The 56622-nt window shown below is 66.9% G+C and carries 53 protein-coding genes (2 of these 53 cut by a window edge); 24 read left to right on the top strand and 29 right to left on the bottom strand.

Annotation, left to right across the window (positions count from 1 at the left end):
- The 7 genes from ACP694_RS15000 to pyk form a co-directional block, all read left to right on the top strand.
- On the top strand, window positions 1–1358 hold the end of the coding sequence (locus tag ACP694_RS15000) for a tetratricopeptide repeat protein (protein WP_426013633.1). The gene continues 1525 nt to the left of window position 1, outside the view; only the last 1358 of its 2883 coding nucleotides appear in the window; the start codon falls outside the window, past its left edge; it ends in the stop codon at window positions 1356–1358.
- Between the two features lie 247 nt (window positions 1359–1605).
- Window positions 1606–3069: a glucose-6-phosphate dehydrogenase gene (gene zwf / locus ACP694_RS14995; RefSeq protein ID WP_426013631.1), complete on the top strand. Its 1464-nt coding sequence runs from the start codon at window positions 1606–1608 to the stop codon at window positions 3067–3069.
- Between the two features lie 7 nt (window positions 3070–3076).
- A complete protein-coding gene (pgl, locus tag ACP694_RS14990) occupies window positions 3077–3769 on the top strand; it encodes a 6-phosphogluconolactonase (protein WP_426013803.1) in 693 nt (230 codons plus the stop codon).
- A 4-nt stretch (window positions 3770–3773) separates the two neighbouring features.
- On the top strand, window positions 3774–5585 hold the full coding sequence (gene edd / locus ACP694_RS14985) for a phosphogluconate dehydratase (RefSeq protein WP_426013629.1): 1812 nt from the start codon (window positions 3774–3776) through the stop codon (window positions 5583–5585).
- A gap of 12 nt (window positions 5586–5597) precedes the next feature.
- Window positions 5598–6587, top strand: coding sequence for a glucokinase (gene glk / locus ACP694_RS14980; RefSeq protein ID WP_426013628.1), 990 nt, complete (start codon window positions 5598–5600; stop codon window positions 6585–6587).
- Between the two features lie 125 nt (window positions 6588–6712).
- On the top strand, window positions 6713–7729 hold the full coding sequence (locus ACP694_RS14975) for a LacI family DNA-binding transcriptional regulator (RefSeq protein WP_426013626.1): 1017 nt from the start codon (window positions 6713–6715) through the stop codon (window positions 7727–7729).
- 205 nt (window positions 7730–7934) lie between these two features.
- On the top strand, window positions 7935–9365 hold the full coding sequence (gene pyk / locus ACP694_RS14970) for a pyruvate kinase (RefSeq protein WP_426013624.1): 1431 nt from the start codon (window positions 7935–7937) through the stop codon (window positions 9363–9365).
- A gap of 320 nt (window positions 9366–9685) precedes the next feature.
- Here pyk and ACP694_RS14965 read toward each other — a convergent pair whose 3' ends face one another.
- From ACP694_RS14965 to ACP694_RS14955, 3 genes are read right to left on the bottom strand one after another with little or no spacing between them, the layout of a single operon-like run.
- Entirely contained in the window at window positions 9686–10834 is a 1149-nt protein-coding gene (locus ACP694_RS14965; protein WP_426013622.1) for an acyl-CoA dehydrogenase family protein, read from the bottom strand.
- Window position 10835: 1 nt separating this feature from the next.
- Entirely contained in the window at window positions 10836–11447 is a 612-nt protein-coding gene (locus ACP694_RS14960; RefSeq protein WP_426013620.1) for a 2-hydroxychromene-2-carboxylate isomerase, read from the bottom strand.
- Between the two features lie 15 nt (window positions 11448–11462).
- Window positions 11463–12683 (bottom strand): acyl-CoA dehydrogenase family protein, encoded by a 1221-nt coding sequence (locus tag ACP694_RS14955; protein ID WP_426013618.1) that lies wholly within the window; start codon window positions 12681–12683, stop codon window positions 11463–11465.
- Between the two features lie 198 nt (window positions 12684–12881).
- Here ACP694_RS14955 and ACP694_RS14950 point away from each other — a divergent pair, with 198 nt between their 5' ends.
- On the top strand, window positions 12882–14558 hold the full coding sequence (locus ACP694_RS14950; RefSeq protein ID WP_426013616.1) for a phosphatidylglycerol lysyltransferase domain-containing protein: 1677 nt from the start codon (window positions 12882–12884) through the stop codon (window positions 14556–14558).
- Here the strand turns inward: ACP694_RS14950 and ACP694_RS14945 are convergent.
- Entirely contained in the window at window positions 14518–14730 is a 213-nt protein-coding gene (locus ACP694_RS14945) for a hypothetical protein (RefSeq protein ID WP_426013615.1), read from the bottom strand. The genes ACP694_RS14950 and ACP694_RS14945 overlap by 41 nt on opposite strands.
- A gap of 299 nt (window positions 14731–15029) precedes the next feature.
- On the opposite strand from ACP694_RS14945, the gene ACP694_RS14940 reads away from it, so the two are divergent.
- On the top strand, window positions 15030–17927 hold the full coding sequence (locus ACP694_RS14940; RefSeq protein WP_426013613.1) for a peptidoglycan-binding protein: 2898 nt from the start codon (window positions 15030–15032) through the stop codon (window positions 17925–17927).
- A gap of 162 nt (window positions 17928–18089) precedes the next feature.
- On the top strand, window positions 18090–18569 hold the full coding sequence (locus ACP694_RS14935) for a DUF3429 domain-containing protein (protein ID WP_426013611.1): 480 nt from the start codon (window positions 18090–18092) through the stop codon (window positions 18567–18569).
- Window positions 18570–18598: 29 nt separating this feature from the next.
- Here ACP694_RS14935 and pdeM read toward each other — a convergent pair whose 3' ends face one another.
- Both pdeM and ACP694_RS14925 read right to left on the bottom strand, forming a co-directional pair.
- Window positions 18599–19312 carry a ligase-associated DNA damage response endonuclease PdeM gene (gene pdeM / locus ACP694_RS14930; protein WP_426013609.1) on the bottom strand — a complete coding sequence of 238 codons (714 nt, stop codon included), beginning with the start codon at window positions 19310–19312 and terminating at the stop codon, window positions 18599–18601.
- Between the two features lie 28 nt (window positions 19313–19340).
- Window positions 19341–21911, bottom strand: a complete 2571-nt coding sequence (locus tag ACP694_RS14925; RefSeq protein ID WP_426013608.1) for a ligase-associated DNA damage response DEXH box helicase — start codon at window positions 21909–21911, stop codon at window positions 19341–19343.
- A 60-nt stretch (window positions 21912–21971) separates the two neighbouring features.
- Between ACP694_RS14925 and ACP694_RS14920 the strand changes: the two genes are divergently transcribed.
- The 4 genes from ACP694_RS14920 to ACP694_RS14905 all read left to right on the top strand — a co-directional run bounded on the left by ACP694_RS14920 (window position 21972) and on the right by ACP694_RS14905 (window position 26413).
- Window positions 21972–24809: an ATP-dependent DNA helicase gene (locus ACP694_RS14920; protein WP_426013606.1), complete on the top strand. Its 2838-nt coding sequence runs from the start codon at window positions 21972–21974 to the stop codon at window positions 24807–24809.
- 166 nt (window positions 24810–24975) lie between these two features.
- Window positions 24976–25338 carry a hypothetical protein gene (locus ACP694_RS14915; protein WP_426013604.1) on the top strand — a complete coding sequence of 121 codons (363 nt, stop codon included), beginning with the start codon at window positions 24976–24978 and terminating at the stop codon, window positions 25336–25338.
- A 78-nt stretch (window positions 25339–25416) separates the two neighbouring features.
- On the top strand, window positions 25417–26007 hold the full coding sequence (locus ACP694_RS14910) for an SRPBCC family protein (protein WP_426013602.1): 591 nt from the start codon (window positions 25417–25419) through the stop codon (window positions 26005–26007).
- 97 nt (window positions 26008–26104) lie between these two features.
- Complete coding sequence (locus ACP694_RS14905) at window positions 26105–26413, top strand: hypothetical protein (protein WP_426013600.1); 309 nt, start codon at window positions 26105–26107, stop codon at window positions 26411–26413.
- A gap of 176 nt (window positions 26414–26589) precedes the next feature.
- On the opposite strand, the gene ACP694_RS14900 is transcribed toward ACP694_RS14905, so the two are convergent.
- From ACP694_RS14900 to ACP694_RS14880, 5 genes are all read right to left on the bottom strand, one after another.
- Entirely contained in the window at window positions 26590–26883 is a 294-nt protein-coding gene (locus ACP694_RS14900) for an EF-hand domain-containing protein (RefSeq protein WP_426013598.1), read from the bottom strand.
- Between the two features lie 117 nt (window positions 26884–27000).
- Window positions 27001–27381 (bottom strand): ExbD/TolR family protein, encoded by a 381-nt coding sequence (locus ACP694_RS14895; RefSeq protein WP_426013596.1) that lies wholly within the window; start codon window positions 27379–27381, stop codon window positions 27001–27003.
- A gap of 3 nt (window positions 27382–27384) precedes the next feature.
- A complete protein-coding gene (locus ACP694_RS14890) occupies window positions 27385–28323 on the bottom strand; it encodes a prephenate/arogenate dehydrogenase family protein (RefSeq protein ID WP_426013595.1) in 939 nt (312 codons plus the stop codon).
- A gap of 13 nt (window positions 28324–28336) precedes the next feature.
- Window positions 28337–29458, bottom strand: a complete 1122-nt coding sequence (gene hisC / locus ACP694_RS14885) for a histidinol-phosphate transaminase (RefSeq protein WP_426013594.1) — start codon at window positions 29456–29458, stop codon at window positions 28337–28339.
- A 29-nt stretch (window positions 29459–29487) separates the two neighbouring features.
- Complete coding sequence (locus ACP694_RS14880) at window positions 29488–30288, bottom strand: chorismate mutase (RefSeq protein WP_426013592.1); 801 nt, start codon at window positions 30286–30288, stop codon at window positions 29488–29490.
- Between the two features lie 204 nt (window positions 30289–30492).
- On the opposite strand from ACP694_RS14880, the gene ACP694_RS14875 reads away from it, so the two are divergent.
- Both ACP694_RS14875 and ACP694_RS14870 read left to right on the top strand, forming a co-directional pair.
- The gene (locus ACP694_RS14875) at window positions 30493–30774 is read left to right on the top strand and encodes a type II toxin-antitoxin system RelE/ParE family toxin (RefSeq protein WP_426013801.1); all 282 of its coding nucleotides are present in this window, start codon (window positions 30493–30495) and stop codon (window positions 30772–30774) included.
- A 32-nt stretch (window positions 30775–30806) separates the two neighbouring features.
- Complete coding sequence (locus ACP694_RS14870) at window positions 30807–31127, top strand: HigA family addiction module antitoxin (RefSeq protein ID WP_426013590.1); 321 nt, start codon at window positions 30807–30809, stop codon at window positions 31125–31127.
- Between the two features lie 2 nt (window positions 31128–31129).
- On the opposite strand, the gene ACP694_RS14865 is transcribed toward ACP694_RS14870, so the two are convergent.
- Window positions 31130–32140 carry a DUF2125 domain-containing protein gene (locus tag ACP694_RS14865; RefSeq protein WP_426013589.1) on the bottom strand — a complete coding sequence of 337 codons (1011 nt, stop codon included), beginning with the start codon at window positions 32138–32140 and terminating at the stop codon, window positions 31130–31132.
- Between the two features lie 29 nt (window positions 32141–32169).
- On the opposite strand from ACP694_RS14865, the gene ACP694_RS14860 reads away from it, so the two are divergent.
- Window positions 32170–32712: a gamma-glutamylcyclotransferase gene (locus ACP694_RS14860; RefSeq protein ID WP_426013587.1), complete on the top strand. Its 543-nt coding sequence runs from the start codon at window positions 32170–32172 to the stop codon at window positions 32710–32712.
- Between the two features lie 6 nt (window positions 32713–32718).
- Here ACP694_RS14860 and ACP694_RS14855 read toward each other — a convergent pair whose 3' ends face one another.
- The 5 genes from ACP694_RS14855 to ftsE form a co-directional block, all read right to left on the bottom strand.
- Window positions 32719–33270, bottom strand: coding sequence for a hypothetical protein (locus ACP694_RS14855; RefSeq protein WP_426013585.1), 552 nt, complete (start codon window positions 33268–33270; stop codon window positions 32719–32721).
- 65 nt (window positions 33271–33335) lie between these two features.
- The gene (locus ACP694_RS14850; RefSeq protein WP_426013584.1) at window positions 33336–34046 is read right to left on the bottom strand and encodes a lysophospholipid acyltransferase family protein; all 711 of its coding nucleotides are present in this window, start codon (window positions 34044–34046) and stop codon (window positions 33336–33338) included.
- Window positions 34043–34675 carry a YdcF family protein gene (locus ACP694_RS14845; protein WP_426013582.1) on the bottom strand — a complete coding sequence of 211 codons (633 nt, stop codon included), beginning with the start codon at window positions 34673–34675 and terminating at the stop codon, window positions 34043–34045. The genes ACP694_RS14850 and ACP694_RS14845 overlap by 4 nt, the downstream gene beginning before the upstream one ends.
- Window positions 34672–35565, bottom strand: a complete 894-nt coding sequence (locus tag ACP694_RS14840) for a cell division protein FtsX (protein WP_426013580.1) — start codon at window positions 35563–35565, stop codon at window positions 34672–34674. The genes ACP694_RS14845 and ACP694_RS14840 overlap by 4 nt, the downstream gene beginning before the upstream one ends.
- Window positions 35562–36350, bottom strand: coding sequence for a cell division ATP-binding protein FtsE (gene ftsE / locus ACP694_RS14835; RefSeq protein ID WP_426013579.1), 789 nt, complete (start codon window positions 36348–36350; stop codon window positions 35562–35564). The genes ACP694_RS14840 and ftsE overlap by 4 nt, the downstream gene beginning before the upstream one ends.
- A gap of 57 nt (window positions 36351–36407) precedes the next feature.
- Between ftsE and ACP694_RS14830 the strand changes: the two genes are divergently transcribed.
- Complete coding sequence (locus tag ACP694_RS14830) at window positions 36408–37337, top strand: MJ0042-type zinc finger domain-containing protein (protein WP_426013577.1); 930 nt, start codon at window positions 36408–36410, stop codon at window positions 37335–37337.
- An 11-nt stretch (window positions 37338–37348) separates the two neighbouring features.
- The gene (locus ACP694_RS14825) at window positions 37349–37876 is read left to right on the top strand and encodes a phosphoribosyltransferase (protein ID WP_426013575.1); all 528 of its coding nucleotides are present in this window, start codon (window positions 37349–37351) and stop codon (window positions 37874–37876) included.
- Here ACP694_RS14825 and ACP694_RS14820 read toward each other — a convergent pair.
- The 5 genes from ACP694_RS14820 to argH all read right to left on the bottom strand — a co-directional run bounded on the left by ACP694_RS14820 (window position 37873) and on the right by argH (window position 41717).
- A complete protein-coding gene (locus tag ACP694_RS14820) occupies window positions 37873–38277 on the bottom strand; it encodes a type II toxin-antitoxin system VapC family toxin (protein WP_426013573.1) in 405 nt (134 codons plus the stop codon). The two genes, ACP694_RS14825 and ACP694_RS14820, sit on opposite strands and share 4 nt — an antisense overlap.
- Entirely contained in the window at window positions 38274–38507 is a 234-nt protein-coding gene (locus ACP694_RS14815) for an antitoxin (protein ID WP_426013571.1), read from the bottom strand. The genes ACP694_RS14820 and ACP694_RS14815 overlap by 4 nt, the downstream gene beginning before the upstream one ends.
- A 62-nt stretch (window positions 38508–38569) precedes the next feature.
- Window positions 38570–39835: a diaminopimelate decarboxylase gene (gene lysA / locus ACP694_RS14810; protein WP_426013569.1), complete on the bottom strand. Its 1266-nt coding sequence runs from the start codon at window positions 39833–39835 to the stop codon at window positions 38570–38572.
- A 155-nt stretch (window positions 39836–39990) separates the two neighbouring features.
- Window positions 39991–40296 carry a hypothetical protein gene (locus tag ACP694_RS14805; RefSeq protein WP_426013568.1) on the bottom strand — a complete coding sequence of 102 codons (306 nt, stop codon included), beginning with the start codon at window positions 40294–40296 and terminating at the stop codon, window positions 39991–39993.
- Window positions 40293–41717 carry an argininosuccinate lyase gene (argH, locus tag ACP694_RS14800; protein ID WP_426013567.1) on the bottom strand — a complete coding sequence of 475 codons (1425 nt, stop codon included), beginning with the start codon at window positions 41715–41717 and terminating at the stop codon, window positions 40293–40295. The genes ACP694_RS14805 and argH overlap by 4 nt, the downstream gene beginning before the upstream one ends.
- Between argH and ACP694_RS14795 the strand changes: the two genes are divergently transcribed.
- The 3 genes from ACP694_RS14795 to ACP694_RS14785 all read left to right on the top strand — a co-directional run bounded on the left by ACP694_RS14795 (window position 41718) and on the right by ACP694_RS14785 (window position 43657).
- Window positions 41718–42347, top strand: coding sequence for a TlpA family protein disulfide reductase (locus ACP694_RS14795; protein WP_426013565.1), 630 nt, complete (start codon window positions 41718–41720; stop codon window positions 42345–42347). It abuts the gene before it with no gap.
- A 174-nt stretch (window positions 42348–42521) separates the two neighbouring features.
- Entirely contained in the window at window positions 42522–42725 is a 204-nt protein-coding gene (locus ACP694_RS14790; RefSeq protein ID WP_426013564.1) for a cold-shock protein, read from the top strand.
- A 191-nt stretch (window positions 42726–42916) separates the two neighbouring features.
- Window positions 42917–43657 carry a GNAT family N-acetyltransferase gene (locus ACP694_RS14785; protein WP_426013562.1) on the top strand — a complete coding sequence of 247 codons (741 nt, stop codon included), beginning with the start codon at window positions 42917–42919 and terminating at the stop codon, window positions 43655–43657.
- Between the two features lie 127 nt (window positions 43658–43784).
- On the opposite strand, the gene ACP694_RS14780 is transcribed toward ACP694_RS14785, so the two are convergent.
- Window positions 43785–45293, bottom strand: coding sequence for an MFS transporter (locus tag ACP694_RS14780; protein WP_426013560.1), 1509 nt, complete (start codon window positions 45291–45293; stop codon window positions 43785–43787).
- A 479-nt stretch (window positions 45294–45772) separates the two neighbouring features.
- Here ACP694_RS14780 and ACP694_RS14775 point away from each other — a divergent pair, with 479 nt between their 5' ends.
- On the top strand, window positions 45773–46396 hold the full coding sequence (locus ACP694_RS14775) for a glutathione S-transferase family protein (protein WP_426013559.1): 624 nt from the start codon (window positions 45773–45775) through the stop codon (window positions 46394–46396).
- Here ACP694_RS14775 and ACP694_RS14770 read toward each other — a convergent pair.
- The gene (locus tag ACP694_RS14770) at window positions 46393–46779 is read right to left on the bottom strand and encodes a PAS domain-containing protein (protein ID WP_426013800.1); all 387 of its coding nucleotides are present in this window, start codon (window positions 46777–46779) and stop codon (window positions 46393–46395) included. The two genes, ACP694_RS14775 and ACP694_RS14770, sit on opposite strands and share 4 nt — an antisense overlap.
- 269 nt (window positions 46780–47048) lie before the next feature.
- Between ACP694_RS14770 and ACP694_RS14765 the strand changes: the two genes are divergently transcribed.
- The gene (locus ACP694_RS14765) at window positions 47049–48452 is read left to right on the top strand and encodes a methyl-accepting chemotaxis protein (RefSeq protein WP_426013557.1); all 1404 of its coding nucleotides are present in this window, start codon (window positions 47049–47051) and stop codon (window positions 48450–48452) included.
- Here the strand turns inward: ACP694_RS14765 and ACP694_RS14760 are convergent.
- From ACP694_RS14760 to pepN, 5 genes are all read right to left on the bottom strand, one after another.
- Window positions 48449–49096, bottom strand: coding sequence for a glutathione S-transferase family protein (locus tag ACP694_RS14760; protein ID WP_426013556.1), 648 nt, complete (start codon window positions 49094–49096; stop codon window positions 48449–48451). The genes ACP694_RS14765 and ACP694_RS14760 overlap by 4 nt on opposite strands.
- Before the next feature lie 182 nt (window positions 49097–49278).
- Window positions 49279–51696 (bottom strand): TonB-dependent receptor, encoded by a 2418-nt coding sequence (locus tag ACP694_RS14755; protein ID WP_426013555.1) that lies wholly within the window; start codon window positions 51694–51696, stop codon window positions 49279–49281.
- Between the two features lie 242 nt (window positions 51697–51938).
- Entirely contained in the window at window positions 51939–52250 is a 312-nt protein-coding gene (locus ACP694_RS14750; protein WP_426013798.1) for a low molecular weight protein tyrosine phosphatase family protein, read from the bottom strand.
- A 16-nt stretch (window positions 52251–52266) separates the two neighbouring features.
- Window positions 52267–54801: an ATP-binding protein gene (locus tag ACP694_RS14745; RefSeq protein ID WP_426013554.1), complete on the bottom strand. Its 2535-nt coding sequence runs from the start codon at window positions 54799–54801 to the stop codon at window positions 52267–52269.
- A gap of 174 nt (window positions 54802–54975) precedes the next feature.
- A protein-coding gene (gene pepN / locus ACP694_RS14740; protein ID WP_426013552.1) for an aminopeptidase N crosses the window boundary here: on the bottom strand, window positions 54976–56622 show its 3' portion. The gene runs 957 nt beyond the window's last position; the window shows 1647 of its 2604 coding nt (coding positions 958–2604); its start codon lies off the right edge, out of view — the gene reads right to left on this strand; it ends in the stop codon at window positions 54976–54978.

Here is a 56622-nt window from a genome sequence, read left to right as displayed (position 1 = left end):
CCAGCAAGTCCGGCCAATGGGTTGACGCCAACGCCAAGTTCGTCGACGGCGCTCGCGCCTTGAACATGTTTCCAGCCCTGTGGCAGGCCCGGTTCCTCGGCGCCCAGGCCGAGGCGGCCGTCGGCGGCGGCGCGCCTGAGACCGCTATCCGCCTGATCAACCAGGCCCTGAAGCTGCCCAACATCCCGGTCGAGGACCAGCTTGAGCTCCGTTTAACCCTGGCCAAGGCCTTCGAGGCCAAGGGCGACAGCCGCGCCTTGCCGGTGTTCCAGGCCATCGCCCGGTGCGGAATCGACCGTCTGGCCGCGCCCGCCACCCTGCGCGCCATCCAACTTCGCCTGGCCAAGAACCAGATCAGCGCCGACGTCGCGGCCAAGGGTCTGGATCAACTGCGCTTCCGCTGGCGCGGCGACGGCGCCGAGCTCGACACCATCCGGGCCTTGGGCCAATTGCAGATCAGGCAAGGCCGCTATCGCGAAGCCCTGGAGGTGCTGCACTCGGCAGGCAACAATCTGCCCGACCTGCCGCAGGCGGTAGCGTTGCGCAACGACCTCAACCAGGCTTTCCGCGCCCTGTTCCTCGACGGCCTGGCCGACGGCATGCAGCCGATCCAGGCGGTGGGCCTGTTCTACGACTTCCAGGACCTGACCCCGATCGGCGCCGACGGCGACCAGATGGTCCGCAACCTGGTGCGCCGCCTGGTCGATGTCGACCTGCTCGACGAAGCCGCCAAGCTGCTCAAGTACCAGGTAGACAATCGCCTGAACGGCGTGCCCAAGGCTCAGGTGGCCACTGATCTGGCCTGGATCTACCTGATGGACCGCAAGCCTGAGAGCGCGCTGGACACCATCAACAGCACGCGCTCCACGGTCTTGCCGCCGGCCCTCAACGCCGAGCGTCGCCTGGCCACCGCCCGCGCCTTGATGGGTCTGGGCCGCTACGACGCGGCGCTGGAAGTCATCGAAAGCGACAAGGTCGGCGATGCCGAGGATATCCGCGCCGAGATCGCCTGGAAGCAGCACACCTGGCCCTTGGCCGGCGCGATGTACGAACGCGCCTTGGGCGATCGCTGGAAAACGCCGGGAACCCTGACCACCAACGAGGAAGCCAAGCTTCTCCGCGCCGGTGTGGCCTTTAGTCTGGCCGACGACGACGCGGGTCTGGGGCGCCTGCGTCAGCACTACAGCGGCTTCATCGACGGTGCGCGCAATCCGGACGGCCTGCGGGTCGCCCTGGCGGGCGCTGATCCGGCGGCGCTGTCCGGCGACGACTTCAGCCGGGTCACCGCCGACAACGAGGCCTTCAACGGCTGGGTGGCGAAGATGAAGGACCGCTTCCGGGCGCAGGCGGCCGGGTAGGCTGGCTGCCCTCATCGTCGCAATTTGCGATTTCCAATTGCCTGCCTGCCCATTGGTTTCGCGGCGTTCGCCTCTGCCTCGCCCGCCCAGACCCCATCGCCGTGGAAAAGCGATTGGTCTTATGGCGGCGATCGCGCAAACCCCTTAGTTAAGCGCCGCACGCGCCGTCCTGTCGGGAGCTCGACAGGCGGCCTCTTGCATTGCGCCGAGGGGCGTGTAATGACAACGTTGTCATAGGGTGGAAACATTGGCAGAAGAGACGAACACCGCTGAAGCGGGTCGAGAAGTGCTGGTCCTGCTAGGTGGCGCGGGCGACCTGGCCCTGCGGATGCTGTTGCCGTCGCTCTATTTCCTCGAAGTCGATCGCCTGCTGCCGCAAGATCTGCGAATCATCGGTTTGGCGCGTCATGATCATGACGCCGACGGCTACCGCGCGCTGGTGCGCGAGCAGCTCGGCAAGCGCGCCGACGTGGAGGAGGGGGCGTGGAGCCGTCTCGCCGCGCGCCTGGATTACATCTCGGTCGACATCACCAAGGAAGAGGGCGCCAAGGCGCTGGCTGACAAGATCGGCAAACACGGCGAACTGGTGATCTACTTCGCCCTGTCGCCGAGCCTGTACGGCTCGGTCTGTCAGGCTTTGCAAGCCGCTGAGCTCACGGGTCCGCAAACCCGCCTGGTGCTGGAAAAGCCGATCGGCCGCGACCTCGAGAGCTCGCGCGCCATCAACGGCGCGGTGGGCGTGGTCGTTGATGAAAGTCAGATTTTCCGCATCGACCACTATCTGGGCAAGGAGACGGTCCAGAACCTGACCGCCCTGCGCTTCGCCAACGTGCTGTTCGAGCCCCTGTGGGACAACAAGCACATCGACCACGTGCAGATCACCATCGCCGAGACCGAGAAGGTCGGGGAGCGGTGGCCCTATTACGACGAGTACGGCGCCCTGCGCGATATGGTGCAGAACCACCTGCTGCAACTGCTGTGCCTTGTCGCCATGGAAGCGCCCTCGGGCTTCGACCCTGACGCCGTGCGCGACGAGAAGGTCAAGGTGCTCCGGTCCCTTCGCCCCTTTACCAAGGCCAATGTCGCTCATGACACCGTGCGCGGCCAATATGTGGCGGGCGTCGTCGATGGCACGGCGCGCAAAGGCTATCTGGAAGAGGTCGGCAAAGCCTCGAAGACGGAGACCTTCGTCGCCCTGAAGGTCGATATCGACAACTGGCGCTGGTCCGGCGTGCCGTTCTTCCTGCGCACAGGCAAGAACCTACCCGACCGCCGCACCCAGATCGTCGTGCAGTTCAAGCCCGTGCCGCACAACATCTTCAGCAACGCCGCCCAGGGCGAGACACGAGCCAATCGCCTGGTCATCGATCTGCAGCCGGACGAAGACATCTCGCTGACCGTGATGACCAAACGCCCGGGGCTGTCGGAAGAGGGCATGCGCCTGCAGTCGCTCCCGTTGTCCCTCGCGATGAGTTCGGCCGGCAGCCGCCGCCGGATCGCCTATGAGAAGCTGCTGCTAGACGTGTTCCGGGGCGATCGCACCCTGTTCGTTCGGCGTGACGAAGTCGAGCAGGCCTGGAAGTTCGTCGACGGCGTCTCGGCTGCCTGGGCTGAGGCCGGCACCGAGGCGGCGCCCTATGCGGCGGGCACCTGGGGTCCGCACGGCGCCTCGGCGCTGATCGCGCCGCAAGGCCGGGCCTGGAACGAGTAGGGTGGCCGTGACCCTCCCCGAGATCGAAACCTTCCCGTCGCGCGAGGCGCTGTATGACGCCGCCGCCTCGGTGCTGGTCTCGGCCCTGACCGACGCCGTCGCCCTGCACGGCGCGGCGGGCTTCGCCGCCACCGGCGGCTCGACGCCGGCCCCAGTCTATGACCGCCTGGCCAAGCTGACCGCGCCTTGGGACAAGGTCACCGTCACCCTGACCGACGAGCGCTGCGTGCCACCGTCGGACGCCAGCAGCAATGAGGGCCTGGTCCGTCGTCACCTGCTTGTGGACAAGGCGGCCAAGGCGGCGTTCGCGCCGCTATATTTCGCGGACCTGGCCCAGGATGAGGCGGCTGAAAAGGCCGAGGCGGGCGTGGCCCAGGCCTTGCCGTTCGGGGCCGTTTTGCTAGGCGTCGGCCCAGATGGCCACTTCGCCTCGCTGTTCCCGGGCAATCTGGTGCTGGAGGCCGGCCTGGATCCCACGTCCGAGCGGACGGTGATCGCCGTGCCGCCCGGCGCGCCCGCGCCGGACCTGCCTCGGATCAGCCTGACTTTCCAGGCGTTGATCCAGTCGTCGTTGATCGTCTTGCTGGTCACTGGCGAGGCCAAGCGGATGTTGCTTGAAGGGCCGGTCGATCCCAGCCTGCCGATCGCCGCCATCTTGAACCAGGACCACGCCCCGGTCCGTATCCTGTGGGCGGAGTAGCACCATGTCCATGAACCCCGTCATCGCGGAAGTCACCGCCCGGATCATCGCACGCAGCCGGAGCAGCCGCGCCACCTATCTGGCCAATCTCGACGCTGCGGCCGCCGCCCAGCCGGGTCGCGCCAAGCTATCCTGCGCCAACTGGGCCCATGCCTTCGCGGCCTCGCCGGGCGTCGACAAGGTCCGCGCCCTCGACCCGAACGCCCCCAACCTCGGCATCGTCTCGGCCTATAATGACATGCTGTCGGCCCACCAACCGCTGGAGGAATATCCGGCCCTGATCAAGGAGGCCGCGCGCGAGGTCGGGGCCACCGCCCAGTTCGCCGGCGGCGTGCCGGCCATGTGCGACGGGGTCACCCAGGGCCGGCCGGGCATGGAGCTGTCGCTGTTCTCGCGCGACGTGATCGCCATGGCCACCGGCATCGCCCTGACCCACGACGCCTTCGATGGGGCGCTGTACCTCGGCGTTTGCGACAAGATCGTGCCGGGCCTGATGATCGGCGCCCTGACCTTCAGCCACCTGCCAGCGATGTTCGTGCCGGCCGGACCGATGACCTCGGGTCTCCCCAATTCGGAAAAGGCCCGTATCCGCGCCCTCTATGCCGAGGGCAAGGTCGGGCGCGAGGAACTGCTGGCCGCCGAGAGCGCCAGCTACCACGGCCCCGGCACCTGCACCTTCTACGGCACAGCCAACACCAACCAGATGCTGATGGAGCTGATGGGCCTGCACCTGCCGGGCTCGGCCTTCGTGCATCCGCATACGCCGCTGCGCACCGCCCTGGTGAAAGAGGCCGCCAAGCGCGTCGCAGCCATCACCCACAAGGGTAATGACTGGATACCGATCGGCCGGGTGATCGACGAAAAGGCCGTGGTCAATGGCGTGGTCGGCCTGATGGCCACCGGCGGTTCGACCAACCTGGCCCTGCACCTGGTCGCCATGGCCCACGCCGCAGGGATCATCCTGACCCTCGAGGACATGGACGACATCTCCAAGGCCACGCCGCTGCTGGCCAAGGTCTATCCCAACGGCTCGGCCGACGTGAACCAGTTCCACGCTGCGGGCGGCATCCATTTCGTGGTCAAGGAACTGCTGAAGGCGGGCTTGGCCCACGAGGACGTGCTGACCGTCGCTGGCCCGGGCCTCTCGCGCTACACCCAGGAGCCGATCCTGGTCGATGGCGTGCTGACCTGGCGTGAGGGCGCTGACGAGTCGCTGGACCTCAACATCCTGCGTCCGGCCTCCGAGCCATTCAGCCCCGAAGGCGGCCTGCGTTTGCTGCAGGGTAACCTCGGCCGCGGGGTGATCAAGATCTCGGCCGTCAAGCCCGAGCACCAGGTGATTACCGCTCCGGCCGCCGTGTTCCAGGAACAGGAAGACTTCATCGCCGCCTTCAAGCGCGGCGAGCTGGACCGCGACGTGGTGGTGGTGGTGCGATTCCAGGGCCCGTCGGCCAATGGCATGCCCGAACTGCACAACCTGTCGCCGTCGATCTCTGTGCTGCTGGACCGCGGCTTCAAGGTGGCCCTGGTCACCGACGGCCGGATGTCGGGCGCCTCGGGCAAGACCCCGGCGGCCATCCACCTGACGCCGGAAGCGGCCAAGGGCGGACCTCTGGCCTATGTCCAGGACGGCGACGTCATTTCTCTCAACGCCCACACGGGCGACCTTAAAATCCTGGTGGACGAGGCGACCTTGCGCGCCCGCACGCCGGCGAGCGTCCCGGCGTCCAAGCCGGGCTATGGGCGGGAACTCTTCGGCCTGTTGCGATCGGGGGTCGGCGCGTCCGACCACGGCGCCTCCGTGCTGTTTGCTTAGGAAGAGACGGATATGAGCGGCTTGAACTCCATCGGACTGGGCCTTGTTGGCGACATTGGCGGCACCAACGCGCGGTTCGCCCTGGTCGATTTCGACGGCGCTGATCCCCAGCTGATCGAGCCCACCTCGTACAAGGGCGAGGACTACGGCACGGCCGAGGACGCCATCGAGCACTATCTGGCCAAGATGGGCGTCAAGCACGCCGACCAGGCGGTGGTGGCCGTGGCCGGTCCGATCGAGCACGGCACGGTGCGCTTCACCAACAGCGACTGGAAGCTGTCGGAAGACAGCCTGCGCCGCGCCGGCGGCTTCCGCTCGGCCAGGCTGATTAACGACTTCACTGCTCAGGCCCTAGCCGCCCCGCGCCTGGCGCCCAAGGATCTACGCCAGATCGGCTCGCTGCCGACCTCGGGAGAGGGCGATCTGGCCATCCTAGGCCCCGGCACCGGATTCGGCGCGGCGGGCATGGTGCGCCGGCACGGCGTCGAGACGCCCCTCACCACCGAGGGCGGCCACATAGCCTTCGCCCCGACCGACGAGGTCGAGATCGAAGTCCTTCGCGTACTGCTCAAGCGCTTTGGCCGCTGCTCGATCGAGCGCCTGCTGTCGGGTCCCGGCATGGAAGACCTCCACGTCATCCTGGGCGAGATCGACGGCCGCAAGGTCGATGAGTTGACCGCCAAGCAGATCACCGAGGAGGGCGTCGCCGGCCACGACTGCTGCAAGGTGACGATCGATCGCTTCTGCGCCATTCTCGGCTCCTCGGCGGGCGACCTGGCCCTGGCGCTGGGCGCGCGGGGCGGGGTGTTCATCGCCGGCGGCATCGCGCCGCGCATCGTCGATCTGCTGGAAAAGAGCCAGTTCCGCGAACGGTTCGAGGCCAAAGGCCGGCTCAGCCACTTCACCCGCGACATCCCCACCCACGTGATTATGAACCCGCACACCGCTCTGATCGGCGCAGCCGTGGCCATGACTCCGGATGGCCGGGCGGCGATCTCCTAAAGGGGGTCCAACCTAGAACAACGCACGGCGGCTCGCTTTCCACGCGAAAGGGGGCTCGCCTTGACAAGGCTGTCATGGCTTATTGCGTGGCTTGTCGCTTTCCCGACGCTTCGCGAGGCCCAGTCTTGAGTTCCAAGGTTACGATCCACGAGGTCGCCCGTCTGTCGGGCGTTTCGATCAAGACCGTGTCGCGGGTGCTGAACCGCGAGCCGAACGTCAAGACCGACACCCGCACGCGGGTGCAGGAGGCTGTGGCCGCCTTGAATTATCGGCCCAATATCTCGGCACGGAGCCTGGCAGGGTCCAAGGCCTATCTGATCGGCGTGTTCTTCGACAACCCCAGCCCCGCCTATGTCACCGACGTGCAACTGGGCGCGATCGCCCGCTGCCGGGAGGAGGGCTACCACCTGATCGTCGAGCCCCTGGACTCCCAGGGCGACGTCGCCGCCCAGGTGGAGCCCATGCTGCACACCCTGCGCATGGACGGCGTGATCCTCACCCCGCCCGTCTGCGATAACACCGCCGTGCTCGATGTGCTGGAAGCCGAGGGTGTGCCCTATGTGCGGCTGTCACCCGACCAGGACCTGGGTCGCTCGGCCCATGTGCGCATGGACGACGTGCGCGCGGCCTATGAGATGACCGGCCATCTGATCGCTCTCGGCCACACCGACATTGGCTTTATCAAGGGCCACCCCGACCACGGCGCCTCGCATTTGCGCTACGAGGGCTACCTCCAGGCGATGAAGGAGCACGGCCACGCCGTGCGCGGGGACCATGTGGAGCAGGGCTATTTCTCGTTCCGCTCCGGTTTCGAGGCGGCCGAACGACTGCTCGCCGGCGATGACCGCCCCACCGCCATCTTCGCCTCCAATGACGACATGGCCCTGGGCGTCATGGCGGTGGCCAATCGCCTACGTCTGGAGGTGCCTCAAACCCTGTCCGTAGCCGGCTTCGACGACACGCCTGGCGCTAAGGTGGTCTGGCCGCAACTCACCACCGTGCGCCAGCCGATCCAGGCCATGGCCGCGGCCGCCGCCGACCTGCTGCTGGGGGGATCCAAGCGCGGCGAAGGCGAGGCTCCGCCCTCGCGTTTGCTCGACTTCCAGCTGGTGGTCCGCGAGTCGACCGGTCCCGTCCGCTAAGCGGTCCAAATCGCCCATCCGGTAATATGGATGGAATCCCCGAGACGTTGACGCTAAGTCAGCAATGGCGAATCCGGAACGGGATCGTTAGACAACGTTGTCAGGTGCGAAATTCGAGAATGATGTTCGCCCGACGCAAAAACTTTCCGCAATGCGTCATTTGTTGCCGCGTTGCAGCATTGTTCAGCCTCACCGGAGCAGGTTCATGATCCGCGCGCGCCGCTCCCGCATTGTCGCCACCATCGGTCCGGCCAGTAGTTCGCACGAGATGATTGTGAGACTGGCCAAGGCCGGCGCCGACGTTTTCCGCCTGAACTTCAGCCACGGCAGCCACGAAAACCACGCTGCGGCCTACAACGCCATCCGCGCGGCCGAAGCGGTGGTCGGGCGGCCGCTGGGCATATTGGCGGACCTGCAGGGTCCCAAGCTCCGTGTCGGTAAGTTCGCCAAGGGCCCGGTCTCGCTGAAGGCGGGCCAGGCGTTTCGCTTCGACAGCGACGCGGCGCCCGGAGACGAAACTCGCGTCTGCCTGCCGCATCCAGAGATCCTGGTGGCCATGCGTCCCGGCGCGACCCTGCTGCTGGATGACGGCAAGTTGCGGATGACCGTCACCGACGCTGGTCCCGGCTACGCCAACACCAAGGTGGTCAACGGCGGCAAGCTGTCGGAGCGCAAGGGCGTCGCCGTGCCGGACGTCGTGATCCCGATGTCGCCGCTGACGCCGAAGGACCGCGAGGACCTGGCTTTCGCCCTCCGTCTTGGCGTCGACTGGATCGCTCTGTCATTCGTCCAGGCCCCCGAGGACATGGCCGAGTTGCGCCGCATCGTCGAAGGCCGCGCCGCCGTGCTGGCCAAGATCGAGAAGCCCCAGGCCCTGGAATGCCTCGGCGCGATCATGGACCTCTGCGACGGCGTGATGGTCGCGCGTGGCGACCTCGGCGTGGAGATGGCCCCCGAAGAAGTGCCGGTAGCCCAGAAGATCATGCTGCGCGCGGCGCGTGAACGGGGCATCCCGGTGATCGTCGCGACCCAGATGCTGGAATCCATGACCAGCTCGCCCACCCCGACTCGAGCCGAGGCCTCCGACGTCGCCAACGCCGTCTATGAGGGCGCGGACGCGGTGATGCTGTCGGCCGAAAGCGCGGCCGGCGACTATCCAGAAGAGTCCGTGGCGATGATGAGCCGCATCATCGAGCGGGTGGAGCGCGACCCGCGCTGGCCTGAACTGATGCAGGCCGAGCAACCGCATGACGACGAGGACGCCGACGTGCTGGTGGTCGCCGCCGCCCAAGCCGCCAAGTCCGGCTCGACCAAGTGCCTTGTGGCTTTCACCACCACCGGAGCCACGGCCCGTCGCCTGGCGCGCGAGCGGCCGTTGCAGCCGGTGCTGGCCCTGTCGCCGCAGATCGACGCCGTGCGTCGCATGTGCCTGGTCTGGGGCGTTGAAGCCCGCGTCTCCGCCCAGCCCGATAGCCTCGAGGTGGTCACCACCGACGCCATCGCCAAGGCCGTGGATCTGGGTCTTGTCGGTCCGGGCGAACGCCTGCTGATCGTGGCTGGCACCCCTTTCGGCGCGCCTGGGGCCGCTAATCTGTTGCGTCTGGCCCATGCGCCGTTCCCGGCGCGCAAGCGGTAGAGGTCAGGTGAAAGACACCGGCAGCAGTCGCTGGTATCCCCGCCGCACCGCACCGCACCGCCCCCTAGCGCTCGCAGGTCAGGGCGACCAGGCCCGGCCGGTCGAGGATATCGACCTGCTTGGCCCTGTCGCCTCACGTGTCAACGCATGGACTTTGCTGCTTCCTCGATGACCTGAAGGTAGTCTTCGAGGCTAGAGCATTTTTCGAGCTAAGTGTTTCCGGTTCGCGTGAAGAAAAATGCGTCAAAACAAAAGATTAGAGCTCACGGCCTGACGCAGTCAGGTCGGGAAATGCTCTAGCCTGGGCGAGCGGGCTGCGGCTAGAACCCTGAAAGCCGTGCGTAACGATCCCGATGGAACGACGGGCCGCCGAAAAGGGCCTCGGCCACCCGCGCGCGCTTCATGTAGAGGCCGGCGTCATGGGCGTCGGTCATGCCGATGCCGCCATGCATCTGGATCATCTCATTGGACGCCAGGTGCAACACTTCGCTGGCCTTGGCCTTGGCGAGCGACGACAGCAGGCGGGTGTCACCCCCCCCTGTCAACGAATGGGCGTCGGCGGCTTCCAGGGCGGCCTCGACGCAGGAGCGCGTGGTCTCCAGATCGGTGAACAGCTTTGCGGCGCGGTGCTGCAGCGCCTGGAAGGCGCCGATGACCTGGCCGAACTGGGTGCGGGTCTTGATGTAGTCGAGGGTGATCTCGAAGGCTGCGGTGGCCGTGCCCAGCATCTCGGCGGCCAGGCCCGCATAGGCGCGGTCGAGGACCGGTTCGAGGATCGCCCAGCCGGCGCCGACCTCGCCCAACACCGCGTCCGCGCCGACCTGCACCCCGTCGAAGGTGATCCGCGCCGCGCCGCGGCTATCGACCAGGGCCAGATGCGTTCGTGTAACGCCCGCTGCATCGGCCGGGACAAGGAAAAGGGTGATCCCGTCGCTGTCGCCCGCCGCGCCGGCCGTGCGGGCGACGACGATCAGCAGGTCGGCCGCGTCGCCGTCCAGCACGAAGGTCTTGATCCCGTTGAGGACGAAGCCGCCGCCGGAGGCCGTGCCTGACAGGCCGAGGTTCAGCGGCGCGTGGTGAGCGCCCTCGTCGATGGCCAAGGTCGCGATGACTTCGCCTGTAGCGATCTTCGGAAGCCAGGCGGCCTTCTGGGCGTCTGAGCCGCCCAGGGTCAGGGCCGAGGCGGCGATCATGGCGGTGGAGAGCAAAGGCGAGGCCACCAGACTTCGGCCGGTTTCCTCCAGGATCAGCCCCAGCCCCAGATAGCCGAAGCCCGAGCCGCCATGCTCTTCGGGCACGATCACCCCGGCCCAACCCATGGCGCCCATCTCGGCCCAGGTCGCCGGGTCGAAGCTGGCCTTGGAGCCGCCGTCGCGCAGCTTGCGCAGGGCGCCGACCGGGGCGCTGTCCTGCGTCCAGCCTTTGGCGGCGTCGCGCAGCATGGTCTGTTCTTCGGTCAGGACGGCCATGTCAGGCTTGCTCCAAGGTTTGATGGCGGACAGCCCATTCGAGGGCGGTCTCGAGACGGTCATTGCCCCAGAAGAGCTCGCCGTCGGCGGTGACGAAGCTGGGCGCGCCGAACAGGCCGCGCTCCTGGGCCTGGCGGACATGGTCCTTCAGGCGGGCCTTGATCGGGTCTGTGTTGGCGGCGGCCAGCACGGCGTCAGGACCCGCGCCGACCGAGGCGATCAGCGGCGCCAGCACCTCGGCCTGCGATATGTCCTGGTCATCGACGAAATTGGCCTGGTAGACGGCGCGGCTGAAGGCCGGGGTCCAGCCCTCCTCAAGCCCGCAGATCGCCACCCGCGCGGCCAGCAGCCCGTTGCGCGGAAACTGGCTGGGACGGACCAGCGGCAGGCCTTCCATGTCGCAGACCCGCTGCAGGTCGCGCCACATGTAGTCGCCCTTCACGGGGAAGGTGTTGAACGGACTGTCCGTCAGGCCCTGCTGCTCGTGGAAAAGCGGCCCCAACAGGAACGGCCGCCATTCCACGGTCACGCCCGCCTGTTCGGCCAGGCGCTCGACCCGCATGGCAGCGGGATAGCTGTAGGTGGAGCCGAACTCGTACCAAAACTCGATCATGGGTCTTCGCCGTTGCTACTGGTGATCCAGCAAGCCTAGCACCCGCTTGGCGACGACATTCAAATTGACCTCGCTGGTGCCGCCCTCGATCGAGTTGCCCTTGGCGCGCAGCATGGCCCGCAGGGCGTTGAGCTCGTCGCGCTCGAAGCCTTCGCCCTCCCAGCCCAGGCCTTGAAGGCCGAGCGCTTCGACCAGCAGCTCGGTGCGCTCCTGGTTCATCTTGGCGGCCGCGTACTTGATGATCGAGACGGCGGCGCTCGGGCCGGAACCGGTCTTGGACTCCGTCTCGGCGCGGCGCACCGTCAGCATAAAGGCATGGGCCTCCATGCGGTGCTGGGCGATGCGGGCCCGCAGGTCACCGTCGGCCAGGCGGCCCAGGGCGTCGACGCCGATCTCCTTCTTGGCCGCCTCGACCAGATCCAGCCCGCCGCCGCCGCCGAAGCCCGAGGCGCTGATGTTCTGCCGTTCGTACTGTAGCAGCCGCTTGGCAATGTCCCAGCCGCCATTGACCTTGCCGACCAGCTGGTCCTTGGGAACCTTCACATTGTCGAAGAAGGTCTCGCAAAACGGCGAGCTGCCGCTGATCAGCTTGATCGGCCGCGCCTCGACGCCGGGCGAGGTCATGTCGAACAGCACGAACGAGATGCCCTCGTGCTTCTTGCTGGTGTCGGTGCGCACCAAACAAAAGATCCAGTCCGCCTGGTCGGCGTAGCTGGTCCACACCTTCTGGCCGTTGATCAGCCAGTGGTCGCCCCCATCCTTGTCGATAATGGCTTCGCATTTTGTCTGCAGGGCCGCGAGGTCCGAGCCCGCGCCCGGCTCGCTATAGCCCTGGCACCAACGGGACTCGCCCCGGACGATCTGCGGCAGGAAGCGCTTCTTTTGTTCTTCGGTGGCGTATTCCAGTAGCACCGGCCCCAGCATCCAGACGCCGAAACTCATCAGGGCCGGGCGGGCCTTGAGGCGGCGCAACTCCTGCTCGAGCACCTTGTTCTGGGCCTTGGACAGCCCGCCGCCGCCATATTCCGCCGGCCACATGGGCGCCGTCCAGCCACGTTCGGCCATGCGGTCCAGCCAAAGCTTGGCGTCGGGGTTCTTCCACTGGAACCTGCGGCCGCCCCAAGGCGCATCGTCCTCGCCCATTGGGGCGTGCAGCGACGTCGGATAATTGGTCTCCAGCCAGGCCCGCGTCTCGGCGCGGAAAGCATCCAGTTCGCTGCCGCCAAAATCCGCCATGGCTGTTCTCCCGAATGCTCGCGCGTCGCCGCGACGCTTATCCGCGCCGTCGGAGCGCAGACTACGCCAGGAAACGGCTGGGGCAAGCCAAGATTCAAACGGCCGTTTATCACGTGGCGGGCGACCCTGGTCGGCAAGCCGGGCTATACAGGGGACCGATGACGTGTCCCGCTCGGGATTCGCCTCCCAGGGGTCTAGATGCCGTCCGCGCCTGAACTGAGACCGGCGGCCCTGGCCGTTGCGCCGACCCTGGCGGCCATCCTGGCTGCGAGCGCGGGAATCCTGCTGCTGGCCTCCGGCGCGACGCCCTCGGAGCCGACCCGCTTCGCGATCTGGGTGGCCATCGCGCCTGGCCCGCTGATCGAGGTCAGCCACTTCATCTCGTCGATCCTCGGCCTCGTCCTCATCCTGCTGGCTTTCGGCCTGCGCTCGCGCCTCGACGCGGCCTGGTGGGCGGCGCTGGTCTGCCTGGCCGGGGGCGCGATCCTGGCGCTGTTCAAGGGGCTGAACTGGGAAGAGACGGTCATTCTGACCGCTATCCTGCTGGCGATCCTGCCGTTTCATGAGGCCTTCCCACGCAAGGCGGCGCTGTTTCGGATGGAGATCACGCCCGGCTGGCTGCTGTCGGCCGCCGCCGCCCTGGGCGGGGTGGCGCTATGCGGCTGGTGGACCTTCCGCCACACCGAATATGCCGACCAGTCGGTGATGAAGATGATCGGCGACAAGGACGTGGCCCGCGCCATCCGCTCCTCTGCCGCCGCCGCCATCACCCTGATGGGCATAGGCGTCTGGCGGCTGATCTCCACCCCGGCGACCCCGCCAGTGGTCGACGACACCGATCCGGACTTCGACCGGGTCCGCGCCATCCTGGCCAAGGCCGAGGCCGCCGAGCCGCCATCGAACCTGGCGCTGCTGGGCGACAAGCGCTTTCTGTTCTCGGCCTCGGGGGAGAGCTTCCTGATGTTTGGCGTCCGCGGCCGCTCGTGGATCGCCATGGGACCTCCCGTGGGCCGAGAGGACGAGCGCATGGAGCTCTTCTGGCGGTTCCGCGAACTGGCCGACGCCCACGCCGCCCGCGCCGGCTTCTACGCCCTAGGCCCAGGCGACCTGCCCGACAGCGTCGACCTAGGCCTGGCCATCCAAAAAACCGGCGAGAGCGCCGCCGTGCCGCTGGAGGCCTTCTCCATGGCCGGCCGCCGCCGCGAGGTGCTGCGCCGTAACTGGCGCAAGGCCGGGGAAGGCGGGGCGGCCTTCGAGGTCATACCCGCCGATCAGGTCCGTGCGGTGATGGACGACCTCAAAGCCATTTCCGACGTCTGGCTGGGCCACCACGCCGGGGGCGAGAAAGCCTTTTCGATGGGGGGCTTTGAGCCACGCTATGTCGCCGAGTTCCCCGTCGCCCTGGTGCGGGTCGAAAACCAGATCGTCGCCTTCGCCACCCTTTGGACCACGGCGGGCAAGGTGTCGTTCTCGATGGACCTGATGCGCTATTCCGAGGAAGCGCCCAAGAATGTCATGGACTACCTGTTCGTCGAGTTGCTGGGTTGGGGCAAGGAACAGGGCTACCAGGCGTTCGAGTTCGGCGTCGCGCCCCTGGCCGGCCTGGATGACCGGCCGCTAGCCCCGATCATGTCGCGCGTGGGGCGTCTGCTCTACGAGCGCGGCGAGGAAATCTATAATTTCCAGGGCGTACGGCGGTACAAGGACAAGTACGATCCGGTCTGGCAGCCGCGCTACATTGCCGCGCCTCACAAGTGGGCGATCCCTTTTCTGCTCGCCGATATCGGTTTGCTGTCGTCGGGCGGCGTCTCCGGCCTGACGAAACGGCCGCGACCTAGTAGCGCGGGTCGCCCGTCTTCAGCCCCAGCAGGTTGAGGGCGTGAGCTGTTAGCAACAGCGCCAGCACGGCGCCGGCGACCATCAGCGGCCGCCACGGCATCATGCGCGGACCCTTTAAAACATTGAGCGGAAGCCCTCCGCGCCAGCCGCAAAACACGGTCAGGGCGAGGGCGGCCAGTGCGGCCGCGATTGTCGTGGTCAGGTCCATCGGCCCCTCATGGCCTGCGACAATCGGCCGTGTAAATGGTTAACGTCCGTTAACCACGTTGGGCCGAATCTTAGGTACATAGATTCGGACTTGTGCCTGTTAACCATCCACAGCAAAGAACGATCAACGCTATATGTAGCGTTTTTGGTTGCGTTTACACGCTAGGAATCGGTGTCTAGCGTTGGTCCCCAGAGCGTTTGGGAGATCGATTCGAAATGACGGCCGCAGCGCCATGGAGCGTAAAGGGGATAGACCCCAAGGCACGGGAGGTCGCTAAGGACCTCGCGCGTCGCTCCGGGATGACCCTGGGCGAATGGCTGAATCGCATGATCATCGATGGCGAGGGCGTCGATGGGGTGGCCCTGGACGCCTTGGTCGATCGTCCGATCCCCGCCAACAGTCCCTATTATGAGACGAGCCGCCGCGACGCTCCGGCCCGTATCGAGGCGCCCGAGCATCCGGGCGACGAGGTTGGTCGCGTGGCGATCGCCCTGGATCGCCTAACCAACCGCATCGAAGCCGCCGAGAGCCGGTCGGCCCAGGCCATCTCCGGCATCGATGATTCCGTTCGCGGCGCCCTGCAGCGCCTGGCCCAGGCCGAGCGCGAGCAGGTGGCCGTGGCCGCTCGCTTCGAAGGCGCGGTCGATAACATCAAGACCGACACTGTCCGCAACGCCGAACGCCTGCGCCGCATGGAGGCCGAAGCCGTCGGTCCTCGCTCCGCCGAGGCCCTGCGCGCCCTTGAAGGCGCGCTCGGCAAGGTCGCTGGTCACCTCTACGAAGGCGAGGCCCGCACCCGCGAGACCATCGCTCACCTGGAAAACCGCCTGGACAACCAGGCTGGCGCCGGGGCCAGCGCGGTCGATCCGGCCGCCCTGGTCGATGAGGTGGTGGCTCGTCTGGGCCAGCGCCTGGAAGCCGCCGAAACCCGCACCACCGAGGCCCTCCAGGCCCTTGGCGCCTCCTTCACGGCCCTCGATGGCCGTCTGCAGACCGTCGAGACCAGCGATGTCGGCGCAGGCGTCCAGAAGCGCCTGGACGATCTGTCCAACGGCCTGACCCAGCACATGGAGGCCGCCCGCATGGAGATGGCCGCCAAACTGCGCGAAAGCGCCGACGGCCGCTTCGACCGCATGGAGCGCAAGCTGGGCGAAATGACCGCCCACGTGCAGGCTGCCGAGCAGCGCTCGGCCCAAGCCATCGAACGCATGGGCCGTGAGGTTGTCGGCATGGCCGACGCCCTGAACCGCCGCGTGCAGACGTCGGAAGCCCGCAACACCGCCGCCATCGAGCAGGTCGGCGGTGAGGTCGCCCGCATCGCCACCGCCGTCGAGCAGAAACTGCACCGCGCCGACAGCGTCCAGGCCCAGGCCCTGGAAAAGCTGGGCACGGAAATCGCCCGGATCACCGAAAAGCTGGCCGAGCGCATCAGCAATGCTGAGCGCCGCAACGCCCTGGCCATCGACGATGTCGGCGATCAGGTCACCCGCGTCACCGACCGCCTGAGCCAGCGCCATGAGCGCACGTCGCAGGAACTGGTCGATCGCATCCGCCTGAGCGAGGAGCGCACCGCGCGCATGCTCGAAGAGGCGCGCGAGAAGATCGACACCAAGCTAGCTGAGGCTCAGCGTCGCGCCGAACCGGCCCCGCCCGTGTCGCAACCCGCCCCGTCGCCCTTCGACGGCGAGCGCTACTCGTTCGGTGGTGAGGCCGTTCCCGAAGACGTCTTCCACCAGGCCGACGCATTTATTCCGGCTCTCGCGCCGAGCTTCGCCTCGACACCCGCGCGCACGGCCGCGCCGGAGGCCTTTGACGCCCCGGTGTTCGAAGCGCCGGCCTTCCCGGCCAGTGAGCCGCTGGAACCCAAGTTCGGCGAGGAGGATTTCGCGGCCGCCGATGGCTTCGGTCTCGCCGCGCCGGTCGAACCAGAGCCGGCCTTCGAATCGGCGGCCGAATACGACGCCGATTTCCCCGACCTCGAATTCGCCGCATCAGAACCGCCGGTCGAGCCGTCGCGACCGCTATCGACTCGCGAAGTGATCGAGCAGGCCCGCGCGGCCGCTCGCCAGGCCGCCGCCGCGGGTGACGTCAAGGGCAAGGACAGGCCCAAGAAGGCCAAGACCCCCGGCGTCTCATTGTTTGCAAGCTTCGGCGCCAAGAATTCGGCGAAGAAGGCCAAGTCCAAGTCAATCATGAAGACCGCCCTAATGGTCTCGGCCACGGCCGCTTGCATGGGTGTCGCCGCCGCTGGTGTGATCATGAGCGTGGCCCAGGGCAACGGCGCCCTGCCCGAGCGCGTGGCCGAGGGCAAGACCAAGGCCTCGGCCGGTGAGATCCGGTCTTCCGAAGCCGACACCAGTCCCGACGCTCCCCGCGCTGCCATCGCCCTGACTCCGCAGGCGCCGATGGCTGACGCTTCATCCCAGCTCGACGTCGCCCCGCCGGCGGCCGAGAACGCCCAGGCCCTCTACGAGGACGGCGTCCGTCGCCTTGAATCCAAGGACCGCACGGGTTTGGATATCCTGCGCAAGGCCGCCAATCTTGGTCTGCCGCGCGCCCAATTCTACCTGGCCAAGATGTATGAAGTCGGGGAGGGCGGGGTGAAGAAGGATCTTCCCGAGGCCCGCCGCTGGACCGAACGCGCCGCCACCGCCGGCGAAGCCCGCGCCATGCATAATCTGGCCCTCTATTACTATAAGGGCGAAGGCGGCGAACGGAACTCGACCAAGGCCGCCAGCTGGTTCCGCAAGGCCGCCGACCTGGGTCTCGTCGATAGCCAGTTCAATCTGGCTCAGCTTTATGAAGGCGGTTGGGGCGTTAGTCAGAACCCGTCTGAAGCCTACAAGTGGTACCTGATCGCCGCCAAGGCCGGTGACAACGCCTCGCGCACTCGCGCCATGGCCTTGCGTGGTCAACTGACGGCCGAGGGTCAGCGGATCGCCGAGCGTTCAGCCAGCGGCTACCGCTCCCAGGCCACCGTCGCACCGGTCCAGACCGCCTTGGCCGCGCCCAGCGCCGGCTTGGCGACCGCTCAACGCGCGCTCTCGAAACTGGGCTACTACCAGGGTCCGCAGGACGGCGCGTCATCGCCAGCCTTGCAGATGGCGATCGCCGCCTACCAGCGGGACCAGAATTTGGCGGCCACCGGCGTCCTCGACGGCGACACCCTCGGCCGCCTGTCGGTCTTCTCGCGCTAGGCATTTCGGCCTGGCGAAGGTGAGGCCGCGTCATTTTTCTCCACAAGTCCGTCAGAAGCGGCTAAATATCCTCCGTGGACCTATGAGGCCGGGTCGGCAATAGTCGTCCTTTCCGGGGGGAACGGGAGCTGCGGTCGAAGACCGTCTCCTGAAGGAGTTGTAATGGCGTTTGAAGCAGCGGCTCACCACGCACATGAAGATCGCGTGCCAGTGCCACTGGCCGTCTGGGTGTGTGGCCTCGCAACGCTCGTGCCGTTCGTCGTCTGCTCGGCCCTGTTCTGCTACGGTCCGATCGACCAGCGTCAGGTCGCGTTGATCAGCTTGCTGGCCTATTCCACCGCCATGCTGTCCTACCTCGGCGGTATCCGCTGTGGTCTCGAGATCGAGCGTTCGAGTCCGCGCTGGATCACGTTGGGGCTGTCGCTGTTGTTTCCGCTTGCTGGTTTCGGCCTGCTACTGGGCGGGCTGAAATTCGAGCCGGCCTGGCAGATCTCGGGCTTCCTGCTCGTCTATATCCTGCAGTGGCTGTGGGACGTGACCAATCACGAGGGCCCCGCCTGGCGCCCTCGCCTGCGTACTCTGCTGACCTCGGGCGCCGCCATTTCGCTGGCCTTCGCGCTCGAACAGGCCCTCCACCTCTAACCAGGCGCAAACGGGATCGGCAGGGCGCGTCAGTCCGGCCTTAGCGACTTCCAGCCGACCGCATGCACCCGCCCCCGGCCCAGCGCCGCCGCCAGGGGGGGGGTCCCAAACAGCGGGGCGAAGGCGGCGTCCAGGATGTTCAGCCCGCCCGTGAAGGCTCCAAAGGCCGGCAGCACCAGCCGCGCGCCGTCGGTCACGAAACAGCGCCGCCGCACGCTGGCCCGGCCGCTGGTGACACGCGCCGCCGGGTGCAGGTGACCGGCCACCTCGCCAGGCTGATCGCCGTGGAGGGGCTCGTGGCGGAAGGTCAGGCCAGCGATCACCGCCTCATCGACCACCGCGCCGGGCAGGGTGCGCGGCCCGTCCTCATCGTGATTGCCTACGGCCCAAACCAGTTCGCGACCCAGGGCCAGGGCGGCGATCCGCGTCCGGTCCTCGGGCGGCAGCCGTTCCTCGCCCGCCCCATCGTGGAAACTGTCGCCCAGGAACACCAGGGTGGCGGGCGACAGCGCCGCGAGCTCCCGCTCCAGCCGGTCCAGCGTCTCGCGGGTGTCGTAGGGCGGCAGCATCTGGCCAAAGCGGGCGGCGTAGCTACTGCCCTTCTCAAAGTGCAGGTCGGCGACCACCAGGGTGCGATGGCCCTCCAGCCACAAAGCGCCGGAATGGCGCAGGGTGGCGCGCGTGCCGAAGATTTCGATCTTCAGACCGCCGCAATCACTGATGTTGAAGCTCAGGGTACTCACGCCAAACACTCGTTTCTGATGGAATCGCTCACGACATCGCCTCGGCGATCAGGTCTTCCTCGGCCTCCGCCAGGATCATTTCGCCGGCCGCGTCGCCGGGCGCCCGTTCGCGACCGATCTCCAGCATGATCGGCACGGCGAAGGGCGAAACGCGATCCAGCGCCGCGTGGCGGATCTTGCCCTGGATGCGTTCCAGCATGTCGCCTAGCCGCCCAACGTCAAGCGAGCCGGCCGCCGCGTCGGCGCGGGCGCAACGCAGGAGCAGGTGATCGGGCTGGTGGCGGCGCAGCACGTCATAGATCAGGTCGGTCGAGAAGGTCACCTGGCGGCCCGACTTTTCCTCGCCCGGGTGCCGCCGCTCGATCAGGCCGCTGATCAGGGCGCAGGCCTTGAAGGCGCGCTTCATCAGGAAGCTCTCGTTCAGCCAGGCCTCCAGGTCGTCGCCCAGCATGTCCTGGGCGAACAACTCGTCGAGATCGAGCTCTTCCATCGACTTCAGCGACCAGATGTTGACCGCGTAGTCGTTGGCCACGAAACCCAGCGGCCCCACCCCCATGCGGTCCAGCCGCCGGGTCAGCAGCATGGCCAAGGTGGTGTGGGCCAGGCGGCCCTCGAAGCTGTAGAATACCAGGTGGAAGCGCTTGCCGCGCGGAAAGGTCTCCAGCAGCAGCTCGTCCTCGCCGGGCATGATTGAGCGCAGCTTCTGGTAGCCTAGCCATTCCTGAACGTCGGCGGGCAGGGCGGCCCATTCGCGCTCGTCGTGCATCATCGCCCGCACCCGACTGGCCAGATAGGTCGATAGAGGGAACTTCGACCCACCCCAGGCAGGCATCATCGGATCCTTATCCGCAGCGGGGCTGACGAAGGCGTCGGTGCCGACCAGGCTGTTGAACCGCCAGACCTGGCCGGCAAACACGAAGGTGTCGCCCGGCTTCATCTGCTCGAAGAAGCCTTCCTCGGCCTCGCCGACCTTGCGCCCGCCCATGGAGCGCTTGCCACCGACGCGCACATTGACCACGGCGGCCGTGACGATGGTGCCGACATTCATCCGGTGGCGCTGGATGGTCTGGGCGTTGCGGGCACGCCAGAGGCCGTCGGGACCAGGCACGATGCGGCGGAACTTGTCGTAGCTCTTCAGGGCATAGCCGCCGGTCGAGACGAAATCGACAACGGTCTCGAAGTCCTCCCACTCCAGGTCGGCATACGGCCCGGCGGTGCGGATCTCGTCATAGAGGGCGGTCAGGGCGAACGGCTCGGAACAGGCGCAGCCCATGACGTGCTGGGCCAGCACGTCATGGGCGCCCGTGCGGGCCGGTTCACCGTCCAAGTGGCCGCCGAGGATTGCGTCGGCGGCGGCGCGGCATTCCAGCATCTCGAAGCGGCTGGCCGGCACCAGCAGGGCCCGCGACGGCTCGTCCAGCCGGTGGTTGGCGCGGCCGATGCGCTGGACCATCCGCGAGGCGCCCTTGGGCGCGGCCAGCTGGATCACCAGGTCGACGTCGCCCCAGTCTATGCCCATGTCCAGGGTGGAGGTGCAGACCACGGCCTGGATCTCGCCCCGCGCCATCGCCGCCTCGACCTTGCGCCGCTGCTCGGCCGCCAGGCTGCCGTGGTGCAGGGCGATGGCCAGGCCGTCGTCGTTGAGCTTCCAAAGCTCCTGGAACGCGAACTCCGCCTGGAAGCGCGTGTTGACGAAGACCAGGGCGGTCTTCGACGACTTGATGATTTGATAGACCTCGGCCATGGCGTGCTCGGCCGTGTGGCCGGCCCAGGGCACCTTGCCGCCGGAGATCAGCACCTCGACGATCGGCTGCGCGCCGCCCGCGCCGAGGACGAGATCGACCGTGTGGTCCATTAGGTCCTCCCCCTGTGGGGGAGGTGTCGACTGCAGATCGACGGAGGGGGGAGTGGGCTGCGTCGTCAGACTCCCCCCACCGACGCTTCGCGTCGCCTCCCCCACGGGGGGAGGCGTTTTGCGGTGGAAGCCCAGCCACCGTCTCACTAGGTCCGGATCATTCACCGTCGCAGACAAGCCTACGCGCCGCATCTTCGGCGCGAACCGTTGCAGCCGCGCCAGATCCAGCGCCAGCAGGTCGCCGCGCTTGTTGGGCCACATGGCGTGGGCCTCGTCGATGATCACGCACGAGAGGTCGGCGAAATAGTCGCGCGCGCCTTCCCAGGCGCAGAACAGCGCCAACTGCTCTGGCGTTGTCAGCAGAATGTCCGGTGGTTTCAGGCGCTGGCGAGCCTTGCGGGATTCGCCGGTGTCGCCGGTGCGGCTCTCGGCGGTGATCTTCAGGCCCATCTCGCGGATCGGCGTGGCCAGATTGCGCTCGATATCCACCGCCAGGGCCTTGAGCGGCGAGATGTAGAGGGTGTGGACCCCGGCCGGCGTATTGCGCGGCGCGCGCTCGGTCAGCTCGATCAAGCTGGGCAGGAAGCCCGCCAGCGTCTTGCCGCCACCGGTGGGGGCGACTAGCAGGACGTCACGCCCCTGCCGCCCCTTCTCGATCATGGCGAGCTGATGGGGTCGCGGCGCCCAACCACGCGCGGCGAACCACTCTAAAAAGCGGGGGGGAAGGGCGTCAGCCGCGAGCATTGTGATGCGTATAGCATGTTCCCGTTCCGTTTCCATGCGAACCGCGCTAGTTAAATCCCTGTGAGCGCGCAGATTCCCACCCTTGAACTGGCCCCCGCCCTGGTCGTTTTGCCCGGGCCGCGGGCGGGCTATGCCGATGGCGGCTCGGGCCGTCCAGGCGAAGACGGCGGCGGACGGCCTTTGCGCACGCCTGACGCGCGCGACCTGTTCGAGCATGGCCCCGTCCTGGTCGCTCACGCGGCTATGACCGCCAAACGGCTTAATCTGCACGCGCCGTCGCGGGGGCGAGGCGTGTTCGACGTGCTGGAGCTCTATGTCTTCACGCGGCCCGCTACCTTCTGCGCGCCGTCGGCCGTGGGACTGGCCACGGCCTTGGGTCTGCCCGAGCCCAAGGGGGCGCCGGCCCAGGCCCAGACCCTGCGTGACGCCGCCGACGCCCTGCTGCGCGAACTGGCCCTGACCCCGCGTCCTTCCCGCGAGGAGGCGCTTGCGGTCGCCGAGACCCTGGCCCGCGCGGGTTGGGCCTGGGGTCCGGCGGTGGTCGGCGCCCTGCGCTCGGTTCCGGTCGGCAACCAGTTTCGCAGTTCTGGCCTCGACGTCTGGGCGCGCGCCACCGAATGGGAAGACCAGGCCCCGCCCGGCGAACCCGGCAGCCGTCCGGTCGATCCCGAGCGGGCCAGCGAGCGGCTGAAGGAGCTGCTGCAGCGCTCGGGCCTGGACGAGGTGCGTGAGGCTCAGGACACCTTCGCCCGCGAAGCCGCTTTCGCCTTCGCGCCCCGCGAGCGCGAGGGTGAGCCGCGCATGATGCTGGCCGAGGCTGGAACCGGGGTTGGCAAAACGCTCGGCTACCTCGCCCCCGCCTCGCTGTGGGCGGAGGCCAACGGCCCGGCGGTGTGGATCAGCACCTATACCCGCGCCTTGCAGCGCCAGATCGAGCGCGAGAGCCACTCGATCTATCCCGACCCGCTGGTGCGGGCGCGCAAGGCCGTGGTCCGCAAGGGCCGCGAGAACTACATCTGCCTGTTGAACTTCCAGGAGCAGGTCAACACCGCCCAACTGGGCAATGGCGACCTGATCGGCCTGGCCCTGGCGGCGCGATGGGCGCGGGTCAGCCGTGACGGCGACATGACCGGCGGCGACTTCCCCGCCTGGCTGCCGACCCTGTTCGCCATCCCGCCCTCCGCCCAGGCCGGTCCGGCCAATCTGGTCGACCGGCGCGGCGAATGCATCCACGCCGGCTGCCAGCATTACCGCGTCTGCTTCATCGAAAAAGCCGTTCGGGCCTCCAAGCGCGCCGACATCGTCATCGCCAACCACGCCCTGGTGCTGAGCCAGGCGGCCTTCGACGGCGCGCGGGCGGCGCGCGGCCTGAAAGGCGACAACGAGACCACCTCGCTCAAGCGCATCGTCTTCGACGAAGGCCACCACCTGTTCGACGCCGCCGACAGCGCCTTCTCGGCCGCCCTGTCCGGCGCCGAGGCCGCGGAGATGCGGCGCTGGCTGCGAGGTCCGGAGGGACGCGGCCGGCGGGGGCGGGGGCTGGAGACCCGGCTGCTCGACATCATTGGTGACCGCGAGGGCGCGCGCGCCGCGCTGAACGCCGCCTTGCACGCCGCCGCTGTCCTGCCGGGTGAGGGGTGGTCTGGTCGCATCGCGCCGCCTGACGGCCAGGTCAATCCGATCGGCCCCATCGAGAGCTTCCTGGTCGCGGTGATCGAACAATTGCGCGCCCGCGTCACCGATCGTCCGGGTGCGGCAGAGCAGGGGCTGCAGTGCGCCGCTCGTCCGGCCATCGAGCTGGTGCGCGAGCGGGCCGGCGAGGCCGCGCAGGCCCTGGCCGCCGTCGAGGCTCCGCTGCTGGCCCTGGCCCGCCACCTCGAGGACGTGCTCGACGAGGAAGCAGACACCCTGCCCACCTCCGAGCGGGCGCGCATCGAGGGCGCCCTGCGCGGCTTGGACCGCCGGTGCCGCATGACCCTGCCGGCCTGGCGCTCGATCCTGAAAGCCATCGACGAGGACGCCGAGGACGATCCGGAGTTCGTGGATTGGTTCGAGGCGACGTTCCTTTACGGGCGGGTGGTCGACGCCGCGTGCCGTCGGCACTGGGTCGATCCGACCGAGCCGCTGCGGGCGGCGGTGCTCAGCCCTGCCCACGGTGTGCTGGTGACCAGCGCCACCCTGACGGATCCGGCGTTGGAGGACCCCTTCGCCCTGGCCGAGATGCGCACCGGCGCCGCGCGGCTGCCGCAGTCGCCCAAGGTGCTGAAGCTGGCTTCGCCCTTCGACTACGCCAACCACGCCCGGGCCTTCGTGGTCACCGACGTGGGCAAGGACGATCCTCGCCAGGTGTCGGCGGCGATGCGCGAGCTGTTCCTGGCGGCCGGCGGCGGGGGCCTGGGCCTGTTCACCGCCATCCGTCGGCTGAAGGCCGTGCACGAGCGTATCGCGGCCCCCTTGGCGGACGCCGGCCTGGCGCTGTACGCCCAGCACGTCGACCCTCTGGAAGCCGGGGCGTTGGTTGATATCTTCCGGGCCGAGGAGGACGCCTGCCTGCTGGGCACCGACGCTATCCGCGACGGCATCGACGTGCCGGGCCGCAGCCTGCGCCTGCTGGTCTTCGACCGCGTGCCCTGGCCGCGTCCCGACGTGCTGCACAAGGCCCGACGCGCGCGGTTCGGCGGCAAGGGCTATGACGACTCCACCGCCCGCGCCCGTATCAGTCAGGCCTTTGGTCGCCTGATCCGGCGGGCGGACGACAAGGGGGTGTTCGTGATGCTGGACGCCGCCGCGCCCACCCGCCTGTTTTCCAGCCTGCCCGAGGGCGTGACAATCGAACGCGTCGGTCTCGTCGAGGCTATTGAAGCCACCGCCGCATTTTTGTCGAAAGATCAGTCTTAATCCGTGTTCCGCATAGGTGCGCGGGCGTCGAAGGGTGAGCGGTCGGGCGTGCGTTAAGGGAATTGCGTTGGCGTTGGGTAGGATTTTGGCGGCCGTCGCGGCCGTGATCTGCGTTGGAACGGCCTCGAGTGTCCAGGCAGCGGACTTCGTGCGCCCCGATTGTCGCATGATGGTCAAGCCGACCGACGCCATCCGTTTCGATACCGACGAGCACCGGCGCTGGTACAAGCGGTTCTGGACCGGAACCTGCGATCACCTGCCGTTCTGTTTCGGCGGTTCGCCCAACTGGAACGACATCGTCGGCAAGTTATTGGTCAAGGGCGGTCCGACCGAACAGCCCGCATTGCTGCCAAGGGCCTGTCGCTTGGGTCAACTGATCGGGCTGGAATGGGCCAAGGACAAGGGTGTGCAGAAGATCAGCACCAAGGATCTCAAGACCTTCAACGCCATGCTCGATGAGGCAGGGGATCCGTTGAAGGGCGTCGAGGCCGTCGAGGCCAAGGCTCGGGTCCTGACCGCCGCACGGTAGCGATCCGTCCTCACCCGTGAAACGGTGAGGCGTCCGCCGCGCCCCGGACCCCGTACCTCCTGCGAAAGGAGACACGGCATGCATCTACGAAACCTCGTGGCGATCCTCATCACGGGGACCGTCCTGGCCACCTCCGCCCACGCCGCCGCCCTGTCGCCCAAGGCCCAGGCGGCCTTGGCGCGCGGCGAGGCCTATGCCGAGGTCACCCCCGATCCGGACGGGGTCTCGGGCAAGGTCTCGGCGGTGATCGACATCGAGGCCTCGCCGGCCAAGGTCTGGAGCGTGATGACCGACTGCGTCACAGCCGGCAAGATGGTCACCAACCTCGCCCGCTGCACCATCGTCTCGGGCGACATCAAGCGGGGGTCCGACGTGCGTGAACACGTCACCCACCGGAGTCTGTTCCTGCCGGCCATGCGCATTGTCTTCCGCTCGGTCTATGAGCCCTTCACCCGCATCCGCTTCGAGCGGGTGGGCGGTGATCTAAAGGTGGAGCAAGGCGAGTGGCGGCTGCTGGCCTTGCGGGGTGGCGCGGCCACCCGGGTGTTCTATGAAAACCGCCTAGCTGTGGATTTGCCCATCCCTCGGGCCCTGCTGCGCGAAGGCCTGCGCAAGGACACGCCCAAGGTGCTGCTCAATCTGCGGAAGGCTTGTCTGGCGGCGGCATAGGTTGGGGACATGGCTATGAGCATGTCCCCATCGGCTGTCAGCCATGGAACGGGCCACGCCCACAGCCGTTGTTAAGGTCCATTTCGAGGACATCATCATGGCTGACCAAATCGTGCCGCAGGACGGCTCGCAACCCGGCGTGTTGGGTGACTTTTCGCAAGCCCAGGACCTCGGCCAGCCCGGCCACCCCGAGGACCGGGTCTCCGAGACCGACGTCAAGGAAGCCTTCCAGAACGAAAATACCCCGACCACCCGCGCGGTCGAGCCCCCGCCCGAGGGCGAGAAGCACGACCAATTGGCCGAGCATCTGGAGATCGCCGAAGATCGCCAGGAAGCCCTGATCGACGAGAGCCTGGAAGAAAGCTTCCCGGCGTCCGATCCGCCCAGCGCCAAGCACATCACCTGATCCCCACCCCAAACGCCGCCCGGTCTTAAGACCGGGCGGCGTTTTTCTTTGAGCGGTGCTCGCGCCGAGAATCTCGAGCATTTTTCGAGCGAAGTGGTTCCGGTTCGCGTGAAGAAAAATGCGTCAAAACAGAAGATTAGAGCTCACGGCCTGACGCAGTCAGGTCGGGAAATGCTCTAGTGGTCGGCGGGCGGGGTCTGCGGCGCGTCGCCCTGACGGCGAGCCCTTATCTTCGACATGGCGGTCTTCAGCTCGTCCACGGTGACCTTGCCGTCGCTGTCGGCGTCAACCAAGGCGAAGCGCTCTTCCTTACGGCCTGCGGCGACCCATTCGGCCTTGTCGACGACGCCATCAGCGTTCTTATCCCAGGCCTTATGGATCTTCTCGGGGGACGGCATCTGGGCCAGGGCGGACCCGGCGGCGAGGGTGGTCAGCGTGGCGAAGGCGGCGGCGATCAGTTTGCGGCGCATGGGTGTTTCCTTCTGGGCAGGTCCCTTGGGACCATTTGCGCGGGATGTTGCGGCCATATTTCGGCACGGCGCGATTGAGACTGATCCGGCGGCTGAGGACAGATCGGCCTGGACGATCTAGTCGTTGATCAGCCCGACCTTATACCAACCGTTGTCGCCGAGCCGTTTCAGCACTGCCGTGTAGGTTTCGTACTCCACCGCGTCCGTGGCGCGAATTCTCACCGGCTGCTGGCTTTTGTCGGAAGCGGTAGAGGCAGCGGCGACGTCGCTCGCCAAGGTCTCCAGGCTCGACGGCCGACCATCGACGCGGATTTCGTCCTTCGCGTCGATGAAGATATCGACCGGCTTGGGCGCGGGCGGCGACTTCGGTGTGGCGGCCGGCGGCAAGTCGATCTTGATCGACACCATCCGATCCAGCTTCGCGAAGAACAGTCCCCAAACCACTAGCGCCAGGGCGACGGCGCAGAGGGCCAGGCCAAGGACGCGTTTCCAGCTCACAGCCTAATGCTTCCCGCGATCCCGCCCGAAGTTCGGTTCGGCGCTTTCCTGGCCCGCCGCGACGATTCCTCGCCGGATGGCGCGGGTGCGGGTGAAGTGGTCGTGCAGGGTGTCGGCGTCTCCCCAGCGGATGGCGCGGCTCATGGCCTGAAGATCCTCGGTGAAGCGGCCCAGCATCTCCAGCACCGCGTCCTTGTTGGCCACGAAGATGTCGCGCCACATGGTCGGGTCGCTGGCGGCGATGCGGGTGAAGTCGCGGAAGCCGCCGGCGGAATATTTCATCACCTCGCTCTCGGTGACGTTCTCCAGGTCGGCCGCGCTGCCGACGATGGTGTAGGCGATCAGGTGGGGCAGGTGGCTGGTGACGGCCAGCACCAGGTCGTGGTGCTTCTCGTCCATCAGCTCCACATTGGCCCCGATGGCGCGCCAGAAGCTCGACAGCCGGGCCACGGCCAGGGCGTAGGCCTCGTCGTCGGTGATCTTCGGCGTCAGGATCGTCCAGCGGTTCTCGAACAGCTCGGCGAAGCCGGCGTCGGGGCCCGAGTGCTCGGTGCCGGCGATCGGATGGCCCGGAATGACGTGAACGCCCACCGGAGCGGCGGCGTACATGGCCTCGGCGGGTCCGGCCTTGACCGAGCCGACATCGGTCAGGGTGGCGCCGGGCTTCATGACGGCGGCGGCCAAGGCGGCGACCTCGGCGGTGGCCAGGACGGGGGTGGCGATCACTACCAGGTCGGCGCCCGCCACGCCCTCGGCCACGTCGCCGGTGACCAGGTCGGCCAGGCCCAGGGCCTCGACGCGCGCCCGATGCGCGGGGCTGGCGTCGACCACGACCACCTCGCCGACGAGCTTCTGCTCGCGCGCCGCGCGGACAATCGACCCGCCGATCAGGCCAAAGCCGATGACGGTCATCTTGGGATAGAGGACGCCGGGCGGGATCATTCGGACGCTCCGCTCATCGCCTGATGAACTCGGCCAGTAGGTCCACCACGGCCCGGTTGTGCTCCTCCAACCCAATGGAAATCCGAATCGCGTTGGGCAGGCCGTAATTGGCCACCGCCCGCACCAGATAACCCTTCGCCGCCATGAACGCCTCGGCCTCGCGCGCAGTCTTGCCGGCCACGTCCGGAAAGTTGACCAGCACGAAGTTGGCCGCCGAGGGCGTGACCTCGAGCCCCAACCCGCCGATCTGCTGGGTCAGCCACGGCCGCCATTGCTCAACCAGGGCGACCGAGCGCTTCTGGAAGTCCTCGTCGGCCAGGGCGGCGATGGCCGCGTCCTGGGCCGGGATCGAGGTGTTGAAGGGCGGACGGATGCGCTCGATCGGGTCTATGATCCCGGCCGGCCCATAGGCCCAGCCCACCCGCAGGGCGGCCAGGCCGTGCAGCTTGGAGAAAGTGCGGGTGACGATGACGTTCTCGCTGTCGCGGGCCAGGTTCAACCCGTCCTCGAAGCGGGGATCGGTGCAGAACTCGGCATAGGCGCCGTCCAAAACGAGCACCACCGACGGCGGCAGGGCGGCGTGCAGGGCGCGGATCTGCTCGCCCGTCAGCCAGGTTCCGGTAGGGTTGGCGGGGTTGGCGATGAACACCAGCCGGGTGCGCTCATCGACGCAGGCCACGATCTCGTCGATGTCGATCCGCTGGTTCGGCTCCTTGGCGAAGCGAACCTCAGCCTGGCAGGCGCGGGCCCCGATGGCGTAGGCTGCAAAGCCGTGCTCGCCCTGGACGATGTTGTCGCCGGGCTCGAGATAGACCTGGTTCAGTAGGGCGAAGATCTCGTCGCTGCCATCGCCGAAGGTCAGGCGCTCGGGCTCCAGGCGGAAGTGCGCGGCGACGGCGGCGCGCAGGGCGTTGGCCTTGCCGTCGGGATAGATGTGCAGGCGATCGACGGCGTCACGATAGGCCGTCTTGGCCAGGTCGCTGCAGCCCAGGATGTTCTCGTTGCTCGACAGCTTCACCGGATGGGCGATGCCCTCCACCTTCGACTTGCCGCCCACATAGGCGGCGATGTCGAGCAGGCCCGGCTTGGGCGTGGGGCGGGGCGCGGTGAAGCGGTCGGTGGTCGGAGCGGTCATTCGGAAACTCGGTCGGCGGAGGGGCTGTTCTACACGTCGAAGGGGGTGGGCGCAGCCCCGATGACGCCCGTCAGATGCCCCGGCGCTCGGGTCAGGCGCTCGTCGCCGACCTGGTAGAAGCCCAGCAGCGAGAACAGCTTCAGCCCGCCGGCCTCGGCGACCAGTTCTGCGGCGACGCCATCGACCGCGAGGGCCTCGACTATGGCGTGGGCGCCCTTGGCGCTGTCGGTGACCCAGAAGGTCTGGTCGCCGCCGGTCGGTTCGACCTCGACCTCGGCCACCGCGAAGGCGGCCTGCGGCCCCCAGCGCTCCAGGCAGGGCAGGGCGGCGAAGATCTTCAGCTTCGGTTCGGCCAGCAAGCGGCCCCACCAAGCGCTGTCTTGTGTCAGGGCCAGGACGGATACCCCCCAGGGGGTCTTAGCGGCGGCCAGGGCGTCCTTGTCGGTGGCGACCACCTTCATCGGCGGGGCGACGCCGAAGCGCAGGCGGGCCAGTTCCACGGCGCGGGCGGGATCCTTCCCACCCCAGACGGTCAGGTGATAGGGGCCCTGGCTGGTCAGGCTGTCGGACATCAGCTCGCGCCAGATGCGGATGACCAGGGCGTCGCTGGCGGCTGTGCGGGGCGCCGACAGGAGCTTGCGGACAATCAAAGCCTCGCGGGCGGGGCGCAGGCCAAAGCCGGTGTCACCGGACGCCTGTTTGGCCGCCGCCACGGCGCGCGCCAGGCCGGCCCGCTCGTCGAGCAGGGCCAGCAGCTCACCGTCGATGGCGTCGATCCGCCATCGGACCTCGTCCAGCGAAGGCGTCGCCTCGTCCGCCTCGTTCCCCATGATCTATCCCCGAAATTGGAGGCCGGACCATAGACTTTGCCGCCGAAGGCGCAATAGGGCGAGGTCACGGGAAGAAAGTTGCGTGACAGAACGCTCGCATGGTCTGCGCATAGGTGGGGTGTGTGTCGCGTCACGATACGTCTCCATGTATTATGTATCACCTTGCGATCCGATCTCTGTCGAGGGCGGACGACGTGAACGGCGATTCAGAGCTTCAGGGACGCGCGGGCCAAGGCGATCTTTGACGGGATCAAGCCTGGCAAGGGTTTTCCTGCCGACCTGCTGAGACCTGCGAAGCGAAAGCTGGAAATGCTGCAAGCGGCGACATTGCTTGAGGATCTCCGCTTCCCGCCGGGCAATCGGTTGGAGGCGCTTTTGGGCGTTCGAGCGGGACAGCATTCGATCCGCGTGAACGACCCGTTTCAACTGGTGTTCAAGTGGACGGACGCCGGTCCGGCCGACGTTGAGTTCGTTGACTACCACTAGGCTCGGCAGCCTAACCAATCGAGGAGACCGCGATGCCCGCCCACATCGCCAGCCCCGCAGACCCTCTCGCCCCGGTTCATCCGGGCGAGATTCTGCTGGAGGAATTCATCAGGCCTTTCGGCCTTTCGCCGGGAAAAACCGCCAAGCGCCTGCACATCGCGCGACCGCGCATCGAGAAGCTGGTTCGTGGCCAGACGCCGGTGACCGTCGATACGGCCTTGCGTCTGGAAAAGCTGTTCGGGGCCACCGCGCAGTTCTGGCTCAACCTCCAGACCCGTTATGATTTGGAGACGGCCAAGCGCGCGCTGGCGGGCGACATCGCGTTGATCGAGCCGATCGACGCCGCTGCCTGAGCTCAATAAACGCGCGGCGACGGCCCGGTGTCGAACAGTCCCAGCCGTGTGCGGCCGTTCTCGAACTTCAGAGTGGCCGAAATCTCTGGATCGCGGCCCAGGGCTTGGGCGACCGCAGCGGCGGCGGCTTCGGGGCTCTGCAACGCCTGGCCGGGCGTGGGGGTCTCGCGGACGGTGACGTCCAGCGCGCCCTGGAGGCGGCCATTCTCGCCAACGGTCAGGGCGCCGGTCTTGGCGTCGAGCAAGGCCTCGCCCGCCTTGACCTTGCCTTGCTGGACGCTGAGAGCGCCGCCCGCCTGGGACCAGTCGCGCACGGCGTCGGCCCAGCTTGTTCCGCGCAGGGCGCTGACCTTGCTCAGGCGGATGTCCCACATCAGGGCGGCGGTGCGGTCTTGGGCGATGCGGCCCAGCAGGCCGGTGAACTGGGCCTTGGCGCCGTCGGCCTTGAACAGGATGGCGGCCTGATCATCGGGACCCGGCACGATGTGCAGCACCAGGCCGGCCGTTGACAGCAGCGGGAACGGCGCGGCGCCGGCGGCGGGGGTGAAGAGCAGGTTGGCGCCCTCGACCGAGATGCGCGGCGGATATTTGTCGAAGCCCGCGAAGCTGGCCCGCAAGGCCTGGCCCGTGATCGTCACGTCGCCATTGATCGGCCGCGTCATCACCACGCCAGCCGGGGCGACCACCACCCAATGGCCCAGGCTGTAGGCGTTGGCCTCGCCCTTTAGCCGCGGCGCTCGCAAGGCCCAACCCGACGGTTCGGCGACCCGGGCGTCGGTCAGGGTGATATCCATGCGGAAGGGAAAGCCGCTGAAGGTTCGGGTTTCCCACGACAGGTCGTAGCCGCGCGACTTCATCGACAAGGCCGTAGCGTCCATCCGCTGCTCGACCTGGCCGCGCAGCCAGAACCAGCCGAGGCTCCAGGCCAGAGCAACTATCAACAGCACCACGAAAGGCGCCAGCAGACCACGACGCCGGGGCTTGCGGGACGGTGCGGCGGCGTTATTGGTCATGAAAAGAGCGGCTCCGGTCGGGAAGAGTGATGGCGTCTGACAGCGAAGACCGCTGGGTATTTGGGTATGGATCGCTCATGTGGCGGCCTGGGTTCCCGTTCATAGAGCGAAGAACGGCCGTGCTCCATGGGCGACGGCGGGCGTTCTGCATCTATTCGGTCCATCACCGGGGGACCCATGAGCGCCCGGGGCTGGTTTTAGGCTTGGCGCCCGGCGGCGCGACGCGTGGCGTGGTCTACCGCGTCGCGGCGGCGCAATGGCCTGAAGTCTATGCCTATCTGCGCGAACGCGAGCAGCCGACCGAGACCTATTTCGAGGCCTGGTCAGAGGTGAAGATCGACGGAGACGGAAAGACTTCCGCGCTCGTCTTCCTGTCGGACATGAAGCACAGCCAGTGGGCGGGCTCCCTCACCCTGGACCAGCAATGCGCGCTGATCGCCGGGGCGACGGGCCTGTCGGGGCGCAATATCGACTACCTGCGCGACCTCGTACTGCACCTGCGCGAGGACGGGTTGCGCGACCGGGCGATGGAGACCTTGCTGGCGATGGTGGAGGCGCGAGAGGCCGCCTAACGGATTCTACGACACAATCCCGTTGCTTACGCAACTCTCCGTCCGCCAGGTGCCGTTGCGTTTGCGCAGTAGACAGTTGCGGCCTTTGCCGGCTAGCGACGCCCACTGTGCATAGGTGGAGACGAAGGCGATCGTGCCAGAGGCGGAGATGACCGGTCGGCCGACTTCGTTCCAAGGATAGTCGGCGACGTGTAGGGATCTTTCACTCCAGCCGAAGCCGAGTTTGCGCCAATCGCAAGCCGGGACGAAATGCCGGCCTTCGGACTTTGGAGCGCCCAGGGCAAGGTCAGTCGCCTCGGTGTCAGTCAGTTGGGGAAAGGCATTCTGAAAGCCAGCCGCGTCGGCCGGGCCGTAGCTGAAATGTCCGGCTAGCAGGTCGCGCAGGCTCACGAGACTTTCGGGTTCTCTGAACACCGCCGATAGCACCGCGCAGTCGTCGGCGGTCGCCCGAACAACCTTTTCGCCCGCCACGGCGTTGGATAGGCCGAGACTCATCGAGACGAGCAGAGTCGCGGCGCCTGTTAAAGCAGCCCGTGCTGCAAGCCGCAGGCCGCCCATTTTGATCACTCCCTTTTGGGAGGAGCCTATACTAGGCGAGGTCTCCCGCAATTTCCGCGTGCTGCCTACAGCCCTTCGTCTTCCAGCGCCTTGGTGGCGGTGTCGATGCGGGTCTGGAGCTCGCGCATGAACTCGCCGCGCTTCAGGCCGGCGGGGATTGGCGGCAGGTATTCGAAGACGATCGTGCCGGGCGGCCGCAGCATGCCCTTGGGCCAGTGGACGCCGCAGTTCAGGGCCAGGGGCGTGACCGGCATGTCGAGCTCGCGATAGAGGGCCGCGATGCCGGGCTTGTAGTCGCCCGCGACCCCGACATCGCCGCGCGTACCTTCCGGGAAGATCACCACCTGGCGGGTTTCCTTCATGCGCTCGACAGCGTCGCGCACCAGCTTCTTCAGCGCCGTGGAGTGGCCGGCGCGGTCGATGACGATCATGCCAGCCTTCTGACCATGCCAGCCGAACAGCGGCACCATCAGCAGCTCCTTCTTCATCACGAAACAGGCGTCGGGCAGCAGGGCGAACTGGCTGAAGACGTCGAACATCGACTGGTGCTTGGCCGCGACCAGGGCCGGTCCGGTCGGCCGGAACTGCTCGCCGCGCACCTCGACCTTGACGCCGGCCAGCCAGCGCAGCCCCCAGATCAGGCCCTTGGCCCAGATCGACAGTGACCAGGTGTTGAACCGGCGGGGCAGGGGGAAGGTCACGATCATGGCGATGGCCGTGGCCACCGACCACAGCCAGAAGAACAGCTGGAACAGGAAAGACCGTAGATAGATCAAGACGCTTCCTTCGCGGGCTTGCCGGTGTTCTGGCTCGCCTTCTCCCTGGGACCCAGCTTCAGGAACGCCTCGCGGCCCAGAATCGCCAGGTACTTGCAATATTCCACGGTCATCCGCCGGGCGCTCGTGCCGCCCTTCCACCAGCGGTGGGCGTTGAGGCTCTCGGTGACGACTGGATAGGGATGCAGGGACACGCCGGGCATGGCGGCGCGCAGTTCCAGCATCGAGCGCGGCATGTGATAGTCGGCGGTGACGACGATCAGGCTGCGATAGTCCTTGGCCTTGGCCCATTCGGCGGTTTCGCTGGCGTTGCCGATGGTGTCGGCGGCGGCGTAGCCCAGGTCGACGCAGCACTCGTAGATCGGCCGCACCGCTTTGGTGACGCCCAGCACGTCTTCGCGGGACGCTTCGCGGTTGACGCCGGAGATCAGCAGGCGCTTGCCCTTGCCGGCTTCCAGTAGCTTGGTCGCCTCTTCAAGCCGAACGTTCGAGGCGCCGGTCAGCACCACCACCCCGTCCGAGACCGGCGGCTCCTGGGCAGGCGTCGATTGATCCACGCGACTGGTGAAGGCCAGCAGGCCCACGAACCAGATCATCACCAGGATCAGTATGGCTGCGATGCTCTTCATGGCATGGCTCTCAACAGGCGTAGGGAGGCGGCGCGGGCCGCGATCCCGGCCACCAGCGCCGCCACCAACGGGCAGGGCAAGGGCGCCAGCAGATCGATCCAGGCCAGCGGCAGGACTGGCGTCAGTCCCTGGCCGCCCCCCACTAGCCGCGCCGCCGCCCCGATCATGGCCGCAGCCGCGCCGCCCAGCAAGCCGGCGATGAAGGCCATGCCCGCGAACCGGTTCTGGAACAGGGCGGCGATGAAGCCGTCCTCGGCGCCGGAGAAGTGCAGGATCTCGATCACATCGTGCCGCGCGGCCAAGGCGGCGCGGGTGGCGAAGATGATCACCGCCGCCGCCGCCGAGGCGATGAGGGCGAAGACGCCGATCGCCGCCCAGCCGGCCAGGCGCGCGGCGCGCTCGATGTCGGCGATCCAGCGGCTATGGTCATCGACCACGGCGTCGACATTGGCTTCCTTGAGCGCCGCAGCCAGGGTTTCGGCCGTGGCCGGTCCCTTGGGATCGAGATCCAGGGTAACCAGACGCGGCACGGGCAGGTCGGCGATCAGCGCCTCGCGGCCGATCCACGGTTCGAGCAGGGCCTCGGCCTTGTCCTTGGTCAAGGCGCGGGCCTCGGTCACGCCTTTGACGCCCGACAGGGTCTCGGCCGCGCGCGCGGCGGCGCTGTCGGGCGTCTCGTTGGACCGGGGCCGGACCACGACGGTGGCCGAGCCGGTCAGTTGCGAGGTCCAGCCGGTGGCGGCTCGGGTCGAGGCCAGGGCGGCCAGGGCGGTCAGGCAGGCGAGAAAGCACAGCACCGCGACCACGAACACCAGCGAGCCGTCACGGGCGTCGCGCGGTGGCAGTAGCGGACCCGGCTTCCAGCGGGCGACGGTGAAGGCCTGGCTCATGCCTCGTCCTCCTCGTCGTAGGGCTCGTCACCATAGTCGTCTTCGCCGTCGGCCTCGGCCTCGCCGAAATCGACCAGCCTGCCGTTTTCCAGATGCAGGGTAGGGCGGTTGGCACGGGCGACCAGATCCTCGTCGTGGGTGGCGATCAGCACCGTGGTGCCCAGGCGGTTCAGCTCCACGAACAGCCGCAGCAGGCGCAGCGACATGGCCGGATCAACATTGCCGGTCGGCTCGTCGGCCAGAAGCACGTCGGGCCGGTCGACCACGGCGCGGGCGATGGCCAGCCGCTGCTTCTCGCCGCCCGACAGAGTGGCGGGAAGAGCGTGCATGCGTTCGCCCAGCCCCACCCAATGCAGCAGCTCGGCCACGTCGTCGCGATAGGTGGCCGGCTTGCGGCCCGAAATGCGCAGCGGCAAGGCCGCGTTGTCGAACACTGACAGGTGCTCCAGCAGCCGGAATTCTTGAAACACCACGCCGATGCGCCGGCGCAGGAACGGCAGGTCCTCGCCCTTCACCAGGCTCACGTCGCGGCCGAACAACTGCACGCGACCCCGTGACGCACGGTGAGCCAGATAGATCAGCTTGAGCAACGAACTCTTGCCCGAGCCAGACGGGCCGGTGAGGAAATGGAAAGACCCTGGGTATAAGGAAAAAGCGAGGTCGCTCAGGGTTTCAGGCCCTCGTCCATACCGCATCGAGACGCCCTCGAAGCGAACGACGGGGACGGAGCCATCGTCCAGATCTTCGTCGATGCGCAAGGGTGTGTCGCTGGGGCTTGTGGACATGGCTGGCAAAATCGGCGACCTCGTGAGGTAGGAGCGGGGAGCGTCCGATTCGCGGCCATGATACTGACCTGTCCAGAGTGCGCCAGCCGCTATTTCGTCGATGACTCAAAGGTTGGCGCGGCTGGCCGTGTCGTGCGTTGCGCGTCCTGCGGCGCCCGTTGGACGGCCCGCAACGAAGACGCCCTCGACCTGTTCGACGAACCCTCGGCGGCTGACCTGGCGGCTGATCCCGCCATGGCCGCGCTGGATGGCCCGACCAACCCGGTCGATGATCCCGACGCCCCCGTCAGCGCTCTTCCCGGCGAGGAACTGCCCAAGGTGTTCCGGGCCCGCGCCGACGCCGAGCGGCGGCTGAAGGAAGCCAAGACCACCGGCGTCATCTGGGGCGGCATGGTCGCGGTGATGGTCGTCATCCTGGTCGGAGCCGGCGTCTTCCGCCTGAACGTCGCCCACCTGTGGCCGACCACGGCCGGCGCCTACGCCTTCGCCCGCATGCCGGTGAACAATGTCGGCCTGGTGGTCGAGGGCCTGAAGGCCGAGCCGACGATGCACGAGGGCCACGCCGCCATCACCATCACCGGCGTCATCCGCAACATCACCGACCACACCGTCGCCACCCCGCCGCTGCGGGTCGCGCTGCTGAACGAGCACCAGAAGCGCGTTGCCGGCAAGCTGGCCGCCGCGGCCGATCCGATGATCCCACCCAGTCAGACCCGCCACTTCTCGGTCACCCTGCTGGATCCGCCGCGCACCGCCAACACCCTGGAGATCGGCTTCGCCCTGGAGCCTGGGGCCGCCAGGTCGGCCGGCGCGGCGCCGCATGTGGAGAAGGTTTCCGACCACGAGGCGCCCACCCTGCGCGGCGCGCAAGACCAGCCGGCCCACATCGCCGCGGGCGACGCTTCCCCGTTCCAGAGCGCGCAAGGGGCTGGACATGAGGGCCCCGCTCATGAGACCGGAGCGGCCGAGCCGGCTCCCCACCACTGAAGAATCCGCACATGACCGACCGCGTCGCCCCCGAAGTCCTGATCTCGCAAGAGGAGATCGCCGAGCGGGTGGAAGCCCTGGCCCAGGCCATCGCGCCGCGCATCGACAACGATACCGTCGCCGTCTGCCTGCTGACCGGCGGCCTGTGGTTCGCCGCCGACCTGACCCGGGCCCTGTGGCGCGCCGGCCGCGACGTGCGCTTCGACGCCCTGTGGCTGGCCTCCTACCATGACGAACGCAAGAGCTCTGGCCGCTGCGAGGTCCGCGCCGACCTGCAACGCCCGCTGATCGGCCGCCGCGCCCTGGTCTTGGACGACGTGCTCGACACCGGCCTGTCGCTGGGCGAAGCCGCCCGCCTGGTCAAGGACGCCGGCGCCAGCGAAGTCATGACCGCCGTCTTCGCCCGCAAGCCCTGGGACAAGCCCCGCATCGAACCCGACTTCGTGGCCTGGGAAGCCCCTGCCCGGTATCTGGTCGGGTATGGGCTGGACGACGAGGGCAAGAGCCGGGGGCTGCCCTATATCGGGGCGCTGGACTAACGGAGCCAGTTCTCGATCGACAGGCCTTCGACACGCGAGAATTCACGATCGTTGTTGGTTACCAAAATGTCGTCACCGGCTAGGGCGTGGGCAGCGATCAACATGTCGTTGCCGCCTATCGGCGTGCCGACGCTTTCCAGTTTAGCGCGAATTTCGCCGTAGAGGCGGTCAGCAGGAGGCGTGAGCGGTAGGATTTGGATCACCGCCAAGATCGCTTCCAATTGCGTAGCTAAGCGCGCGGAGCCCTTCTTGGCAGCGCCAAATCGCAGTTCCGCGGCTACAATGACGCTGGTGCGGACATTGGCTTCGCCACGTTGCCTGATGTGTTCGGCCACCCGACCCGCTGGATTGCGCACCAAGTCCGACAGGATGTTGGTGTCTAGCAGCCAACCCTGACTCAAAGCTCGACAGGCTCCGGCGCCGGATCGTCGATTGGATCGAAATCCTCTTCGATTGGCTGCAACGACGCCAGTACGGCCAACAACGACCGAGGCGGGGCTGGTTCGAGGATCAGCTTGTCACCATCTCTGCGCAGGATTGCTTCATCGCCGGGAAACTCCAGCCCGCGCGGAATTCGCACGGCTTGGTTTCGGCCGTTACGGAATAGTCTGACGTGTTTCTCGTAACCCACGGTCGAAGCCTCTGGCATAGGCCTGAGCATAGGCCGCCTTGGTCGATTTGACAACGACGCCCTTAGACCCAGTCCGGCACCACGTCCCGGCTCAGCATCTCCTCATACGTCGGCCGCTCGCGAATGACCGCGAACTTATCGGCGTCCACCAGCACCTCGGGCGCCAGCGGGCGTGTGTTGTATTCGCTGGCCATGGCCGCGCCATAGGCGCCGGCCGACATGAAGGCCACGAGATCTCCCGACGCCAGCGGCGGCAGGGCGCGATCGCGGGTGAAGGTGTCGCCCGTTTCGCAGATGGGTCCCACCACGTCATAGGTCATCTCGCCGGCGCGCGGGATCAGCGGGCGGATGTCGTGGAAGGCGTCGTACATGGCCGGGCGGATCAAGTCGTTCATGGCCGCGTCGATGACCAGGAAGCGCTTGCCCTCCGGCCGTTCGTGGACATGGATCACCTCGCTGACCAGCACCCCGGCGTTGGCGGCGATCACCCGGCCCGGCTCGAAGGCCAGCTTGACGGGCAGGCCCTGGGTCACCTCGCTGACCATGGCCGCGAAGTCGGCGGGCGAGGGCGGGGCGGGCATGTCGAAATAGGGCACGCCCAAGCCGCCGCCCAGGTCCAGGCGCTCGACATGCAAGCCCTCGCCCAGCAGCTGCTCGACCAGGCCGCGCATTTTGGTGAAGGCCTGGCGCATGGGCGAAAGGTCGGTGATCTGGCTGCCGATATGGCAGGCCACGCCGATCGGTTCGAGGTTCGCGTGGTTGCTGGCGTTGGCGTAGAGCCGCGCGGCCTCGGCGAACGACACGCCGAACTTGTTCTCGGACTTGCCGGTGGCGATCTTGGCATGACCGCCGGCCGCGACGTCTGGATTGACCCGAAACGCCACCTTGGCCTTGACGCCCAGCTCGGCGGCCACCGCTGCGACCAGGTTCAGCTCGGGCTCTGACTCGACGTTGATCTCGGCGACGCCAGCTTGCAGGGCAAACGCGATCTCGCCGCGCTTCTTGCCGACGCCCGAGAACACGATGCGATCGCCGGGGATGCCGGCCGCCAGGGCCCGTCGGACCTCGCCCTCGGATACCGTGTCGGCGCCGGCCCCCAGGTCGCCCAGCACCTTCAACACGGCCACATTGGAATTGGCCTTCACCGCATAGGCGATCAGCGGATCAACCACACCGGCGGCCGTCAGGGCGTCGCGAAACACCGTGAAGTGCCGCTCCAGCGTGGCGCGGGAATAGACATAGACCGGCGTGCCGACCTGGGCCGCGATGCGAGCCAGCGGGACGCCTTCACAGGCCAACCCCTCGGGGCCGTATTCGAAATGGTTCACGAGTCTAGCAGCTCTCTAAGGTCAAGCCCCCAACCTCCGTCTTCCCGGCGAAGGCCGGGACCCAGATTCATCAGGAGCCACGGCAGGGTTTCACCTGGGCCCCGGCCTTCGCCGGGGAGACGGGGAAAACGATGCGGCGTTGGTGAAGGGACGCGCTAGTTCGGTTGCGCGCTCGGGAAGCCGGCGCCCGAGGGGCCACCGAAGGGGTCGGGGGCCGTGCCGGCCAGGGGCGCGGCGCGGGTGGTGCGGTTGCTGGACGCCGGGTCAATGTTTTCCTGCGTGCCATTGGCGCGCGCCGGCTTGTTGACCTGGGCCGAGGACTGCCGGCGCTGGGCCTCGTAGACGGCCTTCTTCTGGGCGTTCCACAGCGGAGCGGGGCGCTCCAACTCGGCCTGCTTGCCACAGGCGGTGGCCGACAGGGCCAGGGCGGCCAGGGTGATGAGGGCGATAGGACGGATCATCCGAGCAGTTCCTTCCAACGCGCGATCTGGGCGCGAACCTGGGTGGGAGCGGTCCCACCATAGCTGATGCGGCTCGCCGCCGAGGCGGCGGGCGTGAGCACGGTATAAACTTCAGAGGTGATGCGCGGCTCGATTGCCTGCAAGTCGGCGAGCGCCAGTTCCGCCAGATCAACGCCCTTGGTTTCGGCCGCCTTCACCGCCGAGCCTGTCACGTGGTGCGCGTCGCGGAAAGGCATGTTCAGTTCGCGGACCAGCCAATCGGCCAGGTCCGTCGCGGTCGAGAAACCCGCGCCGGCGGCGGCGGCCATCTTCTCGGTGTTGGGCGTCAGGTCGGCGACCATGCCGGCCATGGCCAGCAGGGACAGCTCCAAGGCGTCGAAGGCCTCGAAGGTCGGGACCTTGTCCTCCTGCATGTCCTTGGAATAGGCCAGCGGCAGGCCCTTCATCACCACGGTCAGGGTGGTGAGGCTTCCCAGGATCCGCCCGACCTTGGCTCGGATTAGCTCGGCGGCGTCGGGGTTCTTCTTTTGCGGCATGATCGAGCTGCCGGTCGTGAAGGCGTCGGTCAGCTTGATGAAGCCAAACATTGGCGTCGTCCACAGCACGATCTCCTCGGCCAGGCGCGACAGGTGCGTGGCGGCGATCGTGGCGGCCGACAGGGCTTCCAGCGCGAAGTCACGCGCCGAGACACTGTCCAGCGAATTGGCGGTCGGGCGGTCAAAACCGAGTTCGGCGGCCGTGGCGTGGCGGTCGATCGGGAAGGGCGAACCGGCCAGGGCCGCAGCGCCCAGCGGGCACTCGTTCATCCGGGTTCGGGCGTCGCGGAACCGCGAAGCGTCGCGGCCGAACATCTCGACATAGGCCATCAGGTGGTGGCCGAAGGTCACCGGCTGGGCCGGTTGCAGGTGGGTGAAGCCCGGCATCAGGGCGTCGGCATAGGCCTCGGCCTGGGCGACCAGCGCTTTTTGCAAAGACGCCAGTTGGGCTGCAGACCTCTCGCAGGCCTCGCGCACCCACAGCCGGAAATCGACGGCCACCTGGTCGTTGCGCGAGCGGGCGGTGTGCAGGCGGCCGGCCACCGGGCCGATCAACTCGCGCAGCCGGGCCTCGATGTTCATGTGGATGTCTTCGTATTCGTCGCGAAACGGAAAGGCTCCCGCCGTGATCTCGCCCTCGATGGCGTCGAGACCCTTGAGGATTTCTTCGCCGTCTTTGCTTGCAATCACGCCTTGACTGATCAACATCCGCGCATGGGCGCGGGAGCCCGCCAGGTCCTGGCTCCACAGGCGCTTGTCGAAGCCGATGCTGACATTGATCGCCTGCATCAGCTCCGCCGGCTTGGCCGAGAACCTGCCGCCCCACATGGCTTGGCCCTGTCCGCCCGTCGCGGTCTGGGGCTTATCGGAGGCGTTGTCGGTCATATGAGCGAATTCCAGTCGGACAGGGAACAAGCCGCGCGCAAGCCCGGCCCGCTGAAGTGGGTCATCGCCGCCGCGGTGATCATCGGCGTCGCGGCGGTTCTATACGTCATCGGCGCAGCTTCGTTCAAACCCGCAGGTGTCACCGACCTCAACGAATTCAAGAAAGCGTCCCTGGCGAAGCTGGATGTGCCGGCCGCGCCGCGCGGCCAGCCGACCACGGTGTTTACCGATGGCGCCGGAAAATCCCTGACCCTCGCCGATTTCAAGGGCCAGGTGGTGGTGATGAACCTGTGGGCCACCTGGTGCGCGCCGTGCAAGAAAGAGATGCCCACCCTGGCCAAGCTGCAGGCCAGCTACGCGACCCAGCCGCTGAAGGTGCTGCCGATCAGCGTCGATCGCGACAGCGACCTCAACCTGGTCCAGGCTCAGATGACCGCCAACAGCCCACTGCAGGTCTATCGCGACCCCGGTTACAAGCTGTCGTTCGCGCTGGATCCCCGCGCCGAGGGCTATCCGACGACGGTGATCTACGACAAGCAGGGCCGCGAGCGCGCCAGGTTGGCGGGCGACGCCGACTGGTCTAGCCCCGAGGCCTATGGCTTGGTCGAGGCCCTTCTGGCCGAGCACTAGGCCCCCGCGCACGTTTGAGTATACCGGTGTTTTTTGAATTGACCCCTCAACAGGGGCATGTCCACTCTGCCGCGCAATCCTGGATTTGGGCCTGCTACCGCTACCCGGACAACTGCGATTGTTACCCGCCCGCTTGTCCGGGCACTGGTTTGGCGCTCTCGAGGAGACTTCCGCATGGCGACCGGCGTTGTGAAATGGTTCAACGGCACCAAGGGCTTTGGCTTCATCCAACCCGATGACGGCGGCAAGGATGTGTTCGTTCACATCAGCGCCGTCGAGCGCGCGGGGCTGCGCAGCCTTGATGAGGGCCAGAAGGTAAGCTTCGACAGCGCCGAGGAGCGCGGAAAGATCGCCGCCAACAATCTGAAGCCGCTTTAGGCGCAGCTTCTTCCTCTGTGGGGCCCTGTGGGGGAGGTGTCGGCGAAGCCAACGGAGGGGGGAGTGTGCGGAAGGCCGCCCAGCCCGGATCAACCCTCCTAAAACTCCTCCCACCGGTCGCTTCGCGACCGCTTCCCCCACGGGGCCCCACGGCGAGGACCTTTGGGGCGCTCGTCTGCTACAAAGGCTGCATGATCATCGATCCGCGCCTGCTCGAACCGATCGCCGACCGCGCCTGGCCGGCCCGCGAAACTGCCGCCTTGGGCGGGTGGCGGCTGAAGGCTTCGGATGGCTGGTCGCGGCGCATCAACGCCTGCTGGCCATTGGACGAGCCCGGCCGACCCGCCGACGAGGCGATCGACGCGGTCGAGGCCTTCTACGCGGCGCGCGGCGCGCCGGCCTGTTTCAAGCTGGCGGACGGGGCGGCGGTCCCCGCCAATCTCGCCGAGCACCTGACGGCCCGGGGCTACCGGCCCGCCCACGAGACCCTGGTGATGACGGGCGCCACGACGGGCGATGCGGACGAAGCCGTGACTCTCTCCGCCACCCCAGATCCAGCCTTCGAGGCGGTGTTCCTGGCGAGCGCGGCCGGCAACACCGCCGAGGCCCGCGAGCGGCTGGACGCCCTGGGCCGTATCCCCGCCCCGGCCTTCTTCGGCCGGATGGACATCGACGGCCAGACCGCCGCCCTGGGCGCCGCGGCGGTCGAGGGCGATTGGGCCGGGATCTTCGGCATGCGCACCTTGCCTGGCCACCGCCGCAAGGGCCTGGCGCGGCGGATTCTGGGCGCGCTGCTGGACATGGCCGAGGGACAGGGCGCCCGGCGGGCCTACCTCCAGGTCGAGGCCGATAATGCCCCGGCTATCGCGCTGTACAGCGGGCTGGGGTTCGCTCCGGCCTATTGTTATCGGTATTGGGCGGTGGGGGCGTGAGCGGGCTAGAGCGCGTTCGCTTCACATTGAAGCGTCACCCCTAAACTCCTTTTTATCCGGCCTTCGCCGGGATGAAAGGATCAAAAGGCAACGGTTCAGTCTCAAGCAAACCCACTCTAGCGGGTTCCTAACCCTGAGCCACCGACCGCTCCTTCATGTGCTTGACCATGCCGATGGCGGCCAAGGCGTAGTGCAGCGACGCCCAGGCATAGAAGCACAGAGAGACGATGATCCCCTGCTTGCTGGAATGGGCCAGGGTGGTGTTGCATAGCTTGGCCAGTTCGACGGACGAGCCCTTGGGGGCGACGCCGCCTGGGCAGGTCGCCGCGAAGTTGGCGGCGTCGGCATGGCGGCCGAACGAGGCCAGCACGGTGTCGATCAGGCCGCCAGCGTCGGGCGTATTGAAATTGTGCTGCGCCAGATGGTCGATCAGCCAGCCGGTAAACACCGGCCCGCCACCCAGGGCGATCAGGTTGAGGAAGAAGAACAGCAAGGCCGTGGCGGTGGCCCGGCGGCGCGGCTCGACCGAGTTCTGGACGACGCCGAAGGTCGGGGCCAGATACACATAGTGGAAGATGCCGGGGATCAGCAGGATCAGGGCGGTGGTCTGCCAGTCGGTCTGCAGATAGGCGGTAATGTAGATCGGGGTGGCGATCAGCAAGCCTATGGCCGGGACCAGGGCGTACCACTTGGCGCTGCGCCGTCCCGCCCAGTCGCCGAGGAAGCCGCCGACCAGGGTGCCGATGCCGGCCGAAAAGCCCGCGACCACCCCGGTGATCAGACCGACCTGGGCATAGCCGAGATGGAACTCACGGACGAAATAGGAGGGCACGAAGGCGCCCGAGCCGTAGGAGCCGAACGAGGCGATGGTGACGCCCAGCATCATGTTCAGCACGGGCCATTTGCCGAACAGTGTCTTCATCACCGCCCAGATCTCGCGAAACTCATTGGCGAGCGAGAAGGCCGGCTTGGGCGGCTCGACCACCACATCCTCGGCTTCGAGCGGATGCTCCTTGGCCTCGGAGTGGCCGCGGGGCGGCTCCTTGACCACCAGCTTGACGATGACCGCCAGGATGATGCCGGGCAGGCCGACGATGACGAAGGCCACGCGCCAGCTGAACTCCTGGGCCAGCCAGCCGCCGATGATCGCCCCGAACATCGTGCCCAGGGGAATGCCGAACGAGTAGATCGACAGCGCCGAGGCGCGCTGCTTGGGCGCATAATAGTCGCTGATCAGCGAGTGGCTTGGGGGCGAGCAACCCGCCTCGCCGACCCCGACCCCGAATCTATAGAGAGCCAATTGGGCGAAACTGCCGGCGCTGCCGCACAGGGCGGTGAAGCCCGACCAGACGACCAGCGAGATCGAGATGATGCTGACCCGGTTCCAGCGCTCCGCCAGCCGGGCGATCGGGATGCCGAGCAGCGTGTAGAGCAGGGCGAAATAGAGGCCGCCAAGTAGGCCGAGTTGGGTGTCGGTGAGCTTGAGATCGACCTTGATGGCCTGGCCGATGGTGGCGATAATCGTGCGGTCGATGAAGTTGAAGGTGTAGGTGGCCAGCAGCAGCCCCAGAACCGTGGCCTTGTAGCCATTCGAGTACAGCGGTTTGCCGCTGCTCGGCGCATTCGCCTGAGCCATCCTGGGCCTCTCCCTTCAAACACTTGTTCTAATCGTTGCGCCGACCATAGACGTAAGGGAAGCGCCAAGGCCAGAGGGGAAATCGCGGTCATTCCAGACGTGGAGATGAACGCTCGACAACAAAGACGCTGATGCCGGTTCAGGCGCGGCGGTTTTCAATGGACCTCATGGCCGCGACAGACGGTCGTCTTCGAGGCCACGTCATGCATCCCTCCGCGCAACGCCCGTCGACGCCTTGGCGCTCGGCCCAGATTGTTTCCGTCGAGGCGCTCAACCGCGCCCGTTCGCTACGGACCGTGGCCGCCGACCCCGGTGCGCCGAACGAGACCTATCCCTGGGCCTATGCTTTTCCGCGGCCCCAAGCCGCTTCTCCAGCCTGTCAGGCCACAAGTCAAAGACCCTAGATATCCTGGCGTTGTCGGCCAGCGGCAGGCGCGCTAAGCCCAGACGCTCGCCTGTCTGACCTCAAGGAGACCGCCATGGAAATCGTCATCGGCACCAAGAGGTGGTCCAGCTGGTCGCTGCGCCCCTGGCTGGCGCTCAAGCACACGGGCGCCACCTTCACCGAGACCCTGGTCGAGCTGCGCCATGCCGAGACCTCCGAGGCCGAACTCGCCAAGCACTCACCCACCAGCCTGGTGCCGGTGGTCAAGGACGGCGACCTGGTGGTCTGGGACTCGCTGGCGATCTGCGAATACCTGCACGAGACCTATCCGGAGGCCTTGCTGTGGCCTGCCGATCCGGCCCTGCGGGCCATCGGCCGCGCGGCGGCGGCCGAAATGCATTCGGGCTTCTCGGCCCTGCGCGGCGAATGCCCGATGGAGCTGGAAACCCGCAAGGTCTTGGACATCTCTCCGGCCACCCAGGCCGACGTCCGCAAGATCGTCCTGCGCTGGAACCAGCTGCTGGAGCGCTCGGGCGGACCGTTCCTGCTGGGCAAATGGTCGATCGCCGACGCCTTTTACACGCCGGTGGCGACGCGCTTCCGCACCTACGGGATCAGGCTGTCCGACCACGGCGACACAGGCGCCGCCGAGGCCTATTGCGAACGCTTGCTGCAAACTCCGGAATACCTTGCCTGGAAAGCCGACGCCCTGGCCTAGGAGCGTTCATCCTCGATGGTGGTCGGGCGATAGGAGGGATGCCGCCCCGGTCGCCGCTCGACCTCGCGCTCCAGAGCCACGACGTTGACCAGCACGCCATCCGGATCGAGGAGCGGGAACACCTCGATCGAACAGAGATAGGCCCCGCCGGATTTTCGGTAATTGACCAGGGTGGTGGCGCGGCGCTCACCGGCTCGCAAAGCGCGCGCCATTAGCTTTCGCGCCGCCAGACTAGGGCCTCGACCCTGAAAAATTCGCGGATCTTTTCCCACGATTTCGTCCCGGTTAAAGCCGGTCATGCGCTCGAACGTTGTATTGACGTAGAGGATGTGAGGGCCGGGCGGACCGAGCATCTCGTCGGTCAGCACAACACCGGTATCCAGGTCATCCCCGAAGACCGCGATCAGGTCACGCTAAAGACATACGATATTCCGGGGGTTTAGCTCGGAGCGATTTGTGCGCGCACGGAGCGTTTTCGTATCCGAATCCCAAATTCACCCCTCGTTACCGCGAAAGGCCGAGTTGACAGCTTAAATATAGGCGTCGTGGCTCACTTTGGAGTTGTGACCCCGGATGATTTTCTAATTAGGGAATCGTTAGGGGTCTTCATGGCTAGAAGCCGAAAAGCCGCATTGGCCGGAGGCGAAAAACGATGTTTTCAAATCGCAAGCAAACCAAGGTCGCCGCTGAACGCGTGTTGGAGCTCGAAGCGCAGCTCGCGGCGATGGATCGGTCGCAGGCGGTGATCGAGTTTCGGCTTGATGGCACGATCATCCGGGCCAATGCCAACTTCCTCCACGCCATCGGCTACGCCGCCGATGAGATCGAAGGCCGCCACCACAGCCTGTTCGTATCGCCAGGCGAGGCCGCGAGCGCCGAGTACCAGGAATTCTGGCGGCAGCTTAATCGCGGCGAATTCATCGCCGCCAGGTTCATGCGGATCGGCAAGGGTGGCAAGGAAATCTGGATTCAGGCGTCCTACAATCCCGTGCTCGACACATCCGGCAAGCCTTACAAGGTCATCAAGTTCGCCACTGACGTCACCGAGATCGAGCTGGAAAGAACGCGCGGCGAGACCGCGCGCCGTCAGGTGGACGACGAACAGGGCGCCGTGGTTTCGGCTCTCGCCGACAGCCTCAGACGTCTGGCCGACGGCGACCTGACCGCAGGCATCCGAGTGCAGTTCGAGGGGCGGTACCAGCAGATCAAGGATGACTTCAACGCCGCTATCGACAGCCTGCGCGTCGCCATGGGTGCTATCGCCTCCGCGACCGGCGGGCTCCAGGCCGGGTCGGACGAAATCGCCAGCGCTTCGGATGACCTATCGCGCCGTACCGAGCAGCAGGCCGCATCGCTCGAAGAGACCGCCGCCGCCTTGGATGAGCTGACCGCCACGGTCCGCCGCAGCGCCGAGGGGGCCAAGGAGGCCTCGACGGCGGCCAGCGGCGCCCGCCGGGACGCGGCTCGTTCAGGCGAAGTCATGCGCGACGCGGTGGCCGCCATGGGCGAGATCGAGCAGAGTTCCGGCCAGATCACCCAGATCATCGGCGTGATCGACGAGATCGCTTTCCAGACCAACCTGCTGGCCCTGAACGCCGGGGTCGAGGCGGCTCGGGCCGGTGACGCGGGTCGTGGCTTTGCCGTCGTCGCTCAGGAAGTGCGCGCCCTGGCCCAGCGTTCAGCCGAGGCCGCCAAGGAGATCAAGACCCTGATCGCCAGCAGCACCGCCCAGGTGGCGCGCGGCGTGCAATTGGTCGGCGACACGGGCGAGGCCTTGAACGGCATCGTGGGCAAGGTCACCCAGATTGACACCCTGATCTCCGAGATCGCCCAGTCATCGCAAGAGCAGGCCACGGGCCTGAACCAGGTAAACGCCGCCATCAATCAAATGGACCAGGTGACCCAGCAGAACGCGGCCATGGTCGAAGAGGCGACGGCCGCGGCCTCGAACCTGCGCTCCGAAGCCTCGGAACTGGCGCGACTGGTAGCGCGCTTCGAGACGGGCCAGGAACAGGTCCAATCGCGTCTCTCGAACACGCGGGCGCGCGCCGCCTAGGTCGGGAACATCGCGAAATAGGGCTGGGCCTTCTCGATCACCCGCGAGGCCGAAGGACGGACCAGCAAGCGGTCGAGATAACCGCTGGTGTTCGGATGGGCCGGAGCCAGTGGCGCCACCCTGTCGGCATAGAACAGTGCCGTGGCGGCGGCGCAGTCGGCTAGTCCGAAAACCTCGCCCGCCGCCCAAGGCCGATCCGCCAGGCGCGCCTCGATCAGGTCATAGGCCATCGCCAACTGAGCGGGAGCTTGGGCCACGCAGTAGGAATCCTTGGCGACAGCCGGCCTGATCTGGTCGCCGACGATCTTCTGCATCGGCTCCTGGACATAGAGGTCGAACAGGCGATCCATCAGGCGCACGTCCAGCGCGGCCTCTGCCCCGCCGGGGATGAAGCGGACCGGACCCGGAGACCAGGTCTGTAGATATTCGATGATGACCGGCGTCTCCCGCACAGTCTGATCCCGCGCGTCGTCACGCAGCAAAGGCATCTTGCTGGTCGGCCACAGCGCCTGGAACGCCGCTGTCTCGGCCGGGCCACTTAGATCAACGATTTTTGCCTCGAACGGCGTGTCGTTCTCATAGAACGCGATCAGAACCTTCCAGCAGCAAGAGGCCAGCGGCTGCATGTGCAGGGTCAGGGACATGGGAGGTCTCTCTGCTGAGGCCTTGACCTCACCATTTGCCAAGCCCGGCACAAAGCGGCGGAAGGCGAAATCTGCTGCTTTGCGTTTCGAACGAAAAGCGCCCCGGACCAGGTCCGGGGCGCTCGATGCAGGCGTGACTCGCCCCGGAAAGGGGAGAAGAAAAGGCGGCGAGTCGCCCGTCTCTAGAACCGCGTGGACAGGGTGACGAAACCCTGGATCGGCGGGATGGGGAAGGTGCTGTAGCTGCCAGCCGGTTGCGAGACGGTGACGTTCAGGTCGCCCTCCTCGTCGGTCAGGTTGGTGACGTTGCCGCTCAGCTTCAGGCCCTTCACCGGCCAGCTGGCCGGGGTCTCAAAGTCATAGCTGACCTGCAGGCTGTACAGCATGTAGCTGTTGACCTTCAGGTCGTTGGTGTAAGTGGCGAAGCGGTCGCCGACGAAGTCGCCGATCACCTGGATTTCAAAATTGCCGAAATTGCCGGTGGCCACGAACTTGTTTAGCCATTCGGGGCTGCCGGGCACCTTCTTGTCGGCGATGTGCACGACGGTCGGGGTGATGACGCCGCCAATCGTGGTCGAGCCGCTGGTGTAGTCGTCCTGATAGACCGAGCGGTTGTACGAAAGCGCGTTGTAGAACGAGAAGTGTTCGCCGATGTGCAGGGTGGCGGCCACGTCGACGCCGTCGGTCTTGACGCTGCCCACGTTCTGGACGATCGCCGCGCCGCCGATGATCGAAATCGCGGCCGCCGAAGGGGCCACGCCCAGCAGGCGGTTGCTGAAGTCGGTGTGATAAACGCTCACTTGGCCGTCGATCGCGGTGAACGGGCCGAACGCGATCTCGCGCTTGCCCCGTAGGCCGGCCTCGTAGGTCCAGGCGGTCTCCGGGTCGGCGCTCTTCTTGAACTGGTCGAACGCCGCCTGGCTGCCCAGGCTGAACGGCGACAGGCCGCCACCACCATAGGTCTGGAAGTGGCGCAGGTTCTTCTGGATGTTGACGAACAACTCGTCGCCCGTCGAAGCGGTCCACACCGCGCCGATCTGGGGCAGGAACCATTCCTTGGTCTTGATGTTGCCGACCGGCAGGCCGATCGAGTTGACCAGCGAACCGACGATGGGCTGCACCGCCACCGCGCCGGTCGCGTCCTGCACGCTGCTCTTGAAGCCGCCCTGCAACACCAGGTTCTCGCGGATGCGCCACTGATCCTGGACGTGGAACTGGTAGACCTTGTTGTCGATCTCGCTGCCGTACTGGGTGATCAGCCAGCCGGTGGGCACGTCATAGGGCGAGGTCGGATGGTTGACGTCGAACGGGTACCAGCGGCGATAGGCCGACGACTTGTTGTGCTCGTACCAGAACCCGGCCTCGATCTGGTGCTCGCCGAACGTGGCGTTCAGGGTCGAGATGCTGCCCACGCGGTCGATCTGGTACTCGGTGGTGCGGGTGGCGAAACCCGAATTACCAAACACCTTCTTCAGGTCTTGGCCCGGGAAGTAGAAGTTGAACAGGTTCGGCAGGCCCGCCACCCGGATCGGGCCGGCGACGATGCCGCGGCCGTGGTCGTCATGATAGTAGACTTGGTTCGACCAGGTGACGTTGTCGCTCAGCTTGGCGTCATACTTGATGTAGGTGAGATAGTCTTTGCGCTGGGCGGCGCTGAAATAGTTGCGATAGTTGTCGCCCTGCGAAGCGGGATAGTTGCCGGCTGCGTCCAGATAAGCCAGGGCGGCGGCGAAGTCCGGATAAAGGAACGGGCGGGTATAGGGCTGGTAGGCGTCCGTCGGCCGATTTGCGCGACTGGGGAAATAGCGGGTGGTGCCGTCCTCGTTCGGTTCGATCTTGTCCGAATAGGACAGGTAGAAGGTCAGCTTGCCGTGCTCGCCGTCGTTCACGTATTTCAGGTTGGCCTGGTCGCCGCCCTGCTTGCCGTTGAAGTCCCAGGCGCGAGCTTTCTGATGGGCGTAGGCGAGATAGAGGCTGTTGTTCCCGCCGAACGCGCCCGTGTCGAGGCGCACGAAGGTGCGGCTGGTGTCGTAGCTGCCCAGCGTCTGGTTGAACTGTCCGCCGAATTCGGCGCGCGGGTCGTTGCTGAAGGTCTCGATCGCGCCGCCCAGGTTGCTGGTCGAGGCGGTGCCCAGCGCGCCGGCGCCTGACGACAGGATGACCTTGCCGACCACTTCGCTAATCACCGCGCGCTGCGGCGACAGGCCGTTGTAGTTGCCGTAGCTCTGGTCGCCCAGCGGCACGCCGTCGAGCGTGTAGCCCAACTGTTGACCGTTGAATCCATGGATGAACAACGAGGTGTTCTGCTCGTTGTTGCCCCAGGGATCGGCGGTGACATACATCACCCCCGGCAGGGTCTGGATGGCTTTCATTGGCGACAGGCCTGGCAGGATCTTCTGCATTTCCGAACCAGATAGCTGCACGGCCGAGCGGGTGGTCGATAGGCTGGTGACCAGCACCTGCTCGACGGCGTTGATGTCGTTGGGCTCCGCGGCCGGCGCGGTTGCTGCGGTTTCGGCGGCGTTGGCGGCGGTAACCAGCGTTAACGTACCCAACGCGCAGGCGGCCAGCAGCGCTTTCCGATTGAAAATCTTGGACATGGAACCCCTCCAGAGTCGTCCGATTGCGGACGCGTGTTGGAGGGGGTGTTAGGCGAAGGTTGCGACACTTCGGCGTGAATTTGGCCAAGGGTTTGTGACGGAGCTTCACCTCGCCGCAGAATGGGCCTTTTTCCAGGTGGCATAGGCCTCAAGCGCCTTTTTCGGGCTGGCATTGGACCAGGAATAGCCGTTGCGCCGCTCGAGAGTTAGCTCATTGACGCTGGCGACGAATGCGATAACGCTCAGCGCAGGTAGGGTGCGACCCTGGCCCGCAGCAAGCTCACCAGCGCGGAATCCATGAAGGCGTAGTCATCTGGAATATCGAGGCAAACCAGCCACGCCTTCAGCTGGCGCTTGAAGCGCTTGGCCAGCTTGTTGCGATGGGCTTGCTCCATCACGAAGATCACGTCCGCCCAGGCCGCCAGCTCACCCGTCAGTGGGTTTTCGGCGTCATTATTGGTGCCGGCCGAATCGACTTCCAGGTCCGGCCAGGTCGAGAACACCTGCTCGGCCGTGGGGCTGCGCAGCTTGTTCTGGCTGCAGACGAACAGCACCTTCTTCAAGCCCGGATCACGCCGCCGCGAAGTCGCGCAGGGACGACAGACCGCCCTGGTTGATCGGCAGCACGAAGCTGACCGTGGTGCCCTCGCCCGGGGCGCTGGTCATTTCCAGCGAGCCGTCGTGCATCTCGACCAGCGACTTGGTCAGGGCCAGGCCCAGGCCAGTACCTTGGGTGGTCTTGGCGTGTTGGCTCTCGACCTGCTCGAACGGCTTGGCCAGGCGGGCCAGATCCTCGGCGGCGATACCAATGCCGGTGTCGATAACGGAGACGCGGACGCGCTCGCCCAGCGGATCACGGCGCATCTCGGCCCGTACGGTGACACGGCCGGCGCGGGGCGTGAACTTGATGGCGTTGGACAGCAGGTTTAGCAGCACCTGCTTGACCGCGCGGTAGTCGGCCTCGACCTCGGGGAGGGCCGGGAAGTCGATCTCCAGCTGCAGGCCGGCGGCCTCGGCGCGATTGCGCACCAGGCGCACGGCGTCCTCGGTGACGTCCTCCAGGCTCAGCGGCTCAAATTTCAGGTTCATCTTGCCGGCCTCGATCTTCGACATGTCGAGGATGTCGTTGATCAGGGCCAGCAGATGCTGGCCGGAATTGTGGATATCGAGGCTGTAGCCCTTGTAACGGGCGTCGCCGAGCTTGCCGAACATCTCGTTCATCATGATCTCGGAGAAGCCGTTGATGGCGTTCAGCGGCGTCCGCAACTCGTGGCTCATATTGGCCAGGAACTCGCTCTTGGCCTTGTTGGCGCCCTCGGCCTTGACCTTCTCCATCTCGTACTTGCGGGCCAGCTCGGCCAGCTGCTCCTGGCTGCGCTCAAGGCCTGTCACGGCGTATTGGAGCTGCTCCTCATTCAGGCGGCGGGCTTCTTCCTGGTTCTTGATGGCGGTGATGTCGGCGGCGGTCATCACCAGGCCGCCTTCAGCCGTGCGGCGCTCGCTGATCTGTATCCAGCGGCCGTCGTTCAGCTCGGCCTCGCGCACGCCCTTGGCGCCGTCCGGGGCGGGTTGGTCGTGCTTGATGGCCAGGGCGGCGAAGCGGTTGACCTCGCTGCGCGGGGCCCCAGGCTTGAGCAGCTTGGGCTCGAGGTTGAAGACGTTGCGATAGTTACGGTTGCACATCAGCAGCCGGCCCTGGCGGTCCCACAGCACGAAGGCTTCAGACACGCTCTCAATGGCGTCGCGCAGGCGGTTCTCGGCGGCTTGAGCACGGGCCTGGGCCAGACGCTCCTCGGTGACATCGAGCGCCACGCCGATGATCCGCGAATAGCCGTCCTCGCCGGGCTTGCCAAAGCCCTGGCCGCGGGCGTCGACCCAGATCGAGCGACCTCCGTCGCGACCCGGCACCCGGAACGATACGTCGAAGGCGCCGTACATGGCGGCATTGGCGAGGGCCTGGCGAAGCTTGTCGCGATGGTCGACCGACACGCGGTCCAGCAGCTCCTGTCCGCCCACCACGCCGCCGCCGCCCCAGCCGAACATCGCGCCGGTGACGTCGGACATGAACACCTGGTCGGCGCCCAGCTCCCATTCCCAAATGCCGCAGCGGGCGGCTTCCACGGCGAGGCGGAAGCGCTGCTCGCTGTCGACAAACTCCTTCTGCGCGGTCTCGACCCGGCGGCTCTGCAGCATCAACATCAGGGCCAAAGCGATGCCAACGGCCAGCGGGGCCAGCAGCGAGAACGCGCCTTGCATCACCTGGCGATCAACATTGGCCACGGTGCGCGATTGAGCGCTGGCGGCGGCCAACAGAGCGCCTTGGGCCAGAGGCTGCACCGCGACATCCAGCGCCTGGCCATCGGCGGACTGGCCGCGCAGGGCGGAGGCGCTGTCGCTGACGTCCTCGACCGATAGGGAGAAGGCCTCGCGCAAGTTGGCGGCGCCCTGGATGGGTCGGCCGGAGGAGGCCAAGATCCGGCCGTCGGCCAGCATCAGGGCGCTGGCCGCGCCCTTGGGGGGGGCGGCGATCAGGCGCGAAGGATCGCTGGAGGCGATTACGAAGCCGCGCCCGCCCCCGACGGGCGTCGCGACGGCCACATAGAGCCTGCCGGAGGTCGGCGCGCCGATCCAGACATTACGGCCCGATGCAGCGGCGGCGCGGGCGGCGACCATCCAGTCGGCTGACGGGTCGCGACCGGCAACCGCCAGGGGGGCGGTGGAGCCGACCACCGCCACTGCCATGGCCTCGCCGCCGGCGGCGCGCAGAGCGGTCTCGGCCGCGTCCATGGGAGCGCTAGGGTCACGCTGCAGCAAATCGGCGGCGGCCGACAAGCCGGCGCGCTGAGCGGCGAGATTGGTTTCGACGGCGCCAGCCACCAGCTTGGCCTGGGCGGCCAGCGGCGCGCCGCCGGGTGGAATACTGGCTTCCTGCTTGAGGCGGTTGACGCCAAAGGCGGTGTAGACGGCCAGCAGCAACAGGGCGGCAAGGATCGCCACCCGCACATAGGCCTGCGAAGGCGATTGCGCGGCGCGCTGACGGGCCGCGCCCGCCGCCGACAGACTGGCTCCCGCCAACCTCCCGGTCCTCGCCCCACCACGCTCCAACGCCCGATGCTCCCGCCAGCCCCGGCGAGTCACTTCGCCGACATGGTGAATCTACCGCACCCGCGACCGATGCGTCACCGACGAACGGCGGTTTTGGCGTCGCATGAGCCTTTTAGTCGCAACCCGTGGCGCTGAGAATCGCGCCACGCTCGGCTCAAGCTGCACCGCAAGCCGTCAATTCAGAGCGCGGGACACCAGTTCCAACACGTTCTTTGACAGGCCGACATGACCGCAGATGCGCTCTAGCTGTTCCCGCATCAGCAAGCCCAGGGCCGGCACGTAGCGTCGCCAAGCGCCCAGCGGTTCGACCAACCGCGCGGCGGTCGTGGGGTTGAAGCCATCAACCCCCAGGATCTGGTCGGCCAGGAAACGATAGCCCGCGCCGCTGGCGTCGTGGAACTGGGCTGGGTTGCCGCTCGAAAATCCCTGGACCAGGGCCCGCATGCGGTTTGGATTGCCGGCGTCGAAATCGGGGTGCGCCGTCAGAGCCAGGATGCGGCCGATCGCACCGTCGCCAGGGTCGCGCGCTTGGACCGAGAACCACTTGTCAAGCACCAGCGGCTCGTCGCGCCATTGGGCGTGGAAGTCGGCCAGGGCCTTCTCGGCCGGCTCGCCGCCGACCGTCATCAGGGCTGAGATAGCGCCCATGGTGTCGGTCATGTTGGCGGCGCTTTCGAAATGACCGACGATGCGCTCGACATTGACCGCGTGCGGATCGGCCGCCAGCAGGTCGCAGCAGCCGTTACGCAGCGCGCGCTTTCCGGCCGCCTTGGCGTCGGCCGAGAACTCGCCGCCGCTCTGCAGATCACCGTGCAGACGTCGCAGCAGGTCGCCTAGATGGACGGCCATGACCGTCTTCAGGTGACCACGCGCGGCGTGGATCGCGGCGGGATCGACCGGATCGACGGCCAGGCTGAGGTCGCCTTCGCTGGGCAGGGTCAGCAGCAGGGCCTTGAAGGCCGGATCGGAGGCCTCGTCGATCAGAGCCTTGCCCAGCGCGTCGGCATAGCGTTCCTCGCCAACCTCGTCGGGGGCCCCGGCGGCGCGGCCGAGGATCAGTTCGCGGGCCAGGGTCTGACCGGACTCCCAGCGGTTGAACAGGTCGGGATCGGCGGCAAACTGCACGTAGCGATTGACCGAGCGCGTGTCCACGGTCAGGTTCACTGGCGCCGAAAAGCCGCGCAGGGCCGAGATCACCGGGGTGCTGGCGACGCCCTCCCAGCGCACGGTCTTGGTCGGCGTGTCCAGTAGCACCACCTCGCTATCGCGCAGACTTTCGCCCTCGCTGTCGAGCAGGCCGATGGTCACCGGGATCGGCAGAGCCTGCTTAGTGGGCTGACCGCTGGTCGGGGCGGTGACCTGGGTAAGGGTGATCTCCAGCGCCTGGGTGGCCTCGTCATAGACGTGGGTCAGCGATACCGCTGGGGTGCCGGCCTGCTCGTACCAGGCGAAGAAGTCGCCCATGTCGCGGCCCGAGGCGTCGGCGAAACAGGCGATGAAGGCCTCGACCGTGGTGGCCTCGCCATCATGGCGGTCGAAATAGAGGTCCAGGCTTTTACGGAAAGTCTCGGCGCCCAGGATCGTCTTGAGCATCCGGATGAGTTCGGAGCCCTTTTCATAGATCGTCGCGGTGTAGAAGTTGTCGATCTTCATGTAGCTGGACGGCCGGACCGGGTGGGCCAGTGGACCGGCGTCCTCGGCGAACTGCCGGGCGCGCAGGGCCTTGACGTCCTTGATCCGCTGCACGGCCTCGCCGCGCATGTCGGCGCTGAAGCTCTGGTCGCGGAAGACGGTCAGGCCTTCCTTGAGGCACAGCTGGAA

The organism is Caulobacter sp. DWR2-3-1b2 (assembly GCF_049896345.1).
Classification (GTDB): domain Bacteria; phylum Pseudomonadota; class Alphaproteobacteria; order Caulobacterales; family Caulobacteraceae; genus Caulobacter.
The sequence above is the reverse complement of the archived record's forward strand: the minus strand, read 5'-3'. Positions and strand labels throughout refer to the sequence as shown.

Bases quoted from the DNA above. Each gene is read 5' to 3' on its own strand.
- edd (WP_426013629.1), top strand. From the start codon at position 3,774: ATGTCCATGAACCCCGTCATCGCGGAAGTCACCGCCCGGATCATCGCA.
- glk (WP_426013628.1), top strand. From the start codon at position 5,598: ATGAGCGGCTTGAACTCCATCGGACTGGGCCTTGTTGGCGACATTGGC.
- pyk (WP_426013624.1), top strand. From the start codon at position 7,935: ATGATCCGCGCGCGCCGCTCCCGCATTGTCGCCACCATCGGTCCGGCC.
- ACP694_RS14965 (WP_426013622.1), bottom strand. From the start codon at position 10,834: ATGGCCGTCCTGACCGAAGAACAGACCATGCTGCGCGACGCCGCCAAA.
- ACP694_RS14960 (WP_426013620.1), bottom strand. From the start codon at position 11,447: ATGATCGAGTTTTGGTACGAGTTCGGCTCCACCTACAGCTATCCCGCT.
- ACP694_RS14955 (WP_426013618.1), bottom strand. From the start codon at position 12,683: ATGGCGGATTTTGGCGGCAGCGAACTGGATGCTTTCCGCGCCGAGACG.
- ACP694_RS14950 (WP_426013616.1), top strand. From the start codon at position 12,882: ATGCCGTCCGCGCCTGAACTGAGACCGGCGGCCCTGGCCGTTGCGCCG.
- ACP694_RS14945 (WP_426013615.1), bottom strand. From the start codon at position 14,730: ATGGACCTGACCACGACAATCGCGGCCGCACTGGCCGCCCTCGCCCTG.
- ACP694_RS14940 (WP_426013613.1), top strand. From the start codon at position 15,030: ATGACCCTGGGCGAATGGCTGAATCGCATGATCATCGATGGCGAGGGC.
- ACP694_RS14935 (WP_426013611.1), top strand. From the start codon at position 18,090: ATGGCGTTTGAAGCAGCGGCTCACCACGCACATGAAGATCGCGTGCCA.
- ACP694_RS14925 (WP_426013608.1), bottom strand. From the start codon at position 21,911: ATGCTCGCGGCTGACGCCCTTCCCCCCCGCTTTTTAGAGTGGTTCGCC.
- ACP694_RS14915 (WP_426013604.1), top strand. From the start codon at position 24,976: ATGATGGTCAAGCCGACCGACGCCATCCGTTTCGATACCGACGAGCAC.
- ACP694_RS14910 (WP_426013602.1), top strand. From the start codon at position 25,417: ATGCATCTACGAAACCTCGTGGCGATCCTCATCACGGGGACCGTCCTG.
- ACP694_RS14905 (WP_426013600.1), top strand. From the start codon at position 26,105: ATGGCTGACCAAATCGTGCCGCAGGACGGCTCGCAACCCGGCGTGTTG.
- ACP694_RS14900 (WP_426013598.1), bottom strand. From the start codon at position 26,883: ATGCGCCGCAAACTGATCGCCGCCGCCTTCGCCACGCTGACCACCCTC.
- ACP694_RS14890 (WP_426013595.1), bottom strand. From the start codon at position 28,323: ATGATCCCGCCCGGCGTCCTCTATCCCAAGATGACCGTCATCGGCTTT.
- hisC (WP_426013594.1), bottom strand. From the start codon at position 29,458: ATGACCGCTCCGACCACCGACCGCTTCACCGCGCCCCGCCCCACGCCC.
- ACP694_RS14880 (WP_426013592.1), bottom strand. From the start codon at position 30,288: ATGGGGAACGAGGCGGACGAGGCGACGCCTTCGCTGGACGAGGTCCGA.
- ACP694_RS14870 (WP_426013590.1), top strand. From the start codon at position 30,807: ATGCCCGCCCACATCGCCAGCCCCGCAGACCCTCTCGCCCCGGTTCAT.
- ACP694_RS14865 (WP_426013589.1), bottom strand. From the start codon at position 32,140: ATGACCAATAACGCCGCCGCACCGTCCCGCAAGCCCCGGCGTCGTGGT.
- ACP694_RS14860 (WP_426013587.1), top strand. From the start codon at position 32,170: ATGGCGTCTGACAGCGAAGACCGCTGGGTATTTGGGTATGGATCGCTC.
- ACP694_RS14855 (WP_426013585.1), bottom strand. From the start codon at position 33,270: ATGGGCGGCCTGCGGCTTGCAGCACGGGCTGCTTTAACAGGCGCCGCG.
- ACP694_RS14845 (WP_426013582.1), bottom strand. From the start codon at position 34,675: ATGAAGAGCATCGCAGCCATACTGATCCTGGTGATGATCTGGTTCGTG.
- ACP694_RS14840 (WP_426013580.1), bottom strand. From the start codon at position 35,565: ATGAGCCAGGCCTTCACCGTCGCCCGCTGGAAGCCGGGTCCGCTACTG.
- ftsE (WP_426013579.1), bottom strand. From the start codon at position 36,350: ATGTCCACAAGCCCCAGCGACACACCCTTGCGCATCGACGAAGATCTG.
- ACP694_RS14830 (WP_426013577.1), top strand. From the start codon at position 36,408: ATGATACTGACCTGTCCAGAGTGCGCCAGCCGCTATTTCGTCGATGAC.
- ACP694_RS14825 (WP_426013575.1), top strand. From the start codon at position 37,349: ATGACCGACCGCGTCGCCCCCGAAGTCCTGATCTCGCAAGAGGAGATC.
- ACP694_RS14805 (WP_426013568.1), bottom strand. From the start codon at position 40,296: ATGATCCGTCCTATCGCCCTCATCACCCTGGCCGCCCTGGCCCTGTCG.
- argH (WP_426013567.1), bottom strand. From the start codon at position 41,717: ATGACCGACAACGCCTCCGATAAGCCCCAGACCGCGACGGGCGGACAG.
- ACP694_RS14795 (WP_426013565.1), top strand. From the start codon at position 41,718: ATGAGCGAATTCCAGTCGGACAGGGAACAAGCCGCGCGCAAGCCCGGC.
- ACP694_RS14790 (WP_426013564.1), top strand. From the start codon at position 42,522: ATGGCGACCGGCGTTGTGAAATGGTTCAACGGCACCAAGGGCTTTGGC.
- ACP694_RS14785 (WP_426013562.1), top strand. From the start codon at position 42,917: ATGATCATCGATCCGCGCCTGCTCGAACCGATCGCCGACCGCGCCTGG.
- ACP694_RS14780 (WP_426013560.1), bottom strand. From the start codon at position 45,293: ATGGCTCAGGCGAATGCGCCGAGCAGCGGCAAACCGCTGTACTCGAAT.
- ACP694_RS14775 (WP_426013559.1), top strand. From the start codon at position 45,773: ATGGAAATCGTCATCGGCACCAAGAGGTGGTCCAGCTGGTCGCTGCGC.
- ACP694_RS14765 (WP_426013557.1), top strand. From the start codon at position 47,049: ATGTTTTCAAATCGCAAGCAAACCAAGGTCGCCGCTGAACGCGTGTTG.
- ACP694_RS14760 (WP_426013556.1), bottom strand. From the start codon at position 49,096: ATGTCCCTGACCCTGCACATGCAGCCGCTGGCCTCTTGCTGCTGGAAG.
- ACP694_RS14755 (WP_426013555.1), bottom strand. From the start codon at position 51,696: ATGTCCAAGATTTTCAATCGGAAAGCGCTGCTGGCCGCCTGCGCGTTG.